Raw genomic sequence first — 57253 nt, 5'->3', positions numbered from 1 at the left:
TATCTTGGGAAAAAAGATAACCTTTCAATCCATCGCTCCCGACAGGCTCCTAGGTACGCAACTTCCTGGAACAAAGGCCTTCGTGCTCCAGAAATGCCTCTTTGACTGAGTTGAGCATTTCCCTGTCATCCCAGGGCTTGGTGATGTATTTGTAAATTGCGCCTTGATTGAAGGCCTCAGCGATCAGTTTCAGGTCGGTGTAGCCGGAAAGAACAATACGCATCACCTCGGGGTAAAGCCGCTTGACCCTGCTCAAGAATTCGATGCCACTCATTTCCGACATTCCTTGATCTGACAGGATCACGCCGACCCGATGGCTGGCTAGCTGCTCAAACGCCTCGGTCGGACTATGAGCAACCAGAATACGATAACCCTCGTGGCGGAACTGACGGGTCAAGGCAGCCGTAACATTCGACTCATCGTCCACCAGCAACAGCGTACGTTGCCAGCTCTCGTCAGCTTGGCCACTCAGCGTCAGCTTTCGCCCACTCCGCAGCATCTGCTCGAAATCACCGACTGGAACCGGGCGACTGAAAAAATAACCCTGCATTTCGTCGCAGCCATGGCTGCGCAGGTGCTCCAGCTGCCCTTCCGTTTCCACCCCTTCGGCAATGACATTCAACCCCAGGCTGTGCGCCATAGTGATAATGGCGACGACGATGGCGGCATCCTTGGAGTCTCGTGTAATCTCCCGGACGAAAGACTGATCCACTTTCAGCTTGTCGATGGCGAATTGCTTCAGGTAGCTGAGCGAAGAATAGCCGGTGCCGAAATCGTCAATCGAAATTGAAGTCCCTGCATCTTTCAGTTCCCGCAGCACCTTGATTACCCGGTCCGCATCCTCCATCATCGCGCTTTCAGTCATCTCCAGTTCCAGATAGCGCCCGTCGATACCCGAGTCCAGCAACACTCCGGTCGTCATCTTGACCAGATGACGCTGCCTGAACTGATGCGCTGACAGGTTCACTGCCACGGGCGGCGTCATCACCCCGGCACCCTGCCAGGCCTTGATTTGAGCGCAGGCCGTCCGCATCACCCATTCACCGATCGGAAATATCAGACCGGTTTCCTCCGCCAGCGGGATGAATTTCGCCGGAGAAACCAGCCCCATTTCCGGATGCTGCCAGCGGATCAATGCCTCGGCACCGATGATCTCGCCACTATGCAGATTAACCTGCGGCTGGTAATACAGCAGCAGTTCACCGTTATCCACCGCATGGCGCAGACTGGTTTCCAGACTCAGCCTCTCGACAGAATTGGTGTTCATACCCTCGTTATAGAAACGGAAAGTGTTGCGGCCGCGCTTTTTGGCGCGGTACATCGCCACGTCGGCATTCTTCAGCAATTCTTCACCACTATCACCGTCCTTGGGGTACAAGCTGATGCCGATACTGGCGCCAATGAATACCTCTCGACCGGAAATACTGAAGGGTCTGGTCAGGGCATCGAGAATCTTCTGGGCAACCGGAATCGCGCTATCGGCTATATCCATTTCCACCAGAATGACAAACTCGTCGCCCCCCAGGCGAGCCACCGTATCGCTGTCGCGCATCAGATCGGTCAGGCGCACCGCCATGCCACGCAACAGTTCATCGCCTGCACCATGACCCAGGCTGTCATTGATTTCCTTGAAGCGGTCAAGATCGAGCAGCAACAGAGCCACCACAGATTTTTCCCGGGCCGCCCGTTCGATCAGCAGACCGATGCGGTCGTTGAGAATGGTACGATTGGCCAGACCGGTCAGAGTATCGTGCGTGGCCTGATGCGCCAGTTGCTCCTCGTGGCGTTTGCGCTCGGTGATGTCCTTGAAGGTCACTACGGCACCGGTAACCTTCTCGCCTTCAAGCATGGGAATGACCGCATAATCCGTATAAAAACCGCTGCCATCCTTGCGCCAGAGCATCTCATCGCTGCCTTGATGGCTAATGCCGTCCTCAATCGCCGCATGCATCGGGCATTCTTCATGCGGAAACAGTGTGCCGTCAGCCTTCCTGCAATGCACGGTGTGATGAAGGGACAAACCAAGCAACTCGTCCACCTGATAACCCAGCATGGATGCAGCCACAGGATTGACGAAGGTAATCATGCCTTCCCTGTCCACCCCGCAAATTCCTTCTCCGGCGGAATCCAGAATCAGCTGATTGCGGTAGCCGAGCTTCTCGAGTTCATGGCTGGACTGCATTACCTGCTTTTGCCATTCCTCCAGGTTATCCGCCATCGCGTCGAACGAGCGCGCCAGCTGGCCCAGTTCCTCTTCGTCATGAGGCAGCCCGGAGCGGACAGTAAGATCGCGCTGGCCCATTCTCCTGGCCGCACTGGACAGAGCCCGAACACGCTTCAGCACCAGCATGTCACCGCCCACCCATGCCAGCGTAAGCACCAGCAGGCCCATCCCCAGCATCAGCAAGACATTGCGGACAAATGCATGATTGGCTTTCGCATACACCCTCTCGGCGGGAATGCCCACCACCGCATAGGCACAACAGCTGGGCCGACTGAACAAGGGAGCAAACGCAAATATCCGCCGGACGCCATCAAGACCGACACCGTCATAAGTTCCCTCACCCTGCAACTGCTGAATTTGCTTGTACAGCGGCAGGGTGGCCATCGACTTGCCGACGTAATTTGCAGGATCGGGATGGTGGGCCAGAATCTTCCCGCCGCCATCGAGCAAGATGGCAACATCCCCTGTTTCCAGGTGCGGGGTTCCAGCCAGGCTCTCATTCAAGGGGTCAAGGTCGAGAAGAACGAATATCACCCCCCAAACCTGTTTGTCGGCATTGAGGAGCGGATAGCCAAAATGAATGCCGCGTTTGGCAGCGATACGGCCAATCTGAAAGTCACCAATGGAAAATTCTCTAGTCGATACAGCTCGCTGAAAAAAGACACGATCCGCCACGTTTACCGGCCCGGGCAACGGCAGCGCGCTGCACACCACTTCGCCGTTGCTGAGCGCGACACCGACATTGGCATAATCCGAGCTGTAACGCAGGATATTCGCCATCACCTTGTTGCAGGGACCCGCCGATTGGGCATCCGGAATTTCCGCCAGGGTCGAAAGACCCTTCAGCAACTGGCGCACGGAGGAGGATGTGGCCCGGTGTCCCTCGGCAACGGTCTGGGCCATCTTCAACGCCTCTTTCTGCGCAGATTCCGCCACTTCCCGCCGCTGCTCAAAGGTAGAATAGAGCACCAGCAGAAAGGCCGGCAATACGGCCACCAGGATCAGCAACATCAACCGCCAGCGCAGACCAAGAATCAGCCGAAACATACCTCTCCCATTATTATTGGTTCAGCTGCAAGTATGATTCCATCTTAATTCATAATTACTTAAACACACACAAATCCGACTCTTTTCAGGGAAAACCCTGACTGAAGTCGCATGAAATCCCCAGGACGACACCGCCCTAAGGAAATTGTGCACCGCTGGTAGGCTTCCTCGGCGATATTACTTGCGGCCAACGGCAGCTTGCAAGTCAGAGCACTGGCTTACCATTCCGTTGAGGTCAGACATTCGAAGTAAACAATGACTCTTTACAAAGTGTTGGGCAACCCTTGGCTGACAGGCAATCTCAAGCGAAAAGTCGTACCCTTGCCGACTTCGCTTTCCACCTCGATTCTGCCCTGGTGTTTCTCGATGATGCCGTAGGAAAGGGACAAACCCAGCCCGGTTCCCTTGCCCACCGGCTTGGTGGTAAAGAAGGGGTCAAAAATCCGCTTTAAATTTTCTGGCGGAATACCTTTACCGGTATCCGTGAATTCGACCCAGACCATTTCATCCTCCGCGCCAGTGCGGATTGTGATGCTGCCACGGCCACTATCGCCAATGGCATGGGAGGCGTTCACCAGCATGTTCATGAACACCTGATTGAGCTGGGAAACCAGACACTCTACCTGTGGAATAACGCCAAATTCCTTGATCACTTCGGCGTTGTACTTGATTTCGCTGTGAACGATGTTGAGCGTGCTGTCGATGCCCTTATGCAAGTCCATCCATTGCCACTCCGCCTGATCGACGTGTGAGAAATCCTTGAGGTCCTGCACAATCTGCTTCACCCGTCCGATTCCCTCGCCGGACTCCCTGAGCAGGTCGCGAACATCCTGTTTCAGATATTCCCAATCCGCCTCCTGCTTCAGCATTCGGATTTCGTCCAGCAGAGCCTGCCCAGCCAGCGCCGACTCGGTGCGCTCGTAGGCATCTGTTACCCGGAACAGTTTTTCCACATATTCCCCGAGGGTACGGAAGTTGGAATTGATGTAACCGATGGGATTATTAATCTCGTGCGCCACCCCCGCCGCCAGCTGGCCAATGGATGCCATTTTTTCCGATTGCAGCAACTGGTTATGCGCTTCTTCGAGCTTCTTGATCAGGGCTTTCTGCTCTTCCTTTTCCAGCCGCAGCGCTTCTTCGGCCTGCTTGCGCGCGGTGATATCGCGGAAGCTCATCACCCTGCCCACGTTATCCACGCCCAGCGGCTGAGGCAGGGAATAGCGCTCGATCACCCTGCCATCGATGCAGTTGAAGGTGTCATAGCATTCCGCTTCAGGGTGCTGGCACAGATAACTTAGTTTTTCCATAAATGCATCGGGATCCGTAACCTGCCCCAACAGATGCTGCATCAAGGAATCATGGCTCCAGAAAGAGAGGACTTCATCCGGCACGCCCCACATCTCGACAAAACGCTGATTGAAGCGCACGGCCCTGGTCTCTTTGTCCAGCGCCAGAATGCCATCGGCGGTAGATTCCAGAGTGGTGCCCAGCAACGACAGAAGATTTTCCAGTTGCTCCTCGGCATGCTGCCGCTCGACGAGCTGAGTACGCAGGTCGGTGTTGCGCTCGGTGAGTTCCTGCGACATCAGCTCCAGCGAATGCTCGATCAGCAAACGATCGGCATCGGCACTTTCATAGGCTTCGTTCACCGCAGCGAGGAACAGCGACAACCCCTCCGGCATGGCGGCCTGGCCATCGAGAAAGCGGCTGATCTGCCTCTGTAGCAAACGATGCACGGTCTAATTCTCCGAAAAAGTGGTGATGGTCATGGTCTGATTATGCAGCTCGCAGCCGGTGATCGCATCGTGGGGGCAAATCTCGCCGTAGGAATAGAAACCGGTCAGCACGGCGTGCGATCCCAATACCTCGCGCACGCCTTCAACCTCTTCTTCGATGCGCTGTTTGAGCACCAGTTTGCGCCCCACGCAACTGATCAGGATCGCCAGATCAGGGGGCGTACTCCCCAGCGCTTCATGGCTCGCCTTGGCCGCACCGCTCGCACCGTCCACCAGTCGATCGAAATTAGCCTTCATCAGACGGGCGTGAGCGCCTTCCGGCATATCCCCGGCGAAGGTCATGCTTTGTGCTGCCTCGTCGATTCCAAGCACGGTGCGCACCAGGCTGTGGCCTCCTTCTGCGTTGCGCAACTCCAGAGGAAACAGCAAAGCTGTGGCAGGCAGGCCCGCCGCATGATCGCCCAGGTAGTTCTTGTACAGCCCCAGCGCCGACTGGCCGTCCAGCTCGTACAGGACATTGCCGCTGGATTTCGTGACCAGGCGCTCCGGGCCGAAAACGTCCCAGCCCCCGAGGGAGCCATAACCCACCTTGAGACGCTCGCCATAGAAACCCAGCGCCACGATTTTTCCTTCCGCCACATGGCCATCGGCACACACCAGGGTATGCTGGAAACGGCCACCATCGCCAGCCAGCCCGCCCGTGACCGCTACCCTTAGGGGCAGATTCTCACGCAATCCTTTCGCCAGTTCGCTACCGTTCACCCTGAGGCCGTCCGACAGTACCAGCACATGCGTCAGCCCCTCCTGATCAAGTGACTGCGCAAGACGCACGCCGACATCGTAACTGTCCTGCATCTGCCCGATATCAGCCTGCGCCATTTCAATCCGGGTGTGCTCGAACTGTACGGCAGTGGTGACGAGCGATTCGTCGCGCACCCGCGTGGCGCAAATCTCGCCCGCAGTGGAGCAGCCCATGATCAGCGCCTTGGGGTAGCGCTGTTTCGTATCCTGCAGCCACGCCGCCTCGCGCAATTTCTCCACACCGCCAAAAACCAGCACCCATTGTGCATCGCCGCCATTCAGGGTACTTACCCCTTCAGTCTGCCAGCCATCGCTTTCCGTCCAGTAACGTTGTTCTATTTTCATAGATTTCCATGCCCGCGTTAACCCGACAAAATCGCCCGTGGAATGTCCTGCAACCCCATCACCCGGTCAACACCTCCCAGCTTGATCGCTTCCTTCGGCATCCCGAACACCACGCAGGTTGCCTCATCCTGAGCGATAGTGGGCGCACCGGCCTCGTGCATCTCTTTCATCCCCCTGGCGCCATCGTCACCCATGCCGGTCATGATGAAGCCGGTAGCGTTCTTGCCGGCGAATTTCGCCACCGAGCGGAACAGCACATCCACCGAGGGACGATGGCGGTTGACCAGTGGGCCGTCTACCACTTCGACATGGTAGTAGGCACCGCTACGCTTCAACAGCATGTGCTTGCCGCCCGGTGCGATCAGCGCGAGTCCCGGAATGACCCGGTCATTGTGCCGTGCCTCGCGCACCTCAATCTGGCACAGTTCGTTGAGGCGCGCGGCAAATGAAGCCGTGAATTTCTCCGGCATGTGCTGGACGATGACAATGCCGGGGCAAACCCTCGGCAGCGCAGTGAGCACCGCTTCCAGCGCCTGGGTGCCGCCGGTGGAGGTGCCGATGGCGACGATACGCTCGGTAGTCTGCGCCATGGCATGGCTACCGGGAGCGGCCAAAATGGCATCGGCATTGAGTTTTGGTGCGGGCGCCATCTTCACCGCAGCGATCGGCGCGGCTTTCAGCCGCTTGACGTTGGCCATAGCCGCAGCGCGCACTGCCGTCACCAACTCATGAGAGGATTCTTCGAGGAAGCGCTTGAGACCAACTTGCGGCTTGGTGATAATCTCCACGGCACCCGCCTCGAGCGCCTGCATCGTCGTCGCAGCCCCCTTTTCAGCCAGCGAGGAACAGATCACCACCGGGGTGGGGTGTTCAGCCATGATTTTCTTCAGGAAGGTGATGCCGTCCATGCGCGGCATCTCGATGTCGAGCACGATCACATCCGGCCATTGCTTGTTCATCCGATCGATCGCGAAGATCGGGTCGGAGGCCGCGCCGATCACCTCGATGTCTGGCTCCTGATCGAGGATGGCCTGTACCACTTGGCGCACCACGGCCGAATCATCCACCACCATTACCTTGATTTTTTTCATGAAAATATTCCAGGTGCCTGATAAACAGGTTGCAGGAGCACTGAATACTTAAATTTTTTCATGCTTTACCCAGACGTTACCATCGCGCAAATCCAGGATAACGCGGCGATGTCCGCTGCCGCCAGCGTCTTCGCTCTGGATGCGAAAAGCGTTAGCCGACAGCAGACTTCTGGCTGCCTCAATATTCCGTATGCCCACCTCGGAAGCCTTCTTGCCGGTTATTTGAGGAAACATGCGGCAGCCGCCGAACAGCTTGGTCTGGTATTCATCCGGGCGGGTATTGCGCTGCCTGATTTCCTGCATGAACAGTTGCATCGCCTCGTCGGCATAACGACCGTCTAACCCGGATGATTGCTGTCCACCCCGGCTGGGCAACATGAAATGACACATGCCACCGATATGCAAAACCGGGTGCCATAGCGTAATCGCCACGCAGGATCCCAGCAGGGTGTGCATGCGAGTGCTGCCGCCACCAAACTGGAACTCTCCCGGCTTCAGGTAGATTTCAACTGGAGCAACCGTCTGCAACGTGGCCTGACTCATGGCTTGCGATAAATGGACGGCGACAGCACTTGCAACGTATCCACGACACCGTTCAGGCTTTCCGAATGGCTGATCAGAAAATGTCCACCCGGCCTGAGCAGGGGCAGGAGCCGTTGCATCACCTGGCGCTTGGTTTCCATATCGAAATAGATCATCACATTGCGCAGAAAAATGAGGTCGAACTCGCCCAGTGCCGGCAATGACTGATTCAGGTTGACCTGCATGAAATTCACCCGGCTGCGCAGTTTCTTATCCACCAGCAGGGTATTTTCCTGCGAGCCCACCCCTTTCAGGCAATAGCTGGACAGATGCTCACGGGAAATGCCGCTGGCCCGCTCCATGGGGTAATGCCCGGCACGAGCCTTGTCCAGCACCCGCGTGCTGAGATCCGTGGCTACCACCTCCCACGGCCCTTCGCCCAGATGGTCCGCAAGCACCATGGCGATACTGTAGGGCTCCTCGCCGCTGGAACAGGCTGCGCTCCACACCCTGAAACTGCGACCCGGCTTGTGGCTGGACAGAATCTTGGTGCTCAGAAAATCGAAATGCTTGGGCTCGCGGAAAAAATAGGTCTCGTTGGTGGTGAGCAGGTCCACCGCTACCTGCAGTTCAGCCGTATTGTGCTGACCGGTGAGCAACTTGAAGTACTCCGCATAGCTGCCAAGTTGATGCTGGTTCAGGCGCTTTGCCAGCCGCCCGCACACCAGCGCCTTTTTCGCCGGCGACAGGTAGATGCCGGCCAGTTTGTGGATCAAGCCCTGGAACTGGCTGAACTCCTGATCGCTGATATTGATCGTAGCCATCGCGACTCTTCTAATCCTTGATGCCGGAGCCGACTTCCAGCTCGGAGAACCAATCGATAAATCTCTTCACGTCCTCGCCACGGTAAATCGCACCGTGCTGTGGACATAGCATGTCGATGTCGAGACGACTGACACGCTCGCACCAGTTCAGCTTGGCCGAATTCGACCCCATCCAGCGGCGGTGGAAACCCTGGGCATGTCGGATGTGACGATCGAAATTCTCAACGAACAGGCTATCTTCGCCCGGCGGCAGCATAGCCGCGCCAACGTCGCCAGAAAACAGGATTTTTGCCTTGGCGTCATAAAGATTGAAATTGCCGGAAGAGTGCAGATAATGTGCCGGCACCGCCTCCAGAGTGAGATTGCCGAGTGGAATACTCATGCCTTCATCGGGAATGGGAATGAAGGTATCCTCCTTGCCACCGAAATGGGGAACAAATGTCGCCCACAGCCAGCTCAGGTAGCACTTCAGGTCGGGATTGAAATCCAGCCACAGCGCCAGTGCGGAAATGATGTCCGGGTCCTGGTGCGAGGCAAATAACCGGCTGATGCGGTAAGGATCGAATTCCGCGCTGATCGCGGAAAACACCGCAGAAAAGATTTCCATCCCGCCCGGATCGGTCAGGATCGCTTCGTTACCATTGATCACCAGGTATTCGTTGGTATCGATCAAATAGTTGGGCTTTTCTGGGTCACGTGAAATCGCAGCCCATTTGTGGGGGCCATTTTCGTAGATGAATTCAAGTTTTTTCATTATTCCGCCAGTTGCGTGCGCAGCAATTTCAGAGTGGAGAAAATCTCGTTTACCGTTTCCTCGATCTGGTTTGCCACCTGCTTCAGGGTGGCGCTCATGTCGCCACCGTACACCGCCTCGATCTTGGCGCTACGCGATAGTGCGCCGCCGGTTTCGCACATCTGCAAGACGCGGCCAAGCTGGATTTGCAGCTTGTGCCAATCGCTTCTGATTTCCTGCCCGGTCGATCCCATTGTCTCTTCCTTGCGCGCCAGCATCGGCGCCACCAGGTCGGCACCAGGTCCGCCATGCGCCACGGTATTCAGCCAATGACGCCGCTCGCGGCTCTGCTTCTGCATTGCGGCTGCATCGCGTACCAGCCCGAAAATCAAGGCGCCCAGACCGGTCATCGCGACTTCCAGCTTGCGACTGAACACCCTTAGCTCCGAGGAAACCACCGCGAAGCCGCGCGACTTCTCGCCTGAACGTTTGGCGACCAGCATCGCATTGAGGGCAACCAGATTCACCTCGGATGAAATCCGGATCACTTTCTTGATATCCTCGTTGACCATCACCACACGGCGCAGGTCGGCTGCCTGGTCGGCGGTATCGTCCTTGATCTCTCCCATGACAACCTCTTTCTTCTCATCAAGCCCACGGCAATGTAGCCTCGATGCAGCGCAGCGGAATCGAGGAACTCCCGGATTTCGCTGCGCTTCATCCGGGCTACTGATTTTATGCCGGCAATGCCATCATTTCCGGTTCGGTGCCGCCCACCTGCCCGAGCATCGCCATTTCATCAATTGAAAGCACATGGTTGACGTTGAGGATAACCACGAATTTGCCGGCGATCTTGCCCATGCCGCTGATGAAATCAGCGCGGATCTTGGCGCCGAATGAGGGAGCCCGCTCGATCTCGGCACGCGGAATCTCCAGCACCTCGTTAACGGTATCCACCACCACGCCGACATCCTGCTTATCTCCATCGGACTCGATCTCGATGATCACGATACAGGTACGCTTGGTGACCGGGGTGGTTTGCCTGCCGAAGCGCACGGTCAGATCCACCACCGGCACCACGCTGCCGCGCAGGTTGATCACGCCGCGGATAAACTCCGGCATCATCGGCACCGTGGTCAGGCTGCCGTATTCGATGATTTCCTTGATGTTGAGGATGGGAATGGCGAACATTTCCCCGCCCAGCAGGAAAGTCAGGTACTGGTTATGCCCTTCCTCGCCGGCATCAAGCTGATGCTGCTCCGCCTGTATGATTGCACCCATGGCCACCTCCTAGAACTTAACGAATTCAAGCTCGCTCGGTGCGGCACCGTGCACCTTTTGCGACAGCTTGTCGGTCATGTGCGCGACCGACTGCCTGCTCTTGCCGGCAGCCTTTTTCACCGGCTGCCTCGATGCGGAACCGGCGCCCCCCTCGAGCTTGAAGAAGGCCATCAGTTGCTGCAGCTGCTCGGCCTGGCCGCTCATTTCCTCGGCGGTGGCCGCCAGCTCTTCCGAAGCGGAGGCGTTCTGCTGCGTAGTCTGGTTGAGCTGGTTCATGGCGGTGTTGATCTGGCCGACGCCGGATGACTGCTCTTCCGAAGCGGCGGTGATTTCCTGCACCAGGTCGGAAGTCTTGTTGATCGAGGGCACGATCTCGTCCAGCAGCTTGCCCGCCTTCTCTGCCAGCTGCACGCTGCTGGAAGCCACTTCGCCAATTTCCTGCGCCGCTACCTGGCTGCGCTCGGCCAGCTTGCGCACTTCCGCCGCCACCACCGCGAAGCCCTTGCCGTGCTCGCCGGCGCGCGCCGCTTCGATTGCGGCGTTGAGCGCGAGCAGGTTGGTCTGGTAGGCGATGTCGTCGATGATGCCTATCTTGGCGGCGATCTGCTTCATGGCAGCGACCGTGGACCTCACCGCCTCACCGCCCTCGGTAGCTTCCTTCGCCGCCTTCGAGGCCATGCCGTCAGTCACTTTGGCGTTTTCGGTATTCTGGCTGATCGAGGCACTCATCTGTTCGATCGAGGCACTGGTTTCTTCCACGCTCGCCGCCTGCTCTGAGGAGCCCTGGGACAGCGACTGTGCCGTGGCACTGACTTCTTCCGATGCGCTGGAAAGGCTGTCTGCCGACCCCCTCACCTCGGTAATGATCTCTGTCAGCTTGGCCACCATGTTCCGCATCGCCTCCAGCAACTGGCCGGTTTCGTCCCTCGATGTGACCTCGATCTTCACCGCCAGATCACCCTCGGCCAATTGGTTGGCCACCCCCAGCGCCTTGCCGATGGGCAGGGTGATGGCACGGCTGACGATGAAGGCGGCCAAAGCACCCAGAATCAAGGCGGCCACCCCCAGGGAAATAATCAGGTTACGGGCCGAAATGTAGGCTTTTTCCGCCGCATCGGCAGCCTCGTCATTCAGCTTCGTTTCCAATTCCGCCAAGGCATCCAGGTCATCCAGTTGCTTGCGCTGGGCAGGCCGCACTTCCTTGAGCAGAGTAGCCGTGGCTTCCGCCGCCTTGTTCTCCATCCCCAGCTGAATTGCCTTGTCCACCAGGGGTTTGGCGGCCTTCAAGTCTTCACCGATCTTGGCCAGGAGCTGCTTTTCTTCCGCCGAGGTGCCGGGCAGTTCGTTGAACATTTTTTCCAGCTTGTCCCGTGCCTCGGAATACTTCGTTCGTTGCGCATCGATGCGGTCTTTTTCCTTCTGCATCTCCGACATTTCGGTCAACAAGGCAATGTTGCGCACCGCCACGGAAATGTTGCGCACTGCACCACGCATCTCAACGACATGCTTGAGCTCGACGTTGTTTACCTTGGTTATATTGTTCACCCCGTCATACATAACGGACATGCGGCTGAGGGCGATCAGGATGATGCCCACCATTATCAGCAACAGCACTCCGAATCCCAATCCTAAACGCATCCCGATTTTCATGTTTTTGAACATGGTGTTACCCCTCTCACACGATTGAACTACTTAAGCAATGCTACCAATTTTTCCTGTCCCGCCGATTTTGCTTCCTGGTTCACCGAGCGCTGGATCAGCGCCGGCACGTCCAGGATCAGCGCCACTTCGCCGCTGCCGAGGATGGTCGAGCCGCTGACTCCCCTGAGGTTGCCGAATATCTTTCCCAGCGGCTTGATCACGGTCTGGAATTCGCCCATCAGTTCGTCCACCACCAGACCTGCCTTCTGCCCGGCGTATTGCACCACCACGATGTTCTCGCGCCGCCCGGCCTTGCCCTGCTCGCGGAAGTGATCGCGCAGACGAATGAACGGCAGCACCGTGCCGCGCAGGTTGATGTAGTTGCGCTCGCGGGTTTCCTGGCGCTCCGCTTCGCTGAGCTCGATGCATTCCATCACCATGTCGAGCGGCACGACGTAGGAAGCGCTGCCCACTCCCAGAAGGAAGCCGTCGATAATCGCCAGGGTCAGCGGCAGGCGGATACGGATAGTGGTGCCGACGCCCTGCACGCTATCGATCTCGATCATGCCGCGCAGCGCCTCGATGTTGCGCCGCACCACGTCCATGCCGACGCCGCGCCCTGAAATGCTGGTGACGGCATCGGCGGTAGAAAAGCCGGCTTCAAATATCAGCGCATACACTTCCTGATCGGTGAGGCTCTGATTGGGGCCAACCAGGCCGCGCTCGATAGCCTTGGCGAGGAGCTTGTCGCGGTTCAACCCGCCGCCATCGTCGCCAACTTCGATCACGATGCTGCCCGACTCGTGGAAGGCGTTAAGCCGGACTGTTCCCTTTGCCGATTTGCCGCGCTGCTGGCGTAATTCTGCGGATTCAATGCCATGGTCCATGGAGTTGCGTACCAAGTGCATCAGCGGGTCGCCGATTTTCTCCACCACCGATTTATCCAGCTCGGTTTCGGCGCCACCGATCTCCAGCCCGATTTCCTTGCCCAGATCATTGCTGACATCGCGCACCACGCGGTGGAAGCGATTGAAGGTTTCGCCGATCGGCACCATCCGCAGCTGTAATGCGCCATCGCGGATTTCTTCCACCAGCCGTGACATGGTCGAGGTTGCCTCGTGCAGCATCGTGTCGCGCGAACGCTGTGACAGCAGAGCAGCCGAAGCGCTGGCGATGACCAGTTCCCCGACCAGATTGATGAGGTCGTCGAGCTTGTCGGCGTGGACACGGATGTAGCGGCTTTCCTGCGCCTTGTTATCCCGCGCCTGCTTCTGTTTCCCCAGCGCCGCGTCCACCAGTTCCTTCTGCACCATCCCTTCCTGCACCAGGATTTCGCCGAGCGGCGGCACCGGTGGAACATGCTCGCCAGACTGTGCATCTTCCGCTATGCAGGAACGCATGGCCTGACATATCAGCATCTCGTCCAGTTCCTTCTGCGTCACAACGCCGCTGTTGATCAGGATATCGCCCAAGCGCACCTTGTCCTCGGGCAGATCATTGATCAACTGAATATATTCCGTCACCCGGCTGTGTGGCGGCAGGATGCGCAGATTGCAGTCGTCGCGCACGAACTCGAACACCCCTTCGATCATCGTCTTGTCGGCAGTGCTGCGAAAATCGATCTCGAAACCAAGATAGCAGCATTCGGGGTCCATCTGTTCGGCGAGGGGCATGGCGTCGGGCAGGGTAGTGACGCTGACGATCTCGCCCAGGGTGGCAAGGTAACGAAGGAACGAGAGCGGGTCCATGCCGTTCTTCAGCACGTCATGGCCGAAGCGCAGCGAGATGTGCCAGGTATCGCTACCCACCAGGCCGCCGCCGCTGGACTGCAGCGGGGCATCATGCGGCTGCGTCACGCTGGACTGGGTGATCTGGACACCCTGACCCTCCCCCGCAAGGTAAGTTTTCAACTGTTGCAGCAAGGCCTCCCCAGCGGCGCAGGTAGCCTCATCCGGCTCTACACCCTGCCCTGCGATCTGCTCCACCAGGATGGCGATATGGTCGCCCGAAGAAAGCAGAAGAGCGATCAGATTACTGTCGACCGGCACCTCTCCATTGCGCACCTTGTCGAGCACGTTCTCAGCAACATGAGTGAAGGCAACGATCGTGTCCAGACCGAACAATCCTGCCGATCCCTTTATGGTGTGCGCAGCGCGAAACACCGCACCGATCGCTTCCTTGTCGTCCGGTTCGGACTCCAGGTTGAGCAGCGCCTCTTCCATCGCCTGCAACAGTTCACGGCACTCGATCAAGAACGTCTGCAGGGCATCATCCATGTTCATGCCGGTTCCCCCTTGTTATTCAAATTCGTCGCAGGAGACCCGCTCTCGAGCCGATTGCATCGCGGCGAGGGCGCCGCTCCTACAAATAGGATTAATCATTACGGCATCACCACCGGGTCGCCGAAGTAGGCCGCCATGTGGAACAAATCCATCACTTCCAGCGTTGCCGGGCTGTGTTTAACCAAGCGCATCGGCCTGCCGATCTTCTCTGCTTCACGCTTGGCCAGCACCAGCAACTGGAAACCGGTGGTATCCATCTCGCTTACCCCGGACAGGTTGATTTCCATCTCGGTGCAGTGGCCCAGGCACTCCAGCAGCGCCTGCTTATGCTCGAGCGCATGGTAAATGGTCATTTCGCCTTCCACCTTGACCCGGTAGATGCCGTTATCCACGTCGTGCGAGATCATCTTGCCCCCTTCGCTTTACGGCAAAATCAGCTTGGATGCCGCCGCCAGCAGTTGCGCCGGCTGGAATGGCTTGACCACCCAAGCCTTGGCGCCCGCCGCCTGTCCTTCCTGCTTTTTTCCATCCTGAGATTCGGTGGTGAGCATGATCACCGGCGTGAACTTGTAGTTCGGCATCTGCTTGACGTTCTTGACGAAAGTAATGCCGTCCATATTAGGCATGTTGACGTCGCTGATGATCAGGTGCACCTTCTGCCCGATCAGTTTGGAGATGGCATCCTTGCCATCGCAAGCCTCGATCACCTCGTAGCCCGCGCCGCGCAGCGCGATACCGACCACCTGCCGCAGTGAAGCGGAATCATCCACGATCATGACGGTTTTAGACATGATTACCTCCTAGAAGAAAGTGATTTCTGCATCAGCCGCAGCGCTGCTGGCTGCCACACCATGATGGTTACGGCGCTGTTCCCGTGTGGTGTAACTACGTTCCATCGCGCCCAGTAATCCAGCGACATCGAGCGGAGCTGCCTGGCCGTTCTGGCGCTGGGCCTGATTTGTTTTGAGGTTCTGGTGCAGGCTACCCAAGTTGCCGCATACATGGGAGAGAATCTGGCTCATCCGGTCTTGGAACTGCATGTGTACCAAGGCATCGGAAATTTCCTCGCGGATGCCATCGCTCTCGCGCTGCAACAGATCGGCTGAATCGGACAGGCGCCCGGTCACATCCTGGAACCGTGACAGCACGTCGCGGATCGCTGCGTCGGAATCAGCCACCGAGTGGACGTCCTCATCGGCGGATTTTTCCGCAGCCTCGAAAACGGAAGTGATCGCGGAATTGATGACACCGACCTTGTCCGCCATTTTCTTGCCGGTATCGCTGGACAGATTGGACAGCTTGCGCACCTCGTCCGCCACTACTGCGAACCCCCGGCCGGCTTCACCAGCCCGCGCCGCTTCGATGGCGGCATTGAGCGCCAGCAAATTGGTCTGGGAAGCGATTGCCGCCACATCCGCCGCCATTTTCTTCAACTCGTCGGTATACCCAGTCAGTTCCCGCACCTCTTTCACCATGGCACGACGGCTTTCCAGCGCCTCTGCCAGTGAATGGATCACGGCCTTGAGTTCAGCCTCGCTATGGGCCAGCACCGCGACGATGCCACCCTCGCCGTCGCCGCTCACCCCGCCTGCCGTTTTCTGGGAAGCGACGACGGAGGCTTCCAGCTTGCTGACAATGCCGGAGAACTCCTCGGACAGCGCCATGATGGCTTCTTCGGTCTGGCTGCGTGCGGTTTCGATCTGCTTCACCCAGATCGGCAAAGCCTGGTCACAAACCTGCTCCAGGCCTTCGACATGGCTTCTCACCGCCGCTTCCCGGCATTCCTGTTGAGCCTGAGACCGGGCATCCTCGGCAGCGCGGTTGAGTGCAGCGCGGTGCCGCCCTGCTCCCCACCAGCCGCAGGTGGCTGCCACAGCCATTACCCCTGCCGCCAGAAAAATGCTTTGACTGCCCACCCCGGCCGTAACCTGCAGCGCCACGGCGCCGGCAGTGCCGGCAATCAGCGGCAGCGTCCACACCCATGCGTTATTGCTCATCGTCTGCACGATTCCATTCCCCCTCTTTCGGTCTACCATGCAACACTTTTCACAACTTCATGGTGCGCGGAAACACGGGAGAACAACATAGGGGAGAGGCTGATTTTGCGGTAAGCGATGGAAGAACCGGCTTGTCGGTGTTTGTCCTACATGATGTAGGACATCGGCCTGGCGCCTGTGAAAAACTGAAGGGCGGGCAGCGACGGTTCCTATTCGGCCAGCTGGTGAGAAATCACGTAGTGAGTGAGTTCTGCGTTGTTTTTCATGCGCATCTTGCCCAGAATGCGGCTACGGTAAGTGCTGATGGTCTTGACCGAAAGCGCCATCTCATCGGCAATGCCGGACACGGTCTTCCCCGATGCAAGCTTGAGCAGAATCTGGTATTCCCGGTCGGAAAGGCTGGCGTGAAGCAGACTGCTGTTACCGCCGCCGACTTCCTCGGCCAGCATTTCCGCCACGCTGGGGCTGATGTATTTTTTGCCCGCAGCCACTTTGTGGATCGCGTCCACCAGTTCCTGCGGCGCGGTTTCCTTGGTCATGTAGCCCGATGCGCCCGACTTGATCAGGCGCACCGCGTACTGTTCCTCGGGGTACATGCTGAGAATCAGTACCGGCAGTTTGGGCGCCACGTCCCGGATCATTTTCAGTGCATCGATCCCGCTCGTGCCGGGCATGGAGATGTCCAGCACCACGACATCCACGCCGCCTTCCAGAGCACGCACCTTTTGCACTGCCTCGATGCCATTCTCCGCCTCGGCGACCACCATCATGCTGCCGGAATCGGTCAGAATCTGCTTCAGGCCGCTGCGCACAATGGCATGATCGTCGGCAATCAGGACTCTAATCATGTTGCCCCCCCCTCATCTCCTGTTGAAAACTCCTCATCGGCTGGGAACGGGATGGGAATGGGATACGCACGCTGATGGCCACACCCTCGCCCGGCGCGCTGCCGACTTCCAACGTCCCGCCCAAAGTGCGGGCGCGCTCCATCATGCCGCGCAAACCATGCGAAGTGGGATCCATGGCTTTGTCTTCAGGTAGGCCGATTCCGTTATCGACAATATCCATGGCGATCTTATCATGCTCCCGCCACACATCCACCAGCACCAGGTCAGCTTTGGAATAGCGTGCCGCATTGGTCAGCGACTCCTGAAAAATGCGGAACAGGGCGATACGATATGCCCCCTCTACGGCAATTTCTTCCCCATGCATCACGACCTTGCACTGGATACCGTAGCGTTTGGTGAATTCGGAAGCCTGCCAGCACATCGCGGCGAGCAGGCCGAGATCGTCCAGCACGGTTGGCCGCAGCTCGGTCACAATGCGGCGCATGGCGTGGACCGAAGTGTCCACCAGATCGGCCATGGATCTAGTCTTCTCAAGCTCGGCTTCCATTTCCGGCGGCAGTTTGCGCGCCAGCCAGAAAATATCCATTTTCAGGGCAGTCAGGTTGCCGCCCAGTTCGTCGTGAATTTCCCGTGCAATAGTCGCCTTTTCCTCTTCCCGTGCTGCCTGAAGGTGGCTCGACAGCTCTCGTAGCTGCTCGCGTGAAGCGCGAATTTCCTGTTCAATCTCCTTGCGCTCGGTAATGTCCTGCACCGTACCAAACATGCGCAGTGCCTTACCCCCGCCATCGAATTCCACTTCCGCTTCGGCGTGGATAAAACGCACCTCACCGCCAGCAGGAAAAAGCCTCACATCCACATTGTAATTCACTTCTCTCGCCAACGCCGCAGTCAGGGATTTCTCCACCAGCTCGCGGTCCTCGGGATGCACGCGGCTCAGAAAAAGATCAAAAGTGACCGGAGTATCCCGATCCACGCCAAAGATGCGGTACACCTCGTCCGACCATTGAATTTCGCCCGTCGCGATCTCCCACTCCCAGTTCCCGAGTCGTGCCATCTGCTGTGCCTTGGCCAACCTCATTTCACTTTCGCGCAATTTGTGTTCCATGCGCTTGCGCGCACTGATGTCGGTCACGTAACAGGCAACGCCGATTTCCATTCCTTCCTTGTCCTTGAGCAGGGATAAAGAAAAGTAGGCATCGAAAGGCTCCCCTGATTTCTTCGCCAGCCGGGTTTCCAGCGCACCGCCACTGGAACGGATCAGGCCGAGGAATACCTGGCGATAAAAACGCTCCTGCTCGCCAGGCAAGGCAATGAATTGTACCGGCTCGCCGATGGCACCATCACCGTCATGGCCGAACAGCAATTCCGCGCCCCTGTTCCAGCTCACCAGCGTTCCCTTGGAGTCAGTCGAAAACACCGCATCATGCGTCTGATTGATAATCTGGGCCTGCTGGGACATGACGCCTTCCACCAGCTTGCGCTGAGTGATATCGACCCTGACCGAGATGTATTTAAGCGGCTTGCCATCCGGCCCCAAGATGGGCGTAATGGTGGTCAGAAGCCAGAAAAGGCCGCCGCTTTTGGTACGGTTGCAAACTTCCCCATGCCAGACCTCGCCGCGCCGAAGGTCTTCCCACAAGCCATCGAAAAACTCTCGTAGGTGCAGACCCGAATTAAGGAAACGATGGTCATGCCCAATCACCTCCTCACGGCTGTAGCCACTGACCTCGCAAAACTTGTCATTAACATAGCTAATGATCCCCTTGAGATCCGATTCAATCACGACCACCGCGTTATCGATGGCGCGCCGCTGCTCGGAAAGGGAAAGCACCAGCCTGCCTACCTCGGTTGCCGCTTGGTCGAGAATTCTGGCCATGTCGCGGATTTCCGGCACGAAGCGAGAAGAACCGGCGATACCCCCCCTGTAATCTCCCGCCAACAGGTGATGTCCCATCGCGGTGATGCTCTTCAGGGGTTTCAGCCACCGCCCCAGCAGCAGGTAAACCACCAGCATCAGCAGAGCCAGCCCCAGACTGGACTGCCACAACTGGCTCGTGGCTTCTCGCCATAGGCGATTTTCCAGAGGAACGCTGCTGAATGTGGCCGCAATGACGCCATAATTTCTTTCGCCCACCACCACGCCACGCAATTGTTCGCTCGGGTTGAAGCCAAACAAGCGGTGAAACCAGGGAGGATAAGCCGCTGTTTCGGGTTTAATTGCCTGAGCCTTGACCACTACACCGGAAGGATCCCGCCACTGGATTTCGGCTATCAGGGAATACTGCGCCCGCAGGGTGAGGGCCCGCTGAATAGCAGCAAAGTCACCCGTGATGGCATGCTCCATCAAACTTATTTCCAGCAAATCCATGGTGTGATTCATATCGTGCGAGAGGTCCGCCCGATAATCGTCCGCCTCACGCCACAACTGAACGCTGTGCGACACCACTCCGCTTAACACAAGCAGCAGCACGATCATCGCCAGCAAGCGTCCACGCAGGCCGAGGCCGTCCCATGAAACCGAAAGATTGTTCATCGGCAAAACCGAATAAAATAATCGCGATTGTAACCACTCCGGGCTCGGTTTGGTGAGTTTCCCGGCTGGTCTCACATCCCCTCTCCCATGGAGGGGTCTCTGTCATACTTTTCATACATATCAAGCCCCCTGAACCGCACATTCGCATGAAAGCGGAACCCAGCAAGCGAAATTCTCTCTATCCAAAATTGAATTTTGGCGTCAAAATACCCACTTTGATAATACTGTTTATTCAGGGTGAGTAGATGAATCCAGCTACCATACTGGTCGTGGATGATGACCGCCTGATTCTGTTCACCCTGGCCAAGGGGCTGCGCGATGCGGGTTATACCGTAATCGAGGCGGATAGCGGAGAACAGGCGATCGAAATGTGCGCGGATATCTCGCCCGATCTGGCTGTACTGGATATACACATGCCCGGCCTGTCAGGCCTGGAAGTCGGGCAATGGCTGAAGGAACATACCTGCACGCCATTCATCTTCCTTTCCGCCTATAACGATCAGGCCACTATGCGGCAGGCAACCGACAGCGGCGCTCTCGGCTACCTGGTCAAACCGCTGGATGTCGACCGCATCCTGCCGACGATCCAGGCTGCCTTGGCACGGGCGGAGGATATGCACCAGCTTCAACAGAGCGAGCAGCATCTCAACATGGCTCTCAAAAGCAGCCGCGACATTAGCCTTGCCATGGGAATACTCATGGAACGGAACCATATCAACCAGCAGGAAGCGTTCGAACTGCTGCGCGGCAGCGCCCGCAACCAGCGCCGCAAGACAGCCGAAATCGCGGTGGAAATCATTGCGGGCAAACCGGTTGACTGAAACCTCTCTCCCCAACGGACCCTCAGCCATGAGCCCGGCACGCATACTGATTGTTGAAAACGACCCCTTGCTGGCGCAGGCTATCGCCCTGCATGTCGAGGCGCTGGGCTACCAGGTTGCCGGCGTCCTGGCACGGGGGGAAGAGTTGCTGCAGCAGGGAATGGCGCTGAACCCCGACCTGATCCTGATGGATATCATGCTCGATGGCGCTATCGACGGAGTCGAGACGGCACGACAAATCCAGGATAGCCTCGATGTTCCAGTGGTGTTTCTCACCGCCTACTCGGACGAAATACTGGTCAAACGTGCCTTCGCCACAGCGCCCTTCGCCTACCTGCAGAAGCCCCTCAAGGAACATGAACTGCTGCTTACTCTGGAGCTGGCGCTATCGCACCACCGCAACAAAGTGCAGTTGCTGCATACGCAGGATGAGCTGGAGAAACAGGTCGCGCAACGCACCGCCGAACTTGTGGCGGCCAATCAAGCCTTGCAACAGCAGATCGCGGAACAGCAAACCACCCACACCGCCCTGCAACGTTTTCGCGCTATGCTCGATCATTCACCCGATGCCATTTTTCTGATTGACCGTGCCACGATGCGTTTCATCGACTTCAACCAAACCACCTGCGAAAGCCTCGGTTACAGCCGCGAAGAGCTGCTTGCCCTGGGGCCACAGGATATCAAACCCTTTTATAACCAGCCGATGCTGGAGCAGAGTTTTGATGAAATCGACCGCAGCCCGGGACGCAGCGGAAGAATTGATACCTTCCACAAATCCAGGCAAGGAAAAATATTTCCGGTAGAAATCAGGTTGCGTGCACTGGAATCGGAGGGGCGTCTGATTATGGTGGCCATCGCTCGCGACGTAACCCTGAAAAGAAAGACCGAGCTATCGCTGCGCGAAAGCGAGGAACAATTCCGCCAGTTTGCGGAAAGCATGCAGCAAGTGCTCTGGATCAGGGATATCAAAACTCAAGCCCTGCTCTACATCAGCCCCGCTTTCGAGAAAATCTGGGAGCGTCCCTGTGCCGCGGTCTATGAGCGGCCGCGCCTGCTTCTGGCCGACCTTCACCCCGATGATCGCGAATTCATGACTCGCGCGATGCAACAGCTCTGGGCAGAACCATGCAGAATGGAACTGGAATACCGATTGCTCCATGCCGATGGCCGCGTGCGCTGGCTGCGGATGCAGACGTTTCCCATCAATGACGAACAAGGGCAGGCTTACCGCATCGGCGCCATCACCGAGGACATTACCGTCTCCAAGGAGCACGGGGAAGCGCTGCGACTGAGTGAGGAAAAATTTCGCCGACTGTTCCAGAGTTCACCCATCGGCATTTCGCTGGTTTCCCCAGAACTCGGACTGATGGAAATTAATCCGGCTTTTTGCGCCATGCTCGGTTACGGCATGGAAGAACTGAGAGACAAGACCATAGCCGACATCACCCTCCCCGCAGATTTGCAATCCGGCACGGAATTGGTCCAGCAACTTTTTTCGGGTGAAATTTCCAGCTATACCCTGGAAAAACGCTATGTCAGGAAGGATGGCGAGAGTTTCTGGGGCAAACTGCACGCGGCGGTCATCCGCGATCAGCTAGGGCAACCGATGTATGTTCTGGGCATGGTGGAGGACATCGACCAGGTCAAGCAGGCGGAATCCTTGCTCCTGGCCCATGAGGCCGAGCAACGCAACGCCTTGGTGCGCGAAGTTCATCACCGCATCAAGAACCACCTGCAGGGCGTGATAGGGCTATTGCGCCAACACATACCCAACGAACCACTATGCCGCTCCACGATCGAGGAAGCCATTACACAAATCAGTTCAGTGGCCATAGTCCACGGACTGCAGGGCAGGGATGCCGATAGCGCTATCTCCTTGCCGGACATACTGACGGCGATTGCGGCCGGCTTCAGGGGCCTGGTGCTATCAGGATTTGACGCCGCCCTGAACAACACACTCACATTCGTTCCCCGTATTACTCACAAAGAGGCCGTGCCAATCGCCCTGGCCCTTAACGAACTGATCATGAACGCGGCCAAGCATGGTTCGGGGGCCGCGCAAATCACACTCGATGGCGAGGTCGATCGCGTCGTGGTGCGCATCACCAACCCGGTGCAGGAGCCGAACCCGGACATCCGTTCCGGTACGGGACTCGAACTGGTCAGGATGTTATTGCCGAGGCAAAGCACCACCTTGTCTCTGGCTTGCGACGAAAAAGGCTTCATGGCCGAAATCGTCCTGATGCCGCCGGTGATTAGTGACGCGAAAAAACAGCAATAGGAGGCTACCGAAGCCCGCGCCCACCCTTCGACAGGGCGAATGACCTTCACTATTGAGATTTCACTGTGCCGGATCAAGAGCTAGCTTTCTCTCCTTGAAGGCACTCAGAACCATGCTAGTATAATACTGTCTTACTTTTCGCCTTACCGGCTTGGGAGCCATTATGGAAACCGTCAAATTATCCAGCAAGGGTCAAATCGTTATTCCCAAAGAAATCAGGGAATCCCGGCATTTGGCTGCTGGAACCGAGTTCATCGTTTCATTCCTGGGGGATGAAATCCGGCTGATGCCCGTTCCCATTTTTCCGCGTACCCAGGTAGAGGATGGCGCTGGCGCGCTCGCAAAACCGGGGCGGAAGCCGTTGACCGATGAAGAAACGGATAGGGCTATTGCTCAAATGCTCCAGAAAGCCGATGAGGCAACCAAACAGTGATCGCACTCGATACCAACCTCCTTGCGCGCTATCTGCTCAATGACGATCCGGAGCAATCAAAGCTTGCCACCGCCCTGCTTACTCAGGACAGGGATTATACCGCCCCGCCGACTGTCATCCTGGAGCTGGCTTGGGTGCTCAAGGTGAACGGCTGCACACGGGAAGAAATCACCAGGGGGTTGCGCCTGTTGCTGGGGCTACCCAACTTCAAACCCAAGGAATTCGAGGCGCTATGCTATGCCGTCCGCTGGCATGAAGAAGGGATGGATTTCGGGGATGCACTGCACCTCGCCATGAGTGCCGATGATGACGGATTTTGCACCTTCGACAAATCGCTAGGGAAATTGGCCGGCAGCATTGGCGCCATGCCAGAGGTGAGGGTTCTGCAATAACGGTAACCGGCGAGTTTCCTCTGGCGCCCCTCCCAAACCTATAGCCAGCTTGAGGTTCATGGGTAGATTTTCTCGATGCAAAAATCATCCTATTGCCTGTTCCATGCTAATTTCATACACTATAATTTAATTGGCAACCCAACTCCCGTTGCTGGTAATTGTTATCCCTTACCAGTTTCCACGGAGCGTCGTTGCATGCAGAATGTCAGCCAAACCGCCACCACCATTGCCGAAGACTTGGGTCTGGATGCGCGCGGCATCGCCTTGCGCAAGCGTTTTCTCGAATTTGGCGCGGCGGATGTTGACCATCTTCGGGCTATCCACGATCAGCTAGAGTCTCAACGCTCGGATTTCACCGCCGCATTTTACGATTATTTCCTGTCTTTCGACGAACTGCGCGCCCTGTTGCCCGGCGAGACAATAGAGCGCCTCAAGAAGACCCAGTCGGCCTATTTCAGCAGCCTCACCGCTGGCGAGTACGGCGAGGATTACGTTCACGACCGTTTGCGCGTCGGTGTGGTACATCAGATGATCGGCCTCGAACCGCAGTGGTACATCGGCGCCTACCGCAAATACATGGCGCTGCTGATGCCCACGGTGTGGGAATTGTGCGCTGGCGACACCGTCAGATTCCTCGATGTTTTCAATGCCCTGCTCAAGGTTGCACTGTTCGACATGGGACTGGCGCTGGACACCTATTTCCAGGCGGACCACAAGTCGTTGCGGGAGGCCAGGGACTACGCCGAACGCATCGTAAGCCACATGCCTGCCGGTTTTTTCTCGACCGATTCCGACCTGAACGTTATCTCCGCCAACAGCGCCGCACTGCGCATGCTGGGGTTGAGAAAAGAGCGATTCTCCGCCGGACAGCCGCTGGTGAGATTTTTCCCTGATAGTGCACTCCAGCTGGTGGCAAATGAGGTGCTCGCTACAGGTATGCCGCGGCATGATGTGGAAATCGCCTTGCACAAAGATGCCGGTACGCGCTACTTTGAATTCAACCTTTCGGCGACGACCATCGAGGGCCAGCAGGTATTGCTGATCATGGTGGAAGAGATCAGCCAGCGCAAACAGGCCGAAGAGGAGCTGATCCAGCTTGCCACGCATGACAGCCTGACCGGCCTGCCCAACCGCAACCTGTTCCAGGACCGCCTGCGGCAGGCGCTGGGGGCGGCAGAACGCAGCAGCCTCCAGGTGGGCGTGATGTTTCTCGATCTGGACCGTTTCAAGCGGATCAACGACAGCCTGGGGCATGAGGTTGGCGACCAGTTTCTCAGCCAGATCGCCATTGCTCTGTCTCACTCCGTGCGTAACGGCGATACCGTGGCACGACTGGGGGGCGACGAATTCGTGGTGATGCTCCCTGAGCTGACGCGCCAGGAAGACCTGCTCCCGGTGGTGCAGAAAATCCTCGCGCTTCTGGCGCAACCACTTTCCATCGCCGGGTATGAACTGACCACCGGCGGCAGCATCGGTATCTGCCTCTATCCCCGCGACGGCAAGGATGTCACCAGCCTGCTGAAGAATGCCGATGTCGCCATGTACCGCGCCAAGGCAAAGGGCGGCCAGAATTTTCAATTCTATTCCAGCAAGATGAACGACCGGGCCATCGAACGCCTGGATATGGAAGGCGAACTGCGTCGCGCACTGAAGCGGGGCGAATTTGTGCTGCATTACCAGCCTCAGGTGGATCTTGCCAGCGGGCGCACCTCAGGCGTCGAGGCGCTGCTGCGCTGGCAGCGCAGCGACGGCAGGATGATCGCACCCGACAATTTTATCCCGCTGGCCGAGGAAACCGGGCTGATCGTGCCGATCGGCGAATGGGTGCTACATACGGCATGCCGGCAAAACCGGGAGTGGCAGGAAATGGGTTTGCCGCCAGTGAAAATGGCGGTCAACCTGTCCGCCCGGCAGTTCCATCAGGAACACCTGGAAAACATGGTGGCTTCCGCCCTCGCCACCAGCGGTTTGGATCCGCGCTGGCTGGAACTGGAGGTCACGGAATCCGCGATCATGCATGACCCGGAGGAGGCTGCCGCCACGCTGAACAAATTCAAAGAGATGGGCGTGAGCCTGGCGGTGGACGATTTCGGCACCGGTTATTCCAGCCTCAACTATCTCAAGCGCTTTCCCCTCAATCGGCTCAAGATCGACCGTACCTTCGTCCGCGAGATCGACACCAACCAGGATGATGCCGCCATCGCCAGTGCCGTAATTGCGCTGGCCCACAGTCTGCGCCTGGAAGTCACCGCCGAGGGGGTGGAAACGGTGCCGCAACTGGAGTTTCTCCGCCACGGCGGTTGCGATCAGATACAAGGCTATTATTTCAGCCGCCCACTGACGGCGGAAGCTCTCGCGCAATATCTGCGCGCGGAAATGTCCGCGCAAATTTTGTAGGAGCGGCGCCCTCGCCGCGATAATCGCATCCACAATCGCGGCGAGGGCGCCGCTCCTACGACACAAGGAAACAGGCATGGATCGCACGATACTGCTGGTGGACGATGAAGCCAATATCCTTTCCGCTCTGACACGCCTGCTGCGCCCGGCAGGCTATAACATCCTGCGCGCTGGAAGCGGACGGGAAGGACTGGAGCTGCTAGCGCAGCACGAAGAAATCGGGGTGATCGTTTCCGATCAGCGCATGCCGGAAATGTCCGGGGTGGAATTCCTGCGCAAGGCACATGAACTGTATCCCGATACCGTACGCATCGTGCTGTCCGGTTACACCGATCTCAACTCCGTCACCGATGCCATCAACCATGGCGCCATTTATAAATTTCTCACCAAGCCGTGGGAAGATGACCTGCTGCGAACCAATATCGAAGAGGCTTTCCAACGCCACGAAATGAAGCGGGAAAACGACCGCCTCAACCATGAGCTCGAAAAGCGGGTGGAAGAGAAAACGCGCGAAGTGACACGCAACCTGAAAACCTTGCAGGTTTCCCAGGAAATCCTTGAGTCTCTGCCGGTAGCCGTCATCGGCATCGACGACGATGGCTACATTGCCCTTGCCAATTCCATGGCCCACCACCTGCTTGACCCGGGCGGAGAACGGCCGCTGCTGGGAGAACTGGCCAGGGAAATAATCCCTGACCAGCTGCTGGGTTGCAGCGGAGATGCCATCGTCACCATGCCCGATGGCGTGCTTTTTCACTGCTGGCAAACCACAATGGGGCGCCTGTCTCATTCGCATGGCGTGGTGCTGGCATTCGCCCCGCAACAGCAAATAGAACAGGCGAGTCGCGATGCATGAAATACTGGACAATCTGCACCAGCTACCTGCCATTCCTGCCGTGGTGCAGGAACTTATCCAGAACTTCGACAACCCGGGATTGGATAGCCAGTATCTGGCGCAAAAAATCAGCCAGGACCAGGTGCTGGTTGCCAAAGTGCTTCGGATTGCCAACTCCGCTTTCTACGGCTTGCCGCGCCAGGTCGGTTCCACTCAGGAAGCCGTAGTGGTGCTGGGATTCAGCACTGTTCGCAGCCTGGTGCTTTCCGCCGGATTCATCGATGCTTTTTCTGCCGCCACGCCAACGGCCTGTGTTGATCGCGAGCACTACTGGCAGCGCAGCTTGACCATCGCCACCTACGCCAGAGCCGTGGCGAAATGTCTGCGACAGGATTCTGAAATGGCTTTCTCTGCCGGCCTGTTGCACGACATCGGCATCATGGTGCTGGACGTGTGCGCCCACGAACGTTTTGCCGTGGCATGGCAAAACACGCAAGGTGGAGATGGAGATAGGCTAATTCAGGCAGAACGCGCAACATTCGGCTTCGATCATGCGGAACTGGGTGCGGAAGTGGCACGCCGCTGGAAATTTCCGTCCGCCATCGAGGATGCCATTCGTTACCACTATCAGACCGAACACCAGCCTTTCCAGATCCTGACAGGCGTTGTACAGGTCGCCAGGATGCTAGCTCTGTCCAGTGAGGAAGGCCGTCCCGAGGACGAATGGTTTGCTCGAATTTCCCAGACCCTGCGCGACGCCTTGAAACTGGACTGGGACAGGCTCCGCAAGTGTTTGCCGCAACCGGGGCAACTGGAAGCCGCAAAGAAACTGATGTAGGAGCGGCGCCCTCGCCGCGATTATCGCGGCGAGGGCGCCGCTCCTACCCGTTATTGGATAAATAAATTCAGAGAGATCGAGCCGCAGAATGCAAAATACGGTTTTAACCCAAACTTGCGCCAGCTTCTGGCGCACCCTGATCGATCAATGCCAACAAGCGTTTTACCAGGCGCGGGATGAGACCGAATTTCGCGATAATTTCTGCCGCGCCCTGATGGCAACGGGAAACTACCGTGCCGCCTGGATTGGCCTGGGTGGCGCAGAGCAAGGGCAGAATACCCACATCGCCGCCCAGTCCGGACTCGATCCGCAGAATTGCGGCGATTTGCCCTGTCTGACGTTGCCGCTTAGCGGATCTGTTAGCGGTATGCTCTGCCTTTGCGCCGGGGAAAACACCGCTTTCGATGACGAGACCAGGGCTTGGCTGGAATTGGTGGTGCAAACCCTGTCACTCGGTATCGCGGAATTGCGCCGTCGGGCGGAAAGCCTGCAGGAAATGGAATTTTACACCGCCACCGTCCAGCGCTTGATGCAGCAGGTGTTCGCTGTGGATCAGCACGCCATCATCAGCATGACCGATGAGAACGGCGTCATTACCTACGCCAACGAGAAGTTTTGCGAAGTGTCGCAATATTCCTTCGACGACCTGATGGGCCGGAAACACAGCATCGTCAATTCCGGCTACCATCCCCCGGCCTTCTTCGCCGAGATGTGGGCGACCATCCGCAGTGGCAGCACCTGGAGCGGGGAAATCTGCAACCGCCGGAGGAACGGAGAGCTGTATTGGGTGGAAACCACCATCGTTCCATCTCCGGCACCCGGCGGGAGTGGCTACCATTACGTTGGCGTCCGCACCGAGATCACGGCCCTCAAGCAATATGAAGAAGAATTGCGGGCGGCTAACGAGCAGCTGGAACAGCGAATAGAAGAACGCACCGTCGAACTGCATAAAATCATGGTACTTCTCGAGGCGGATATCGAACAGCGGCGCAAAATCGAAATCCGGCTCCAGCAGGAACAGGCAGAGCAACGCAAACTGATCGCGGAACTGCACAACGCCCACAGCCAGTTGCTGCAATCGGAGAAAATGGCCTCCATCGGTCAACTGGCCGCCGGAGTGGCGCACGAAATCAACAATCCGATCGGCTTCGTGCATTCCAACCTGGGAAGTCTGGAAAAATACATCGACAACCTGTTCGCCATCGTCAGCGCCTATGAAGCGGCGGAGGGCGACTATCAACCAGAAAGTGCGTGCCTGCCACGCTTGCAGGCAGTCAGGAAGCAGTTCGACCTGGCGTTTCTCAGGGAAGACATACCCGCCCTGCTATCGGAATCCAGGGATGGCATTACGCGAGTGAAAAAAATCGTCCAGGATCTCAAGGATTTTTCCCATGTGGATGAATCCGAATGGCAGTGGAGCGACTTGCATCATGGCCTCGACAGCACGCTCAACATCGTGTGGAACGAGCTCAAGTACAAGGTCGAAGTAGTCAAAGAGTATGGCAACCTGCCTGAGATCGAGTGTTTCCCCTCCCAGCTCAACCAGGTGTTCATGAACCTGTTCGTCAACGCGGGGCATGCGATCGAAACCCGAGGCACTCTCACCATCCGCACCGGGGCAGAAGCCGAGCAGGTCTGGGTGGAGATTACCGATAGCGGCAAAGGCATAGCACCGGAACACTTCACACGAGTTTTCGAGCCGTTCTTTACCACCAAGCCGGTAGGCAAGGGCACGGGGCTGGGGCTGTCGCTCTCATATGGCATCATCCAGAAGCATCATGGACACATCGAGATGGAGAGTGAAATCGGCAAGGGAACCACGTTCCGCGTGTGGCTGCCAATCAAGCGTGCTGACGCCTGAGAGTCACGGTTTATAAATCGCCGTATAAACATAAAATCGGCAAACCGGGTGGCTGGGAACAAACAGCCCCCTGCCTTCATCACAATGCCCCTGTTTGTCCTACAATGAAATTAATGGGGACTACCAGAAGGATAGAGCATGAAGCCGTTTATCGATATCGCCAGCAGTGTGAGCGATGAGTTGTCACAAATCCTGGAAGCTGCAGTCAACGACCCTGACGCCGACGAAGCACCTACACTCGGTTCTGTTCGGAAGATTATCGCCAGAACGACGAATGGTGAACCATTCGAAGCCGATCACCTGCATTTCGACCAGAACCGTTCATACCTCGAGGAAATAGACGACCTGATCGAGCAATTCGGCGACGATGCCCCCGCCATCGATTTCGTCACCGTCAAGGCCAGCGAGAGCCTGACCCGCATCATCTCGGCACTGATGGACACCGGCGCCAGCAGCCCGCCGACCCTGGGCATGGTGCGGGAGGCTATGCTGCATGGACTGGTAGCGCGCCTGGTCGGGGATGGCATCATTGACCCCGACGAAGATGAAACCCTGCAGGAAGAAATCGAAACCCTGATCAGCCGTTACGGCCAGAACACTGTGGCGGAAAATTTCCTGCACTACGATTGAAGGTCTTAGTCTGACGGCGCATTCCGCCGCGTCCTTAACCCACTCGTGTCATGTAAGGAAAAGGCCGAAGCAAAGGAAATGGGCTTCCATTAAAGAGTAGCCCTCCGGAACGCCTGACTATTCGACATCCACAGCCAGCGCGGCATCAATACGACGGCTTGTTTTCGACCGTAATTCAACAGGTATCGCGAATGATTTTGCCAATGACTCGAGAATGCCAACTAGCTTGTCGATCTGCATCCGGGTGTGATTGGCATTCATGATGAAACGCAAACGACTTTGTTTCAGCCCTACCGCCGGAAACTTGACCGCATCCACATGGATGCCCTCTTCCTTGAGCAGCGCGGCAATCCGGTCGCATTCCCGTTCGTCACCGATGAATACGGGAACAATCGGAGTGGCTTTGGAAACGATGTGATAACCCAGTTTTTCCACTCGGCTGACAAAATAGCGCTGATTGTCCCACAACCGCTTTCTGCGATCGGGCTCGTCCAGAGACATGTCGATCGCCTCGGACACGGCGAAGGCCTGATCTGGCGGCAAGGTCGAAGTAAATCCATAAGCGGAACTGGTCAGCCTTAAAATTTCGGAAATATGACTTTCTGTCGCGATGAATCCGCCGATCGCACCATACGCCTTGCTCAGGGTGCCCATCTGGATCAACCTTGGGCTGTAGGCGTTGAAGTATTCCGAGGTACCGCCGCCATGCTCGCCCAGTACGCCGGTAGCATGCGCGTCGTCGATATAGACCGTGGCATCGTAACGCTCGGCCAGTTCAAGCAATCCGGGCAGCGGCGCAATATCCCCATCCTGACTGAACACACCGTCGCTGACGATGATCTTATCCCGGTCAATACAGGCTTTCAGCTTACTCTCCAGATGATCGAGGTCGAGGTGGCGATAAGACGTCTTGTCGGCGCCCGACATGCGGATGCCCTCACGTATGCTGATGTGATTGTATTCGTCCGAGAAGTAAGTATAGCTGTAGCGGCGTACAGGCTTGAAACCATACAAGCGTGCAAGCTGGGAAGTTTTCACCAGGGCAGACAACACCCCCAGGTTGGTCAGGTAGCCGGTAGCAAAGAGCAGCGCAGATTCCTTGTGTTTCAAGCCAGCCAATTTCGCTTCCAGATCCCGATAAATCTCAAGGTCGCCGCCCAGCAAGCGGGATTCGCAGTTACCCACGCCGAACTGATCGAGTCCGAGTCTTGCCTTGCCGATCAGCCTCTTGCTGGTGGCCAGCGCCAGGTAATTGTTGGTGCTGAAAGAAACATATTCCCGGCCTTCGCTGATGAAGGTGGGGTCGGGCAGGGTGCTTGCGGTGGGAATCTCGTGATGGGCGTTCTGCGTACCCAGCCATTGAGCAATATCTTCGAATTCTTTCACAATTATCAGCCTTATATTTTCAAGTCAACACGAGGAAGCGTGAAGCATAAGTGTTGAAGCTGACATGAAACTGACTGGACAACCAAATGACAGACAAACAAAATTTGCCATACCCGGCAGCCTTGATCTCCCCCATAAATCGCTTGAGTGACCCGGCGTGTATACTAGAGCGGTACCGCATTATTTTAACAACTCATTGCTCACTTGTATGAACTGGCTCTATCTCTTAATCGCCATTGTCTCTGAGGTCTGCGCAACAACCGCGCTGAAAGCATCAATGGGCTTTACGCGGCTGGCTCCCTCGATGATTGTTATCGTCGGATATAGCTCCGCTTTTTATTTCCTGTCGTTAACTATCCGTACGATCCACCTCGGCATTGCTTACGCAATATGGTCTGGCGTGGGTGTAGTACTCATTACAATCGCGGGCTGGCTGCTCTATGACCAGAAGCTTGATCTAGCGGCCATCATCGGCATCGCTCTTATCACTGCGGGCGCCCTCGTTCTGAATATTTTTTCCAAATCGGTTATCCATTGAATATGGGAAACAAAAATAAGGACAAGGTCGTTCTAATCACAGGTGCGTCCTCCGGCATCGGGAAGGCTTGTGCAGAACATCTGCACCGGCGGGGATACCGAGTTTACGGCACTACGCGACGCAATCCCGACGAACTGCCGGCATTCGCCTACACCATGATGCGCATGAATGTGGATGACAACGACTCTGTAGAACAGGGTATCCACCTGATCCTGGCCAAAGAAAATCGTATTGACATAGTCGTGAACAATGCCGGAATAGGCATTTCAGGAGCAGTGGAAGATACCAGCCTCGACGAGGCCAAAGCCCAGTTCGAAACTAATTTTTTCGGTGTACTGCGCGTCTGTCGGCAAGTCTTGCCCGTGATGCGGGCGCAGGGCATCGGCCACATCATCAATATCAGTTCGGTGGCCGGATTGGTAGGGGTACCCTTCAACGGACTCTACTGCGCCACCAAGTTCGCCCTGGAAGGTCTAAGCGAAACGTTACGGATGGAGGTGAAATCCCACGGCATACACGTGAGCCTGGTAGAACCGGGTGACATCAACACTGCCATGTCTGCCCATGGCTTGGAGACGCGGGAATCGGCCTGCAATCCGGCATACCGGGCCAATCACACTGCCGCGCTGAACATCATGGCCCGAGACGAAGCAGAAGGTCCGCAGCCTTCAGTGGTAGCTCAGCGGGTAGAAAACATCATCCTTGCGCCTTCGCCCCGCCTGCGCTACCGGGTCGGTTCGCTCATAGAGCAAATGGTCGTGGCCATGAAAGCCCTATTGCCCGCCCGCCTCTTTGAATGGGGTCTGATGCAGTATTACCGCGTTCGCTAGCTCCAGACCACCCTAAAGACGGACATCTCCCCAATTATTCTGACCTGACACCCCATGCGCATTCTGGTTGCCGAAGACGATGCCGAACTGGCAGATGGGCTATGCCGCGCCCTGCGCCAGTCGGATTATGCGGTCGACCATGCCGCCAATGGCAAACAGGCCGATGCCTGGCTAAAAAAGGAAAATTACGACCTGGCGATTCTCGATCTGGGCCTGCCCGGGCTAAACGGCATGGAAGTGCTGCGCCGCTTGCGGCGCCGCGAGCAGCCCGTTCCGGTTCTGATTCTGACTGCCCTGGACGCGCTGGAAGATCGCGTCCAGGGACTCGATCTCGGGGCCGACGATTATGTCGTCAAGCCCATTGCCTACGCCGAACTCGAAGCCCGGATACGCGCGCTGATACGGCGCAGCCAGGGCAAGCTCAATCCACAATTGCGCCATGGACCACTCATGCTCGACACGGTCGGCAAGCGCGCCTATCTGGATGATCAACCGATCGACCTTTCGGCACGGGAATGGGCGGTGCTGGAGTTTTTCCTGCTGCGCGCCGGCCGTATTGTCAGCAAGGAACAGTTGCTCCAGGCCCTGTGCGGCTGGGATGAAGAAATCACACCCAATGCCATCGAACAATATGTATCGCGCCTGCGCGCCAAACTTGAACCGGCGGGTATCGTTATCAGCACCGTGCGCGGACTAGGTTACTACCTTGAAAAATTTGACTCATAGCAACCGAAGCTTGCGCCGCCGCCTGCTCAGCAGGCTGATCCCCTCGCTCTTGGCTCTGCTGATCTTGGGTGCGCTGGCCTCCTACCGCATCGCCCTGGGTTTCGCCAACCACGCCTATGACCGTGCGCTTCAGGATTCCGCCATGGCCATTGCGGCACAGATTCGCAGTACGCCAGGCCATACCACCCTTGATTTGCCGGCGGTGGCGCAGCAGGTACTTCTGGCCGACAAGTATGATCATATTTATTTCATGATCCTTGGCCCTCACGACGAATTCATCGCCGGTCACCGAGGATTGCCGCCACCCCCTTTCCTGCCGCAGGAAAAGAACCGGGCATATTATGATGGCCATTACCGCGGCCAAGCGGTACGTATAGCCGCCCTGTACTCCCCGACAGTAAATGGCGACATCAAGGTAATGGTCGCGGAAACGCTGGTCAAGCGCCACAATCTGATGGATGAAATTCTGCTAGGGATGCTGATACCTGAAAGCCTGCTCGCAGCGGCGGCCATCGCCCTGGTCTGGTTCGGTGTCGGCCACGGTCTGGCGCCGCTCAACCTACTGCGTCAGGCAATCGCGACCCGTTCCTCGCAGGATATGCGCCCAGTGCCGGAAGGCCATGCGCCCGAAGAGGTGCGCCCGATGGTGCATGAACTCAACGCACTGCTGGACCGGCTGAATGGAACACTGACAGCGCAGCGGCGCCTCATCTCCGATGCCGCCCACCAGATCCGCACCCCGATCGCCGCCTTGCAGGCGCAGCTGGATGCCGCCTTGCGAGAGACAGATCCAGACGAGCTACGAGCCTCCCTGCAGCGCATCCACGCCAGCGCCGGGCGCACCGCCCACCTCACCCATCAACTGCTCACCCTGGCCCGCGTGGAGCCCGGTGGTCAGGCCCCAACCAAGCCACAACCCATCGATCTGGCCGAACTGGTGCGCAGTACCGCCGCCGACTGGATGCCACAGGCTCTGGCAAAAACCATAGACCTGGGCTTCGAACTTGAAGCGGCACCGATTTCTGGAGAACCCCTATTGTTGGGCGAGATGCTCGCCAATCTGATCGACAATTCCCTGCGGTACACACAGACAGGAGGGCAGATCACTGTACGTACCTCACTGCTCAAGGACGCCGCACTGCTCGAAGTAGAAGACAACGGTCCCGGCATCCCGCCAGATGAGCGCGAACAGGTGCTGAAACGTTTTCATCGCATTGCCGGCAGTCCGGGCGATGGCTGCGGGCTGGGACTGGCTATCGTTGAGGAGATCGCCCACAGCCATAACGCCACAGTGGGGATCAGCACGCCGCCTTCTGGCCAAGGCTCATTGGTGCAGGTGCGTTTCCCGATCCGTTCCAGCACGCCGGATACGCCAACCTGATCGCAACGGAACCTAGTCGAATCTGGCGTGTCCATATCGCCGTCTCCTTTACACGCGTAAAATAGCCCTCCATGGAAACCGCCCGCAACATATTTTCCCATCGCAAATACTGGGCCAAGCGCTTTGGCACGGCCCCCGTGCTGCCGATGTCGCGCGCCGAGATGGATCAGCTCGGCTGGGACAGCTGCGACATCGTCCTGATCACTGGTGACGCCTATATTGACCACCCCAGCTTCGGCATGGCGCTGGTCGGGCGGCTGCTGGAGGCCCAGGGCTTCCGTGTCGGCATCATTGCCCAGCCTGACTGGCACAGCCCGGCTGCCTTCAAGGCGCTGGGCAAGCCCAACCTGTTCTATGGCGTCACTGCCGGCAACATGGATTCGATGGTCAACCGCTACACCGCCGACCGCAAAATCCGCTCCGACGACGCCTATACGGCCAACGCCGAAGGCAACAAGCGCCCGGACCGCGCGGTGATCGTTTATTCACAGCGCTGCCGCGAGGCCTACGCCGACGTACCGGTGGTGATTGGCGGAATCGAGGCATCACTTCGCCGCATCGCCCACTTCGACTACTGGTCAGACAAGGTACGCCGCTCCATCCTGCCGGATTCCAAAGCCGATATCCTGCTCTACGGCAACGCCGAACGGGCGCTGGTGGAGTTGGCCCATCGCCTTGCCAAGGGCGAACCCATCGCCAGCATCACCGACCTGCGCGGCACAGCCATCTTGCTCAAGGGCATTCCCGAAGGTCGGCAAGTCATTGATTCGACCTCGGTGGACACGCCGGGCAAGGTGGCGACGCACGTTAATCCTTACGCAGAAACGTCTGCTGTTGCCTGTGCGACCGAAGGTGAAAAGCAGAGCGAAACTCAGCCGGTGCAATTTCACCCGTCAAAGAGGGCAGATCGCACCCAAGGCGTGGTCCGGCTGCCCTCATTCGAACAGGTGCGAGATGACCCCGTCCTGTACGCTCACGCCAACCGTGTATTGCATCTCGAAGCCAACCCAGGCAACGCCCGCGTACTGGTGCAGGCCCACGGCGACCGCGACGTATGGATCAACCCTCCCCCAATACCACTGACCACCGAAGAGATGGACGGCGTCTTCGACTTGCCCTACAACCGCCGACCACACCCGGTCTACGGCGAGGCGAAGATTCCCGCCTACGAAATGATCCGTTTTTCGGTCAATATCATGCGCGGCTGCTTCGGCGGCTGCACCTTCTGCTCAATCACCGAGCACGAAGGACGCATCATCCAGAACCGCTCGGAAGCCTCCATCCTGCGCGAGGTCGAGGAAATTCGCGACAAGACACCGGGTTTCACCGGCATTATTTCCGACCTGGGCGGCCCCACCGCCAACATGTACCGTTTGAAGTGCCGCGACCCGAAGATCGAGTCCTCCTGCCGCCGGCTTTCCTGCGTCTTCCCGGACATCTGCGAAAACATGGGCACCGACCATGGCCCCCTGATCCAGCTCTACCGCAAGGCGCGGACGCTGCCCGGCATCAAGAAAATCCTGATCGGCTCGGGCGTGCGCTACGACCTCGCGGTGAAGTCGCCGGAATATGTCAAGGAACTGGTCAGCCACCATGTCGGCGGCTATCTCAAGATCGCGCCAGAACACATCGCCGAAGGGCCCTTGTCGAAGATGATGAAGCCGGGCATGGGCGCCTATTACAAGTTCAAGGAACTGTTCGAGAAATTTTCCAAGGAAGCCGGTAAGGAACAGTACCTGATCCCCTACTTCATTTCGGCCCACCCCGGCACCACCGACGAGGACATGCTGGAACTGGCGTTATGGCTCAAGGCCAACGGTTTCCGCCTGGACCAGGTGCAGAACTTCACTCCCACGCCGATGGCGATGGCCTCCACCATGTACCACACCGGCAGAAACCCGCTACGCAAGGTCAGCCGCGATGGTGAAGAAGTGACTATCCCGAAAAGTGGAAGGGCCAGGCGGCTGCACAAGGCATTCCTGCGCTACCACGATCCCGAGAACTGGCCGCTGTTACGTGAGGCACTCAAGCAAATGGGCCGCGCCGACCTGATCGGCGCCAGCAAAAAGCACTTGGTGCCAGCCTGGCAGCCTGTAGTAACAGGCCGCGCGCCAGCCAACAACCGTCGCCCCGAAACCGGCAGAGGCACTGCCCGCACCCAGCACACTCTGGATCGACCAAGAGCAACTCGCCGCACCAAGTAACTCAACCCTGCCCGCAAAAAAATCACCTCGGCATATTGCCGAATGGATTTTTTTGTTTTAGACTCTACCACCATATGTTGATATAAATAAAAACCTCTCAACCATATATTGTGGTCAGAGAATTATAAATAAAATCAAGCATGGAGGAGTGTTATGCCACAAGCCAAGGCATTTTTCGCGGCAGAGCAATCAGCTGCGCAGGAAGACCAACCCGCCAAACTTCGGCTTCTTCCCGGCGGACGACGGCAACACAAAGGCGAGATGCGCAATGCGCGGCGCATCCCCATCAACTGTCAGGTAAAAATCCGGGTGACGGAAAGCGGCGAAACGGTCTATGGAACCACCAAGGACCTGAGTGTCGACGGCGTTTCACTGATAACCGACTATGTCCCGCGTTTTGGCCAGCTGCTCGACATCCATGTGCTGCCGCCCCAAGGCTCGACCATCAAGCCGCTACGCGCACTGGTCCAGGTCAGGCGCTGCGTCAAGCAGGGCTCAAGCCGCAGCTATGAAATCGGCACGGCAATTTTGAAAATCCGTGAATAAGCCAGATTAACCCTCTTCATCCAGTGTGGTGGCGATATCGCTATCGCGCCGCGCATGCTTCCGCCTATCCTCGGCGCTGCGAGTATTCAGAAAAGCTTGCCCGTGCTGCAGGCGACGGCATAATTCACGCCGATCGATTGTAGTGCGTTCATCCGGCCGGACAGCCGTGGGACCGCCAGCCCCCTTCTCAGCCCTGGCTTTTGGCCCGAAATATTGAATCACGCGGGGTGCGCGTGCGCGCGGCTCCACCGGCCTGACTGGCCGGATAGCGCGTAGAGGCTTGGGTTCTTCCTCTTCAACCGGCGATGGAAGTGGCGGCAGGCTGGGTACGAAACGCATCACAAAATCCTCTGAACTCCCGACTTTAAATATAGTCTCACGTGGGCTGTCTATCAACCCGATAAAACGCTATAATTCCGCCTCTTTTACTTTCCAAAACAGCCTGTTGCCATGACCCTGCAAGAAGAAATCCGCCGCCGCCGCACCTTCGCCATCATCTCCCATCCAGACGCTGGCAAAACCACGCTGACCGAAAAAATGCTCTGGTTCGGCGGCGCAATTCAGATGGCTGGCGCAGTGCGTGCACGAAAGTCTGACCGCCATGCGGTTTCGGACTGGATGGAACTGGAAAAGCAGCGCGGCATTTCGGTGACCTCGTCGGTAATGCAGTTCCCTTATCGCGACTGCATCGTCAACCTGCTCGACACCCCCGGCCACGAAGACTTTTCCGAGGATACCTACCGCACCCTGACGGCGGTAGATTCGGCGGTGATGGTGATCGACTCGGTGAATGGCGTCGAGGCCCAGACCATCAAGCTGCTCAACGTCTGCCGCCTGCGCGACACGCCCATTCTCACCTTCATCAACAAGCTGGATCGCGAAGGCAAGGAACCCATCGACCTGCTGGACGAAATCGAGTCGGTACTGCAAATCCAGTGCGCACCGATGACTTGGCCGATCGGCATGGGCAAGCGCTTCCGCGGCACCTACCACCTTTACAACGATGTCGTATCGGTGTTCGACCCGAATGCCGAGAAAGGCACTTCGGAAACCATCCAGGGCATAGACAATCCGCGCCTGGACGAGCTGATCGGCGACCAGGCCGACGAGCTGCGCATCGACATCGAGCTGGTGCGCGGCGCCTCCCACACCTTCGACCGCGAGGCCTATCTCGCCGGCAAGCAGACGCCGGTGTTCTTCGGCTCGGCAATGAACAACTTCGGCGTGCAATCCTTGCTGGACGCCATTGTCGAGCTCTCCCCCGCGCCCCTGCCACGCCCTGCGCAAAGTCGTGCAGTGGAACCCGACGAAGCCAAGTTCAGCGGCTTCGTGTTCAAGATCCAGGCCAACATGGATCCCAAGCACCGCGACCGCATCGCCTTCATCCGCATCTGCTCCGGGCGCTTCGACCGCGGCATGAAACTCAAGCAGGTGGCGAGCGGCAAACTGTTCACGGTGAGCAACGCCATCACCTTTATGGCGCAGGACCGTAATACCGCCGACGAGGCCTATGCCGGCGACATCATCGGCATCCCCAACCATGGCACGATCAAGCTGGGAGACACCTTCAGCGCAGGCGAGGACCTGAAATTCACCGGAATTCCTTCCTTTGCGCCGGAAATCTTCCGCCGTGCCCGGATCAGGAACCCGCTGAAGATGAAGCAATTGCAGAAGGGCTTGCATCAATTGGCGGAAGAAGGCGCTACCCAGCTGTTCCGGCCCATCGCCAGCAATGACCTGATACTGGGCGCGGTCGGCATGCTCCAGTTCGACGTGGTGGCGCACCGCCTGCAATTCGAATATGGGGTCGACGTGTTGTTCGAGCCTTACGATGTCGCCACCGCGCGCTGGCTGCGTGGCCCGGAAGCGGAGCTGAAGAAACTCGCCGACAAGCACGGCTTCAATGTCGCTCTGGATAACGCCGACGATTACGTCTACCTGGCACCGAACCGCGTCAACCTGAACCTGACCCAGGAACGGTTTCCCGAGATCAAATTCCTGGAAACGCGGGAGATTTTCTAGGCCAACTAATTCGCGCTTATGCTTGTGCGAGGTAAAGGCAGGGTGCGCCATGCGCACCATGCATAGCGAAATAGGAAGAAAGGACGCACCCTACAGCCGCCATATTTGCCATCTGGTCCCGGTGGAAACTTTTCCGGACATCATGCGCCTAATCATTTATTCCTCCCCGATAAAGGAATTGCCATGTTCAAGCGTATCCCTCCCTCCCTGTTCCTGCTTGTGCTGGTTTTCTCATTTCCCCAGCCAGGTTGGACTGTTGAAGCACCGAACGGTTTCCGCGACATTACCTGGGGAACACCGCTGTCAAAATTGACCGGCATGGTCGTAGCCGACGACTCCGGACAGGTGAAATACTACCGCCGGACGGGCGACTCACTAAGCCTCGGCAAGGCAGAATTGAAGCGGATTTCCTATGGCTTTTACAAAGACAAGTTCTATTCCGTGCTGATTGAATTCGAAAGCAAGGCAAATTTTGAAAAAGCCAAAACCCATCTTCTGACGACCTATGGAGATACCACCAAAATCGGTAGTGCTGGGACGAGCTATATGTGGGCAACCTCTGATGGAGCCTCAATTAGTCTCAAGTACAGCGAAACCACTCAGCAGGGCTATGTATTTTTCTTCAACCGGATCGTTGCCAAATAGCAGCAAACATGAAAAATCGCCCCGCCTCTAGCCCCCTGTAAAGCGGACGATATGCCGCCGGTCGCGCTTGGTGGGGCGACCCTGGCGTATCTCGCCATGAACGGCCTCCGCCTTCAACTGCGCCGCCAGCGCCTCGCGCGCAGAGCGGCTTTCTCCGGTTTCCTGGTAAAGCTTCGCCGCCTCGCTGGCCGGACCGCGGCGCGGGGAAAGTCCGCATACGACGACGATGAACTGGAACGGACCTATTCTGATTTCGAGCGTGTCGCCGATGCTGACGGCTTTCGCCGGCTTGACGCGCACCCCGTTGAGATGCGCCTTGCCGCCTTCGACCGCCTCCGCCGCCAGCGAGCGCGTCTTGAAAAAACGTGCCGCCCACAGCCACTTGTCGATGCGCAATTTCGTGCTGTCTTCGTTCATAGCAACCTCAGGCAGCTCCGCCGCTCAAGGCTTCCGCCCAGGAAATCGCTGCCAGGTGGGCGCCGTTAACATCTTCCGCCGTGAGTCCCAGTCTGGCAGCGACTTCGGTCATGCGCTGCGCGTCGCAATTCTCGCAGGCTTCAGCCAGCTCGAGAAACGGCCCATAAACGCCCTCGTGTTTCAGCAATGCCTGTGAAATCGACTCCGGGACATGCAGTTTCTCGACCACATGTTCCAGCGGTGTTTCCAGAATAATCCCGAGCATGGACAGCATGCCGACGATGAACAGGTTGTCCTGTTCCTGCCTGGGCAGTTTGGTCTTGCCCAACAGCTCGATGAACCGGCTGCGGGTCAGCACGGTCAGGGTCAATGCGGGTGGAATAACGCTGCTGCCCGCGGTGTAAAGCAGGAGCGCCACCCAGCGATAAAGCTGGCGGTAGCCGACCAGGGCAAGCGCCTGGGGGATGGCCGTCACCTTGCGCGACAGCCCCATCGCCGGAGAATTGATATAGCCCAGCAGTTTGACCATCAGCACGGGATCGCGCTTGAACACCGCCTCGATCTCCGCCGCCTCAGCGTTGCGTCCGATCAGGTTAAGCAACTCGGTCAGATTCATCTGGCCGGGATTGATGGCCTTTTCCGACACCGTTTCCGGACGGGCGAAATAATAACCCTGAAAACAATCGAAGCCGGCATCGTGACAGAACTTGAAATCACGCCCGGTCTCGACCTTTTTGGCAACCCGCCGGGCCGGAAACTTCTCCAGACGACCCAGCACCTCGAATAGCTGGGTTGCATCGTGCTCATTGACGTCGACCTTGAAAAAATCGGCCTTGCCAAGTAGCGCATCGTCTTCCTGAATCAGACCCGCATCGTCCAGTGCCAGACCAATGCGACGGGCACGCAACCCATCGCAAGCAGCAAGCAGCTCAGGGGTAATGGCTGCCTTGCCATAGATATCCAGCACGATGCCCCCATCCGGCAACAGCGCCAGAAAATCTGGGTCCAGCATCATGGCAATGTCAACGTTGATGAAGACCAGCTTGCCTTCCGGCAACCAGCCCGAATCGAGGTTGTTAAGCAAGCTGACCAGGATTTGTGCGCTGGCGCTCAGGCTATCTTCCGCCTTGGCGGCCATGGATTCTGCACTATCCTGACAAAACAGCTCATAGCCGATAATCTTGCGTTCCCGGTCGAGTACCGGCTGTCGGCCAATGTAAGTCTGGTTCCCCATGGTTACGCCATCCTCTCTTTGAGCCATTCCAGTTCCAGTGCCTGCAATGGGAGGTGAAATATCTTCAGGCATGAACCTGTTACAACAATACGACTATTGTTTTGCCAGAACAGGGCGCCCAAATAAATAGCCTTGTGCCCAGTCTATTTCCAGCTCACAGAGGATATCAGCGGTATCGGCATCTTCGACAAACTCGGCTATCGTAGTCAACTGCAGATCTTTTGCGATATCACTAATCCGTTTGACAATCTGTCTGATGCGTTTGTCTTTCACCTGTTTAATGAGGCTTCCTTCGATTTTTAGAAATGAAATCGGCAGGTCAGCCAGATACTGAAATGAGGAATAACCGCTACCAAAATCATCAATGGCCAACCGCATTCCAAAATCAATGAAAGGGGCAAGCTTGGCTTTGACTGCATTGGCATCACCGAGCAATTGTCTTTCTGTAATTTCCAGCACCAAAGGTTTGGTGGGACCCAAATCCACCCCGCACGATATGCAGGCTGCCTGAGCTTCGGCAAACAAACCCTGAATCAAATCCTGATGAAGCAAAAGGTCCGCCGAGATATTGACGAAATGTGCTAAATCTTGGCCACCGCTGGCAATATTAGCTGCACAGTGACTCATGGTTTGTTTAATGATCTGGTAATCGACCAAGTGTGTCAGCTGCAATTCCATTGCCGCCGAAATAAAGTCGGTAGCCGCAATTACGTTTCCGGATTCATCAATTAATCTGGCCAATGCTTCTTCAGCAACCGGCTTTCTGGTTTTCAGGTCTACAATCACCTGATATGCTGGCACCAGTCTGTTGGTTTCAATGGCCGTGTTAAGTTTAGCCGCGATGGAATAAACCTCGCGCTTGTCCCTGGCTTCCACCACACGATTTCGCCCGGATTTCTTTGCTTCATAAAGCGCGGCATCTGCTGCCTTCATCAGAAAATCCGGGGTATCACCGTCGCGGGGGTAACTGGCAATCCCGATACTTGCAGAAGTTTTGATTTTTTGGGTATTGAGCTGAATTGAGAATTCTTCGATTTCTTGCCTTAGCCGTTCAGCTATATTGAGTGCACCATTCTCATCAGTATCGGGCAGGAGGGCCAGAAATTCTTCGCCTCCCCACCTGCTCAACCAATCGCTTGTGCGTAGTGTTTGCGTTGCAACGTCACTGACTCCGAGCAGAATCTTATCGCCGATATCATGACCATAATTGTCATTGAGCATCTTGAACCGATCCAGATCGATCAGAAGCATACTAAAAGGTTTTGCCGATCTTTTTGCGCACGCATACTCACGGTTGATCACCTCTTGAAATGCCCTCCGATTAAGCAGGTTGGTCAAAGGATCAATCGAAACCATTGCTTCTAAAGAGACCTTCAACCGGGCCTGATCCAAGGACACCGTAGCCAACTGGGCAAAAGCAACGAAAGGCTCCATCCCGATCTGCTCAAAGTAATCCTGTGTATCAACAAAGATCACAATCAGCCCCCTGAAGGGCTGGTCCGGGTCACCAATCGGCAAGGTCAGCCCTTCCTGAAAACCATATCGAATCGCCTTTTCACGCCAGATACCAAAGCTTGAATCTGAATTGACTTGCACCAGAATAGGTTTATTTTTTGCCAGGGAACATCGGCCGGGGCCTTTCATCGCTTCCGGAGAAAGATCAACCACCAGACCACGGGTATATTCTGAAGCTCTTCCTACTGAATAAGAAGGTCTGATCGTTTCAGAATCTGGATTACCCAAGTACATCCATGCCAGGCAAACACGCTCAGATGCTGCCACGATCGCATCACAGGCCGCCCGCAATACTTCATCGGGCGTATTTCCCTGAGCCAGGCTTTTGGTTGCCATTAACAGGGCTTTATATATGGAGAGTTGCTCTTGGGAGGGTTCCATTTTAGTTACTCTTATTTGGCATACATAGGATTATGCCGGAAAGAATCGCATCGGCCATTTTTTCCTGATATGTGTCTTCGGTTTGCTTGCGTTCTTCTTCAGGATTGCTGATGAATGCAGCTTCCACCAAGGATGGAAATGACAAGCGCCTGCAACGTAGGGGACGATGCGTCTTCAGCCACGAACCTGACCCGCGCCACTGGCTTTGCTATCTCCACCACCGCGGCCAGATTGGCCGGTGTACCCAGCACCACCGCGTCGCACGGCACCTGATCAATGGATAGACGCAGCTCCTCCAGTTGCCCGGCGCTGTAGCCCAGGGCGGGCAGCACCGAACCCAGCTGTGGATATTTTTCATATACCTCGCGCAGTGAGCCGACGGCGTAGGGGCGCGGATCCACCAGATTCGCACCGAGGCGGCGCGCCGCCCAGGCTCCCACTGCCTCGGGCAGGCCGCCGTGCGTCACCGATGGCCCGTCCTCCACCACCAGCACATTCTTGCCGCGCACCAGTTCCGGCCGGTCCAGCGTCGCTTGCGAGGCCATCAACACCACCGGTGCGGCGGGGTTGAGCGCCTGCGCGGCCGCCCTGGCGCGCTCGACATCGGCCCCGGATGCGGCATTGACCTTGTTGATGACGATGATGTCCGCCGCGCGGACGTTGGCCTCGCCCGGAAAATACCCCGCCTCCTCTCCCGGCCGCAGCGGGTCGAGCACGGCAATGGTGAGATCGGGACGGTAGAAGGCCATGTCGTTGTTGCCGCCGTCCCACAGGATGATATCCGCCTCGGCCTCGGCACGCGCCAGCACCTGGCCGTAATCCACGCCGGCGAACACCACGCCGCCCTCGTCGACATGCTGCTGGTATTCCTCCATTTCCTCGACGGTGATGCCGGAGCGAACCACGTCCTCCGTCGTGGCATAGCGCTCGACCGCTTTGTCGAAGCGGCCATAGGGCATCGGGTGCCGCACCGCCACTGCCTTCCGGCCCGATGCGGCAAGCGCAGAACGCAGGTAGCGGGTGACAGTGCTCTTGCCCGCACCGGTGCGGGCCGCAACCACCGCGATCACCGGCTTGCTGGCCTTGAGCATGGTGTCGTTGGGCCCGAGCAGGTGAAACGAGGCGCCACAGGAGAAGGCCAGCGCAGCAAGGTGCATCACCTGTTCGTGGCGCACGTCGCTATAGGCGAAAAACACGTCCTGCACGCCAAAACGGTGGATCAGGCCGGGCAGTTCGCTTTCCGGGAAAATCGGGATGCCGGCAGGATAGCGCGGCCCCGCCAAGGTAGCAGGGTAGGTGCGATGCTCGATGTAGGGAATCTGGGTGGCGGTGAAGGCGACCACCTCGTAACCGGCATGGTCGCGGAAAAACACGTTGAAATTATGGAAGTCGCGCCCTGCCGCACCGAGAATCACGGCTTTCCGGGTGGCGGTCATGTCAATGCCGGGTGTGGCCAACCGGTTCAACGATATCACTGGCGAATACCTGCTCCGCATCCACTGCGTCGAACACGTAATGGTGGTTGCAGAACTCACAGTCGGCTTCGATGTAGCCGATTTCATCCAGCAGGGAGCGGACCTCATCGTAGCCCAGCATGCGCAAGGTATTGGCAACCCGCTCGCGCGAGCAGGTGCAACCGAAATGCACGGGCGTGCTGTCGAACAGGCGGATGTCTTCCTCATGGTACAGGCGGTGGATGATCTCGCGTGCTGGCAAATCCAGCAGTTCCCGGGACTTGATGGTAGCGCCGAAATGCACGGCGCGGTTCCAGGCATCCGTATCGGCCTCAGGACCGTCGGGCATTTTCTGCAACAGCATGCCCGCCGCGCCGTGGTTGTCGGAAGCAAGCCAGATCCGCGTATCGAGCTGCTCGGAGCGCCGCATGTAGTTTTCCAGCACGGCCGCCACGCTGCCGCCTTCCAGGTCGACAATGCCCTGATAAGTCTGCCGGCCCTTCTTCGGATCGATGGTGATCACGAACCGCCCTTCACCCACCAGTTCGGGCAGGGCCGCTCCTTCGGCCAGATCGCCATCCCAGTGAGCCATAGCACGCATCGTCAGGTCGGCGCCGCATTCCACGACCAGCAGCCTGACCGGCCCGCCTCCCTGAATTTGCATGATCAGCGAACCCGAAAATTTTAGTGTGGCGGAAAGCAGCGCTGCGGCCGCCATCAGCTCGCCGAGCACGGTGCGCAACGCCAGCGGGTAATCGCGCCGATCCAGCACGGCCTTCCAGGTCGCATCCAGATGAACGATCTCTCCGCGCACCGCAGCGTGCTCGAACATAAAACGTTGCAGGCTATCAGATTGCTTCAAACTATTCCTCGTGGCAAAAATGCATTTGCATTAAAATCGTGTCATTGTACAGCTTTGACCTCAACGTCTTGAATATGGACCAATCCAGAATCGCCCATTGCATCGAAGTTCTGTGCCAGAAAGGCTGCAAGGAGGTTTCCCTGGTTATTCTCACCCTGGAGCGGGGCGACCTCATGACAGAGGTGCAGGAGCTCAACGAGGACGAACGCCAGGCTGTTTTGAATGAGCTCAAGTCCATCATGGCCGTCTATCAGGAAGACGGCACCTGCTGGTGAGCGTTTATTTCGGCCCGGACCTGCGCCTGAACTCAAATCCGGCTATGCCTCTGACAATCTCGCTGTAGGGCAGATCCTGCAGGCCTCCGAACCGCTCCTGCGCCTCCAGCACCAAGCCACGGATATCCTCCACCCGTGCCTCCCCGGTATATTCAGGCTGCAGCGCGGCCTGCAGACCCAGCAGTCCGCCGCATTGCACCTTCACATACTTGGCATGGGGCAGCACCGCATCGGCATGGGTCAGCTTGAGCGCGAACGCCGCATTGTGCCGCAGCATCCCGACCAACAATGAGCAATCCCCCTGCGCCAGGGCATCGCGGCAGTTGACGGTATCCCGCTCCGCGATATTGATACGCGTGGCTTCACGGCATGCATACCGGCAAATCAGGATCGCCTTTTCGAACGGACAGGCGAGCGGATTGGTCGCCCGATAGGCATCCTGAAAAGCTCGCTCGTCCATTACGTCGGATCCGTCGATTATTTAATAATCTTCGCCGGTCATCGGTTCCGGCTCACGCACCTGGTTCAGCAGGTCTTCGGCTTGCAGCTCGTTCTCGGCAAAAATCACCTTGACGGTGTAGTTATCGCCCGCCGACATGCCGGTGCGCACCGTTTTGGCAAACGCACTGGCTTCCTTGAAATTGGGGAAGGAATCGATTTTCTCCAGTTGTTTGAAGGGCGGAGTGATTTTATAAACGAAATAGGGCATGTGAAGCTCCTGACAGTTTCTTGAGTAATAAATGAATTATAACGGGCTTGGGGCCGCAGGCAAGCCGATACGCTTCCTTGTGTTATCTATGCTGCGTGGTAAGATTTCCCTATTATTACAAATAGGGCCGCAAAGACGCCAAATCAAGCCATGAACGCGGAAAATTTCCAAGCCAAGGCATCCAGAGCGGGTAGCGAGCCCACCAACTTTCAGGAAAAGACTTTTCTGGTCATCGACGACGTCGTCAGCATGCGCGCATCCCTGCGCAACACTATCAGCACTCTGGGCGGCACGCGCATCGACATGGCTGGGAATGGCATCGAGGCCATCAACCGCCTGGAACAGCGCACTTATGACATCATCCTGTGCGACTATGATCTGGGTGGCGGCAAAGATGGCCAACAGCTGCTGGAGGAAATCAAGCGCCGCAAACTGGTAAAAAACTCCACTATTTTCATGATGGTCACTGCTGAACGCAGCTACGAGAAAGTCGTCAGCGCCGCCGAACTGGCGCCCGACGACTACCTGATCAAGCCCTTCGCCGGCGAAGTCCTGCGCCTGCGGCTGGAAAACCTGTCACAGAAAAAAGCCTATTTCTCACCGGTGTTCGCCCTCATGGACGCACAGGATTACCGCCGCGCGATCCAGGTCTGCGACGAATTGCTGAATTCCCCCAGCCAGTACAAGATCGACCTGATACGGCTGAAGGCTGAAATCTGCCTGCTACTGGGCGACTACGGCACCGCTGGTGAACTGTACGAGCAAATCCTGGCGATAAGAGAGATTCCCTGGGCGCGCATGGGTCTCGCCAAGTCCATGTACCACCAAAACAATTTCGGCAATGCGGTGGAAACCTTCAAGAAGGTCACGGAAAGCACCCCGAATTACATGGAAGCCTACGACTGGCTGGCAAAATCCTATTCCGCTGCCGGCGATGAGCAGGCGGCGCAACGCACGCTGATGGCGGCGGCGGAAAAGTCGCCGCGCATGTTGCAGCGGCGCAAGACGCTGGGTGAAGTCGCCTACCGCAACGACGACCTTGAAACAGCGCAAGACTCCTATGAGGCGGTGCTCGAATTCGGCAAGAACTCCGCCCTCACCTCGCCGGAAGACTACGCCAACCTGAGCCGGGTATTCATCGACCAGGGCAAGTGCGACCAGGCCATGACGTTGATGAAGGATGCCCGCAAGACCTTTAAAAACTCGCCGGAGTCCCTGATGCACGGCGCCGTCATGGACAGCCTGGCCCACCAGAAATCGGGCAACACTGAAGCGGCTGAAGCGGCGCTGAAACAGGCACTGGAGCACTTCGAAGCCTGCGACAACAGGCAGGGCAGCGTATCCCTGGATATCGCCCGTTCCTGCTTCCAGCTCGGGGACGAGGAAACCGGCAAGAAGGTCATCCAGGATTTCATCCAGAACAATCATGACGACAAGAAAATTCACCTCCATGCCGAAGACATGTTCAGAAAAATCGGCATGCACGACAAGGGCAAGGAAATCATCACCAATTCCTCGCGCGAAGTGATCGCCCTCAACAACCAGGCTGTCCGGATGGCTCAGGCGGGCGACCTGAGAGGCTCCGTGGAACTATTGATGCAGGCAGTGACGAAATATCAGGGAAACACGGTCATCGTGCTCAACGCCGTCCATGCCATCCTGGCTTATATGCAGACGCATGGCTGGGACGAGGAATTGGGAAAATCGGCGAAAGAATACCTGACCACAGTAAGGAACCAGGATCCCGATAACCGGAAATACCTGATGCTTGCAGATCTGTACAAGGAAACCGCAAAGCATCACGGACTCCTGACATGACCTCCCCGGAAGGAAAACGCCAGCTGGCTGCTCAAGAGGAACTCGATGCCATCGATTTTGCCGCCCTGTTCGCAGCGCAAATCCACGACCTCAAGAACCTCCTGTTCCTGCTGCTCAATTCCCTTGATGAGACCCTGAACAACTGCCGCACCTGTTCCGGGACTAACGACGAAGGCCCGCCCAATCTGGCGCTGCTGAAATACAACGGTCAGCTGATCAACGACAAGCTGATCCAGATGCTTTCCCTGTTCCGCATCGCAGAAGGACCGTATGTGATCGACATCGCCTACCGGCCGGTGGAAGAGCTGATCGAAGAAGTCGTCGCCGAAGCCAAACCGCTGCTCGGCGCCCGATCCATCGCTATCAGCAGCGATGTCGAAACGGGGCTGTGCTGGTTCTTCGACCGCGACCTCGCCACCGGCGTGCTCAACAACGCCATCCACAACGCACTCCACTGCGCCAAATCGGAAATCCGGCTCAGTGTCACTGTAGAAAACAGCTTCCTCGCGATTCACGTGGAAGATGACGGCGACGGCTTCCCGCAGGAAATCCTGGAAAACGGCGGGAGCATGAAAAACCTCGACCTCTCCGGCGGCAAGACCGGCCTCGGTCTGTATTTCTCCGCGGTCTGCGCTCGACTGCATACCAACAAGGACAAGACCGGGCACATCGAACTGAGTAACGGTGGCAGTTTGGGGGGTGCGGTGTTTACGCTGTGGCTACCTTAGGAATAGTGTTGCCCAATAATGCAGGCAAACCCCCGCACGAGCTTTTCCTCTGCGAACCCTTGCGGCTATTCAAGCACTTTATATCCCGGATAGCTGCCTCGACCTGACCGCTGGCAGATGGTCCGCCCGCCAGTGAGCGATCGCCCACTGCCAGAAATCATCCAGATCGACGTTCTTCAGTTCCTCCGGCGGTGCCTGGTTGAGAAACGCCAGCACCTCGCACAATTGCGCCACCGTGTTAGCCAAGTTCACCGCCGGCGCGAGGGTCTGCTTGCTGAGCTTTTCGCCACGCTCATTCACTGCAACTGGCAGGTGCAGGTAAGCCGGAGTTGGCAGGCTCAATAATTCTTGCAGGTAGATCTGGCGCGGGGTGGAATCGAGCAGATCGGCACCGCGCACGACGTGAGTGATCGCTTGCTCGGCATCGTCCACCACCACTGCGAGCTGATAGGCGAACAGGCCATCGGCACGGCGGACGACGAAGTCACCTACCTGCGTTTCCAGGTTCTGGCTGATGCGCCCCTGCAACGCATCGTCGAAGCCGACCGGCCTGGAGTCAGTGTGCACTCGCATCGCACGCGGGGTTCGACCTTCCGGCAAGCCGGCCCGGCATATGCCGGGGTAAACCGGGCCATCGATGCCGCTGACGACTGAATCGGCGATCTCCTTGCGAGTGCAGGCACAGGGGTAAACCGCTCCGAGTTTTTCCATCTCGGCGAGGGCGGCGCGGTAAGCCTCGTTGCGGGCACTCTGGACCATCATCTCCCCGTCCCAGTGCAAGCCGAAGATGTCGAGCGTGCGCAGGATGTCGTCCGCCGCGCCGGGCACGGTGCGAGGCCGATCCAGGTCCTCCATCCGCACCAGCCACTCGCCACCGCGGCTGCGCGCTTCCAGAAAGCTGCCGACCGCCGCCACCAGCGAGCCGAAATGCAGCGGACCGGTCGGAGAAGGCGCAAAGCGGCCGCGGTAACGAGTAGGGGGTTTATCTTCTGGCATCTTGAAAATCGTGGGGTTCAGTCCCATTTCAGATCATAACAAATAACAATTGGAGGAGACCATGATCATTATCCGCAAAGCCCAGGAACGCGGCCATGCCGACCACGGCTGGCTGAACACCTGGCATACATTCTCCTTCGCCGACTACTACGACCCAGAGCAGATGGGCTACTCCAGCCTGCGCGTCATCAACGACGACAGGGTGGCGGGGGGCGGCGGCTTCCCCACCCATCCCCACCGCGACATGGAAATCGTGACTTATGTCCTGTCTGGCGCGCTGGAGCACAAGGACAGCATGGGCAACGGCACGGTGATCCGCCCCGGCGAGGTGCAGCGCATGAGTGCAGGCACCGGCATCCGCCACAGCGAATTCAATGCTTCGCCCAGCGAGGAGGTGCACCTGCTGCAGATCTGGATCATGCCGGACCGTAGCGGCCTGACCCCGAGCTACGAGCAGAAATTCTTCGACGACGCCAAAAAGCTCGGCAAACTGCGCCTGGTCGCCTCACCAGATGGCAGTGACGGTTCGGTCACCATCCACCAGGATGCGAAGCTGTATGCCAGCCTGATCGACCCCGGGCACCCGGCCGAGCATGCCCTGCTGCCGGGCCGGCGCGCCTATCTCCACGTCGCGCGCGGCTCGGCCAGCCTCAACGGCGAGGTGCTGGAGGCGGGTGACGGAGCGCGCATCGAGAGTGAAAGCAAAATTCGTCTAGAATCTAATAGTTCGGCAGAAATTTTGCTATTCGATCTGGCCTGACCATAAACTCAATCAAGGGCGCTTAGCCAAGGAATAAACATGACCACCGATCTTTTCACGCCGCTGCAAATGGGCCCCTATATCCTGACCAACCGCATCGTCATGGCGCCGCTGACCCGGAACCGGGCAGGCGCCGGCAATGTACCCCAGCCGATGAGCGTGGAATACTACCGCCAGCGCGCCTCGGCCGGCCTGATCATCACCGAGGGTTCGCAGATTTCGCCTGCCGCTGTCGGCTATCCGGCCACGCCCGGCATCCACAGTCCAGAGCAAATCGCCGGCTGGAAGCGGGTAACCGACGCGGTGCATGGCCGCGGCGGGCGCATCTTCCTGCAACTGTGGCACTGCGGCCGGATTTCCCACCCCTCGCTGCTGGACACCGGAACGCTGCCGGTCGCTCCCTCCGCCATCAAGCCGGAAGGACAGGCTTTCACCTACCGGGGATTACAACCCTTCGTCACGCCGCGCGCCCTGGAAACATCCGAGCTGCCCGGCATCGTCGAGGACTACCGCAAGGCGGCGCAGAACACGCTGGAGGCCGGCTTCGACGGCGTCGAAATCCACGCGGCCAATGGCTACCTGCTCGACCAGTTCCTGCGCGACGGCTCCAACCAGCGCACCGACGCCTACGGCGGCTCGCTGGAAAACCGCTGCCGCCTGCTGCTGGAAGTCACCCGGGCCGTCGCCGATGTTTGGGGGGCAAACCGCGTCGGCGTACGGCTTTCCCCACTCAACCCGTTCAACGACATGCACGACTCCAACCCGCAGAAAACCTTCGAGTTCGCGGCAACGGCGCTGAGCCCCTTCGGCCTGGCCTACCTGCATGGCATGGAAGGCACCATCGGCGAGAGCAAACATGCCCCACAGGAATTCGACTTCACGCCCTTCCGGCGCTGCTTCAAGGGCACCTATATCGCCAACGGCGGCTACGACAAGGCGCTCGCCGAGGAAGCCCTGACCACGGGCTATGCCGACCTGGTGGCCTTCGGCGCATTGTTCATCGCCAACCCGGATTTGCCGGAACGCTTCGCCAAGAATGCCGCACTCAACGAGCCCGACCCAAACACCTTCTACGGCGGTGACGAAAAAGGCTATACCGACTATCCGTTTTTCTCTTAAAAACATCAAGGAACAGAAATGCAGACAAAGACCGCCTCAACCCAGGTTGACGTTCACGACATCATCGCCAAGCGCTGGAGCTGCCGCGCCTTCGACACAACCAAAAAAGTCAGCCGGGAACAGATCGTTTCATTGCTGGAAGCCGCGCGCTGGTCACCCTCCTGCTTCGGCGACGAGCCGTGGCGCTTCATCGTCTGGGATAGGAACGCGGATGCAGCAGCCTGGCAAAAAGCCTTCGACTGCCTGGGAGAATGGAACCAGAACTGGGTGAAAAATGCCCCAGTGTTGATACTGACCACTGCCAACAGCCTGTTCCGACGAGATGGCAGCCCTAACCGCTGGGGCCAGTACGACACCGGTGCTGCCGCCGAGAATTTGTGCCTGCAAGCCGTGGCCTCGGGGCTGATGGCGCACCAGATGGGCGGCTTCGATGTGGAAAAAACACGCAGCGCTTTCAGCATTCCCAAAGAATTCGCTCTGATGGCGATGATCGCGGTGGGCTACCAGGGCGAGCCGGAAGTACTTAACGACAATGAGGAACTGAAGGAACTGGAACTGGCTGCTCGCGCTAGAACCCCACTGGGCGTACACTTTTTCGAGGGCGCCTGGGGCGTACCAGTAAAGGGCTAGTCCGCGACTTTTCCCCTCGCCTGCTTGGTCTCGCTACGCTGCCGTTTGGTTTCCAGCCTGCGTTTTTTCGATGCCTTGGTCGGCTTGGTGGCAATGCGCGGCTTGGGCTTCTCGGTGGCGTGACGGATCAGCTCCACCAGACGAGCGATTGCATCCTGCCGGTTACGCTCCTGGGTGCGATGGCGCTTGGCCTCGATCAGCAGCTCGCCCTCGTTGGTCAGGCGGTTGCCCGCCAGCTTCATCAGACGGGTCCGAACATCCTCGGGTAGCGAAGGAGAACGGGCTACATCAAAGCGCAGCTGCACGGCAGTCGACACCTTGTTGACGTTCTGCCCGCCCGGCCCGGAAGCGCGGATGAACTGCAGTTCGATTTCGTTCTCGTCGATGGCGAGTTGTGAAGTAATCCGTATCATGCTGCCCATGGTAGCAACCAGCTGCTTGCCGGGAAAGAAATAAACGCGTCAAACCCAAACGACATAGGATTATTTTGCGCACGGGTTGTTCTGGTTTGTCGAATAAAACCGTATTCAGCGACCTGCTGAATACATGTGGATGTTGGTCTAATGGGCGGATTTATGGTGCCTAATTTCAAATCAGGGAGGATGTATGCGAAATTTATCGGTCGCGTTTCTATTGTCGATTGCCGCACATGCGGTGAGTGCAGCAGATGAGGTTGGACGATACCAGGCCATACCGCTCCCCAGGTCCAACAATGACATATCACAGTCAGTCGTCATCATCGACACGAAAGAGGGCTATCTCTGGGAGTGGGTTTCAACACCCCCAGTTGGCCGGATTCCCGATGGATACTATCTCCGATACCAAGGCCGAGTCAGGCCAGGCAAAGCCATCGGGGAAGTCGTTGATCAGAAACAATTCACTTCGCCGCTAAAATGAGAACACAAGCGACCGGGAAACAACCGGGGCAAATAGGGCAGGAAAAATGTCAGCACGGATAACTCCACAAAACATTCTCGACTTCTGGTACTCGAAAGAGATGCAAGGCCGCTGGTTTTCATCAACGCCGGCGCTGGATGAGGATATCCGCAGCCGATTCGAGGCACTGTGGCGCGAGGCCGCCGCAGGGGAACTCGACGGATGGAAAGAGACGCCAGAGGGCTGCCTGGCCTTAGCCATCGTGCTCGACCAGTTCCCGCTAAACATGTTTCGCGGCAAGGCGGAGAGCTTCAGCACCGAGCAACAGGCGGTCGAAATCGCCAAACACGCTATCGACGAAGGCTACAACCAGCGCTTGCCGGCAGAGCGCCTGGCCTTTCTGTACATGCCGTTGATGCACAGCGAGAACCTTGCCGACCAGGATCTTTCAGTCAGGCTGTTCGAAGCGGCGAAACTTGAAAGCAACCTGCGTTTTGCGCAACATCATCGGGAACTGATCCGGAAATACGGCCGCTTCCCTCACCGCAACAGCGTACTTGGGCGGCAAAGCACACCCGAGGAAATCGAGTATCTGGCTTCGAAGGAAGCGTTTCTGGGGTAGCACAGCTATCTAGACTTGGCACCTGAGCTTGTTGCAACTTCCGACGACCCTTTAAGAGACCGTTACCGCCTTGTCGTCAAGGGTCCGTAAAGCACACAAGAACGGTCATACAGTTTGATAAGTATCGTTCCTTGTGATGGTTAATCTCCTACGGTAAGCACGGGCGTTATTGATTTGCAGTATTATTGTTACATATGCGGCAGACATCCTAATGGCAACCACAATGAATCCACAACTTATCAAAAATCAGCACGCTTCATTATTATCAATAGTACTGACCGGTGGATCCGTCTAATAACTAGCCCTCAAGGAAACACCTCTATGACTGCGAAGGATATAGCAAGCAAGATTGGAATAGGTATCTTCGTAGTCGCCTTCTTATTTTTGGGCTTGAAGGGTTGTGTAGTAACTATCTGGAGTTCCCCGAAAACGCCGGAAATATACTCGATTCAAGGTCAGGATGGCCGAGTCATGTCAATGATCTTCCTTCCGAAGCACGAAACGATGATATGGCATTTTGACCAAGCAAATGAATCGGCTGAGGGCGTTTTAACGAAAATGCGCGGTTCCTACGGTACTCACTATTTCTGGAGGCTATGGCATGTCGAGGGGCCGGGCATAACGTTTGGGTATCGAATCTATCCTCCTGACGCAGAGCCTGTACATATGGAAATTACCGTTCTGGAGAGATTTATGAGTGGTAGAGGAAATCCGGGATTTCCAGAAAAAGGAGATCGAACACATCAGGTGTTGTTGTTTGGAAAAGACGTAGTGAAATTTCAAAGCATGTGGTTACGGAGAGAATCAAACGATCCAGAAATGGTTCAGGCTCTCTTGGCCAAGCTTGGTGGTAGTAAGGAGAAATAGATGAACCAAGGTCTAACAAGGCGCTACACCAGACCGCTCACCGCTACGCGGTTCGCATCAGGTGAGCTTGGTCGTTAGGGCGCACTCGCAATGCAACTTGACCTCGTTCTTGATCGCTTGCTGCAAGTTGGGCGAACCGAAGCGTTTGCTGACATTGCCCAACTGCCGGAGCTCTGTCCAAACATGGCCGTCGTTCAGCTCTTGGATCGGTGCCGTGACGAGTTAGTGCCATACGTTGAAGGACTCGCTGCGAATGATCGCATCGCGCTCATCAAGTCCGTCGCCGTTCTTGAGCATCAGGTCGGCGGTCGTGGAAGCGTCACTCACCTGAAGCGTCTTTTGGCGCTTGTCTCCGACTCGGAGCGAAGCCTTCTTGATTGGATTCTTCGAAACACAACGAGCTATTGGTATTACGCACACGGAGCCCGCTCCGTCGAAGAGTATGACCTCTCGAAGACTCAGATAGACAGGCGAACTGCTGAACGAGTCCAACGAGACTACGAGCGCCAGTTGCAAGATAGGGAGCGCGTCGCCACAGCAGCCACAGCCAAGCTGTACAACGCCGTTCGTCGCGGTGACATCAAGGCAGTGCAGGCGTTACTCAGCAAAGGCGCTGACGCGGGGTCTCTGACGCCAGAGGGAGCATCTCTCCTCTCGTTCGCAGAATCGCGAGGGCATGCCGCAGTCGCTACCGAACTCCGTAACGCACTTGGTGGCCGAAATGCGCCTTAACCTCTTATTCCACTGGACCTGCGCGAAAAACCGCGCAGGGCGATGAATTCAAAAGTTAGAGCCCAACATGATGCATCCTTACTTGAACGATGCCCTCAGATTATTCGAACAGTCTGAAGGCAAAACAGACCCCTCACGAAAGTTTATCGCACTAGAAGAGGCGCTTGAGCTTGTTGATCTAGTTCTTGAAGATTCGAGCCTTCCGCAACCTGACAGAGAGCTAGCAGAAAACTTGCGCCATTCCAATATCCGGAGGTTACTTAGTCAGCTCGTTGGTATGCGCGGTATTCAGTTCGGTGACTGGTTCAACTATATTGACCTGCTGCTCATGCGGCGTGAACACGAAGTCAAGACCATACTTGACGAAGACTCATCGTTGAAAGAGGGTTACCAAGCTTTTGTAGCCATCTGGAAGGGTGAACTTCTGGAGGCGCTTGAGCATGCACAAAAGAAAGGGCTCTAACATGGCGTCAAGAGGGACGCTTAGCGGCAGGAGGGTGTAAGAATTTTTGTGTAAACGGTCATTTGGCAGGAAACTGCCGTATTGCAAGGAGCGATAATGACCGTACCAAAAGCATTACCCCACG

General features: G+C 57.2%; 54 protein-coding genes and 1 tRNA gene. 26 read left to right on the top strand and 29 right to left on the bottom strand.

Annotated elements, in window-relative coordinates; all coding sequences use genetic code 11:
- Positions 1–49 precede the first annotated feature (49 nt).
- The 16 genes from SCT_RS14175 to SCT_RS14100 all read right to left on the bottom strand — a co-directional run bounded on the left by SCT_RS14175 (position 50) and on the right by SCT_RS14100 (position 19905).
- A complete protein-coding gene (locus SCT_RS14175) occupies positions 50–3271 on the bottom strand; it encodes an EAL domain-containing protein (RefSeq protein WP_059424244.1) in 3222 nt (1073 codons plus the stop codon).
- A gap of 263 nt (positions 3272–3534) precedes the next feature.
- Positions 3535–5007, bottom strand: a complete 1473-nt coding sequence (locus SCT_RS14170; RefSeq protein ID WP_059424239.1) for an ATP-binding protein — start codon at positions 5005–5007, stop codon at positions 3535–3537.
- Positions 5008–5010: 3 nt separating this feature from the next.
- Positions 5011–6153 (bottom strand): FIST signal transduction protein, encoded by a 1143-nt coding sequence (locus SCT_RS14165; RefSeq protein ID WP_059424233.1) that lies wholly within the window; start codon positions 6151–6153, stop codon positions 5011–5013.
- Positions 6154–6170: 17 nt separating this feature from the next.
- Positions 6171–7244, bottom strand: coding sequence for a chemotaxis response regulator protein-glutamate methylesterase (locus tag SCT_RS14160; RefSeq protein WP_059424230.1), 1074 nt, complete (start codon positions 7242–7244; stop codon positions 6171–6173).
- Positions 7245–7292: 48 nt separating this feature from the next.
- Positions 7293–7787, bottom strand: a complete 495-nt coding sequence (locus SCT_RS14155) for a hypothetical protein (RefSeq protein ID WP_059424228.1) — start codon at positions 7785–7787, stop codon at positions 7293–7295.
- A complete protein-coding gene (locus SCT_RS14150) occupies positions 7784–8590 on the bottom strand; it encodes a protein-glutamate O-methyltransferase CheR (RefSeq protein ID WP_059424226.1) in 807 nt (268 codons plus the stop codon). Before SCT_RS14150 ends, SCT_RS14155 begins: the two co-directional genes overlap by 4 nt.
- 10 nt (positions 8591–8600) lie before the next feature.
- Positions 8601–9344, bottom strand: a complete 744-nt coding sequence (locus tag SCT_RS14145; protein ID WP_059424224.1) for an MBL fold metallo-hydrolase — start codon at positions 9342–9344, stop codon at positions 8601–8603.
- A complete protein-coding gene (locus SCT_RS14140) occupies positions 9344–9952 on the bottom strand; it encodes a methyl-accepting chemotaxis protein (RefSeq protein WP_059424222.1) in 609 nt (202 codons plus the stop codon). Before SCT_RS14140 ends, SCT_RS14145 begins: the two co-directional genes overlap by 1 nt.
- Before the next feature lie 106 nt (positions 9953–10058).
- Positions 10059–10604 (bottom strand): chemotaxis protein CheW, encoded by a 546-nt coding sequence (locus SCT_RS14135; RefSeq protein WP_059424220.1) that lies wholly within the window; start codon positions 10602–10604, stop codon positions 10059–10061.
- A 9-nt stretch (positions 10605–10613) separates the two neighbouring features.
- Positions 10614–12266: a methyl-accepting chemotaxis protein gene (locus SCT_RS14130; protein WP_059424218.1), complete on the bottom strand. Its 1653-nt coding sequence runs from the start codon at positions 12264–12266 to the stop codon at positions 10614–10616.
- A 26-nt stretch (positions 12267–12292) separates the two neighbouring features.
- Positions 12293–14527, bottom strand: a complete 2235-nt coding sequence (locus SCT_RS14125; protein ID WP_202812165.1) for a chemotaxis protein CheA — start codon at positions 14525–14527, stop codon at positions 12293–12295.
- Positions 14528–14625: 98 nt separating this feature from the next.
- Positions 14626–14934: a lipid asymmetry maintenance protein MlaB gene (locus SCT_RS14120; RefSeq protein ID WP_059424216.1), complete on the bottom strand. Its 309-nt coding sequence runs from the start codon at positions 14932–14934 to the stop codon at positions 14626–14628.
- 15 nt (positions 14935–14949) lie between these two features.
- A complete protein-coding gene (locus tag SCT_RS14115) occupies positions 14950–15318 on the bottom strand; it encodes a response regulator (protein WP_059424214.1) in 369 nt (122 codons plus the stop codon).
- A gap of 9 nt (positions 15319–15327) precedes the next feature.
- Positions 15328–16524, bottom strand: a complete 1197-nt coding sequence (locus SCT_RS14110) for a methyl-accepting chemotaxis protein (RefSeq protein WP_059424212.1) — start codon at positions 16522–16524, stop codon at positions 15328–15330.
- 209 nt (positions 16525–16733) lie between these two features.
- Entirely contained in the window at positions 16734–17372 is a 639-nt protein-coding gene (locus SCT_RS14105; protein ID WP_059424210.1) for a response regulator transcription factor, read from the bottom strand.
- Positions 17365–19905, bottom strand: coding sequence for a PAS domain S-box protein (locus tag SCT_RS14100; protein WP_059424208.1), 2541 nt, complete (start codon positions 19903–19905; stop codon positions 17365–17367). The genes SCT_RS14105 and SCT_RS14100 overlap by 8 nt, the downstream gene beginning before the upstream one ends.
- Positions 19906–20150: 245 nt before the next feature.
- Between SCT_RS14100 and SCT_RS14095 the strand changes: the two genes are divergently transcribed.
- From SCT_RS14095 to SCT_RS14055, 9 genes are all read left to right on the top strand, one after another.
- Complete coding sequence (locus SCT_RS14095) at positions 20151–20726, top strand: ANTAR domain-containing response regulator (RefSeq protein ID WP_059424206.1); 576 nt, start codon at positions 20151–20153, stop codon at positions 20724–20726.
- A 28-nt stretch (positions 20727–20754) separates the two neighbouring features.
- Positions 20755–23007, top strand: a complete 2253-nt coding sequence (locus tag SCT_RS14090) for a PAS domain S-box protein (RefSeq protein ID WP_059424204.1) — start codon at positions 20755–20757, stop codon at positions 23005–23007.
- A gap of 163 nt (positions 23008–23170) precedes the next feature.
- Positions 23171–23440, top strand: a complete 270-nt coding sequence (locus SCT_RS14085) for an AbrB/MazE/SpoVT family DNA-binding domain-containing protein (protein WP_059424202.1) — start codon at positions 23171–23173, stop codon at positions 23438–23440.
- Complete coding sequence (locus SCT_RS14080; protein ID WP_059424200.1) at positions 23437–23832, top strand: type II toxin-antitoxin system VapC family toxin; 396 nt, start codon at positions 23437–23439, stop codon at positions 23830–23832. The genes SCT_RS14085 and SCT_RS14080 overlap by 4 nt, the downstream gene beginning before the upstream one ends.
- A gap of 195 nt (positions 23833–24027) precedes the next feature.
- Entirely contained in the window at positions 24028–26229 is a 2202-nt protein-coding gene (locus tag SCT_RS14075) for an EAL domain-containing protein (RefSeq protein ID WP_059424198.1), read from the top strand.
- Between the two features lie 76 nt (positions 26230–26305).
- Positions 26306–27085 carry a response regulator gene (locus SCT_RS14070; protein ID WP_059424196.1) on the top strand — a complete coding sequence of 260 codons (780 nt, stop codon included), beginning with the start codon at positions 26306–26308 and terminating at the stop codon, positions 27083–27085.
- Entirely contained in the window at positions 27078–27902 is an 825-nt protein-coding gene (locus SCT_RS14065; RefSeq protein WP_059424194.1) for an HDOD domain-containing protein, read from the top strand. Before SCT_RS14070 ends, SCT_RS14065 begins: the two co-directional genes overlap by 8 nt.
- A gap of 88 nt (positions 27903–27990) precedes the next feature.
- Positions 27991–29763 carry an ATP-binding protein gene (locus SCT_RS14060; RefSeq protein WP_059424192.1) on the top strand — a complete coding sequence of 591 codons (1773 nt, stop codon included), beginning with the start codon at positions 27991–27993 and terminating at the stop codon, positions 29761–29763.
- A gap of 138 nt (positions 29764–29901) precedes the next feature.
- Complete coding sequence (locus SCT_RS14055) at positions 29902–30393, top strand: hypothetical protein (RefSeq protein ID WP_059424190.1); 492 nt, start codon at positions 29902–29904, stop codon at positions 30391–30393.
- A gap of 117 nt (positions 30394–30510) precedes the next feature.
- Here SCT_RS14055 and SCT_RS14050 read toward each other — a convergent pair whose 3' ends face one another.
- Positions 30511–31578: a pyridoxal phosphate-dependent aminotransferase family protein gene (locus SCT_RS14050; protein WP_148549576.1), complete on the bottom strand. Its 1068-nt coding sequence runs from the start codon at positions 31576–31578 to the stop codon at positions 30511–30513.
- Positions 31550–31628, bottom strand: a tRNA-Ser gene (locus SCT_RS17260). The genes SCT_RS14050 and SCT_RS17260 overlap by 29 nt, the downstream gene beginning before the upstream one ends.
- A gap of 359 nt (positions 31629–31987) precedes the next feature.
- Here SCT_RS17260 and SCT_RS14045 point away from each other — a divergent pair.
- The 6 genes from SCT_RS14045 to SCT_RS14020 all read left to right on the top strand — a co-directional run bounded on the left by SCT_RS14045 (position 31988) and on the right by SCT_RS14020 (position 38004).
- Complete coding sequence (locus SCT_RS14045) at positions 31988–32317, top strand: multidrug efflux SMR transporter (RefSeq protein WP_059424186.1); 330 nt, start codon at positions 31988–31990, stop codon at positions 32315–32317.
- A gap of 2 nt (positions 32318–32319) precedes the next feature.
- Positions 32320–33147 (top strand): SDR family oxidoreductase, encoded by an 828-nt coding sequence (locus SCT_RS14040; protein WP_059424184.1) that lies wholly within the window; start codon positions 32320–32322, stop codon positions 33145–33147.
- 54 nt (positions 33148–33201) lie between these two features.
- Positions 33202–33873: a response regulator transcription factor gene (locus tag SCT_RS14035; protein WP_059424182.1), complete on the top strand. Its 672-nt coding sequence runs from the start codon at positions 33202–33204 to the stop codon at positions 33871–33873.
- Positions 33854–35254: a sensor histidine kinase gene (locus SCT_RS14030; protein WP_237759702.1), complete on the top strand. Its 1401-nt coding sequence runs from the start codon at positions 33854–33856 to the stop codon at positions 35252–35254. The genes SCT_RS14035 and SCT_RS14030 overlap by 20 nt, the downstream gene beginning before the upstream one ends.
- Positions 35255–35325: 71 nt before the next feature.
- A complete protein-coding gene (locus SCT_RS14025; protein ID WP_059424175.1) occupies positions 35326–37458 on the top strand; it encodes a YgiQ family radical SAM protein in 2133 nt (710 codons plus the stop codon).
- A gap of 153 nt (positions 37459–37611) precedes the next feature.
- Complete coding sequence (locus SCT_RS14020) at positions 37612–38004, top strand: PilZ domain-containing protein (RefSeq protein WP_059424170.1); 393 nt, start codon at positions 37612–37614, stop codon at positions 38002–38004.
- A 6-nt stretch (positions 38005–38010) separates the two neighbouring features.
- Here SCT_RS14020 and SCT_RS14015 read toward each other — a convergent pair whose 3' ends face one another.
- The gene (locus SCT_RS14015) at positions 38011–38343 is read right to left on the bottom strand and encodes a hypothetical protein (protein WP_059424169.1); all 333 of its coding nucleotides are present in this window, start codon (positions 38341–38343) and stop codon (positions 38011–38013) included.
- 111 nt (positions 38344–38454) lie between these two features.
- Between SCT_RS14015 and SCT_RS14010 the strand changes: the two genes are divergently transcribed.
- Together SCT_RS14010 and SCT_RS14005 are read left to right on the top strand one after the other, a co-directional pair.
- Entirely contained in the window at positions 38455–40026 is a 1572-nt protein-coding gene (locus SCT_RS14010; RefSeq protein WP_059424167.1) for a peptide chain release factor 3, read from the top strand.
- Positions 40027–40209: 183 nt separating this feature from the next.
- Entirely contained in the window at positions 40210–40671 is a 462-nt protein-coding gene (locus SCT_RS14005; protein WP_059424165.1) for a hypothetical protein, read from the top strand.
- Between the two features lie 27 nt (positions 40672–40698).
- On the opposite strand, the gene SCT_RS14000 is transcribed toward SCT_RS14005, so the two are convergent.
- The 6 genes from SCT_RS14000 to hslO all read right to left on the bottom strand — a co-directional run bounded on the left by SCT_RS14000 (position 40699) and on the right by hslO (position 46534).
- Entirely contained in the window at positions 40699–41088 is a 390-nt protein-coding gene (locus tag SCT_RS14000; protein WP_059424159.1) for an RNA-binding S4 domain-containing protein, read from the bottom strand.
- Between the two features lie 7 nt (positions 41089–41095).
- A complete protein-coding gene (locus SCT_RS13995) occupies positions 41096–42349 on the bottom strand; it encodes an EAL and HDOD domain-containing protein (protein WP_159107916.1) in 1254 nt (417 codons plus the stop codon).
- Between the two features lie 66 nt (positions 42350–42415).
- Positions 42416–44218, bottom strand: coding sequence for a bifunctional diguanylate cyclase/phosphodiesterase (locus SCT_RS13990; RefSeq protein WP_082098371.1), 1803 nt, complete (start codon positions 44216–44218; stop codon positions 42416–42418).
- Between the two features lies 1 nt (position 44219).
- A complete protein-coding gene (locus tag SCT_RS17715; protein ID WP_371257747.1) occupies positions 44220–44345 on the bottom strand; it encodes an N-acetylmuramoyl-L-alanine amidase in 126 nt (41 codons plus the stop codon).
- Complete coding sequence (locus tag SCT_RS17950; protein WP_059424153.1) at positions 44317–45654, bottom strand: hypothetical protein; 1338 nt, start codon at positions 45652–45654, stop codon at positions 44317–44319. Before SCT_RS17950 ends, SCT_RS17715 begins: the two co-directional genes overlap by 29 nt.
- A 1-nt stretch (position 45655) precedes the next feature.
- Complete coding sequence (hslO, locus tag SCT_RS13980) at positions 45656–46534, bottom strand: Hsp33 family molecular chaperone HslO (protein ID WP_082098370.1); 879 nt, start codon at positions 46532–46534, stop codon at positions 45656–45658.
- A 74-nt stretch (positions 46535–46608) separates the two neighbouring features.
- Here hslO and SCT_RS13975 point away from each other — a divergent pair, with 74 nt between their 5' ends.
- A complete protein-coding gene (locus SCT_RS13975; protein ID WP_088178671.1) occupies positions 46609–46809 on the top strand; it encodes a hypothetical protein in 201 nt (66 codons plus the stop codon).
- A 4-nt stretch (positions 46810–46813) separates the two neighbouring features.
- Here SCT_RS13975 and SCT_RS13970 read toward each other — a convergent pair whose 3' ends face one another.
- The gene (locus tag SCT_RS13970; protein WP_059424147.1) at positions 46814–47269 is read right to left on the bottom strand and encodes a hypothetical protein; all 456 of its coding nucleotides are present in this window, start codon (positions 47267–47269) and stop codon (positions 46814–46816) included.
- A gap of 21 nt (positions 47270–47290) precedes the next feature.
- Entirely contained in the window at positions 47291–47518 is a 228-nt protein-coding gene (locus SCT_RS13965) for a hypothetical protein (RefSeq protein ID WP_059424146.1), read from the bottom strand.
- 150 nt (positions 47519–47668) lie between these two features.
- Between SCT_RS13965 and SCT_RS13960 the strand changes: the two genes are divergently transcribed.
- The gene (locus SCT_RS13960; RefSeq protein WP_059424145.1) at positions 47669–49336 is read left to right on the top strand and encodes a tetratricopeptide repeat-containing response regulator; all 1668 of its coding nucleotides are present in this window, start codon (positions 47669–47671) and stop codon (positions 49334–49336) included.
- Positions 49333–50064 (top strand): sensor histidine kinase KdpD, encoded by a 732-nt coding sequence (locus SCT_RS13955; protein WP_059424143.1) that lies wholly within the window; start codon positions 49333–49335, stop codon positions 50062–50064. Before SCT_RS13960 ends, SCT_RS13955 begins: the two co-directional genes overlap by 4 nt.
- Positions 50065–50142: 78 nt before the next feature.
- On the opposite strand, the gene gluQRS is transcribed toward SCT_RS13955, so the two are convergent.
- Positions 50143–51087: a tRNA glutamyl-Q(34) synthetase GluQRS gene (gene gluQRS, locus SCT_RS13950; RefSeq protein WP_082098369.1), complete on the bottom strand. Its 945-nt coding sequence runs from the start codon at positions 51085–51087 to the stop codon at positions 50143–50145.
- A gap of 34 nt (positions 51088–51121) precedes the next feature.
- Here gluQRS and SCT_RS13945 point away from each other — a divergent pair, with 34 nt between their 5' ends.
- The 3 genes from SCT_RS13945 to SCT_RS13935 are packed head-to-tail and all read left to right on the top strand — an operon-like array spanning position 51122 to position 53569.
- Positions 51122–51820 (top strand): pirin family protein, encoded by a 699-nt coding sequence (locus tag SCT_RS13945; RefSeq protein ID WP_059424141.1) that lies wholly within the window; start codon positions 51122–51124, stop codon positions 51818–51820.
- A gap of 39 nt (positions 51821–51859) precedes the next feature.
- Complete coding sequence (locus SCT_RS13940) at positions 51860–52939, top strand: alkene reductase (RefSeq protein ID WP_059424139.1); 1080 nt, start codon at positions 51860–51862, stop codon at positions 52937–52939.
- Positions 52940–52957: 18 nt separating this feature from the next.
- Complete coding sequence (locus SCT_RS13935) at positions 52958–53569, top strand: nitroreductase family protein (RefSeq protein ID WP_059424138.1); 612 nt, start codon at positions 52958–52960, stop codon at positions 53567–53569.
- Here SCT_RS13935 and arfB read toward each other — a convergent pair.
- Positions 53566–53982: an alternative ribosome rescue aminoacyl-tRNA hydrolase ArfB gene (arfB, locus tag SCT_RS13930; protein ID WP_059424274.1), complete on the bottom strand. Its 417-nt coding sequence runs from the start codon at positions 53980–53982 to the stop codon at positions 53566–53568. The genes SCT_RS13935 and arfB overlap by 4 nt on opposite strands.
- A gap of 530 nt (positions 53983–54512) precedes the next feature.
- Between arfB and SCT_RS13920 the strand changes: the two genes are divergently transcribed.
- The 3 genes from SCT_RS13920 (at position 54513) to SCT_RS13905 (ending at position 57129) form a co-directional block, all read left to right on the top strand.
- Positions 54513–55067: a DUF924 family protein gene (locus SCT_RS13920; RefSeq protein ID WP_059424134.1), complete on the top strand. Its 555-nt coding sequence runs from the start codon at positions 54513–54515 to the stop codon at positions 55065–55067.
- A 321-nt stretch (positions 55068–55388) separates the two neighbouring features.
- Positions 55389–55934, top strand: coding sequence for a hypothetical protein (locus SCT_RS13915; RefSeq protein ID WP_059424132.1), 546 nt, complete (start codon positions 55389–55391; stop codon positions 55932–55934).
- Between the two features lie 799 nt (positions 55935–56733).
- Positions 56734–57129, top strand: a complete 396-nt coding sequence (locus SCT_RS13905; RefSeq protein WP_059424127.1) for a hypothetical protein — start codon at positions 56734–56736, stop codon at positions 57127–57129.
- Positions 57130–57253 lie beyond the last annotated feature (124 nt).

The sequence above is a fragment of the Sulfuricella sp. T08 genome (assembly GCF_000971475.1).
In the GTDB taxonomy this organism is placed as follows: Bacteria; Pseudomonadota; Gammaproteobacteria; order Burkholderiales; family Sulfuricellaceae; genus Sulfuricella.
Note: the sequence above shows the minus strand (reverse complement) of the source record. Positions and strands in the feature narration are given on the sequence as shown.

What these genes read in the sequence shown, in the direction of transcription:
- SCT_RS14175 (WP_059424244.1), bottom strand. Translation starts at nt 3,271, where the DNA reads ATGTTTCGGCTGATTCTTGGTCTGCGCTGGCGGTTGATGTTGCTGATC.
- SCT_RS17950 (WP_059424153.1), bottom strand. Translation starts at nt 45,654, where the DNA reads ATGACCGCCACCCGGAAAGCCGTGATTCTCGGTGCGGCAGGGCGCGAC.
- SCT_RS13960 (WP_059424145.1), top strand. Translation starts at nt 47,669, where the DNA reads ATGAACGCGGAAAATTTCCAAGCCAAGGCATCCAGAGCGGGTAGCGAG.
- SCT_RS14125 (WP_202812165.1), bottom strand. Translation starts at nt 14,527, where the DNA reads ATGAACATGGATGATGCCCTGCAGACGTTCTTGATCGAGTGCCGTGAA.
- SCT_RS14005 (WP_059424165.1), top strand. Translation starts at nt 40,210, where the DNA reads ATGTTCAAGCGTATCCCTCCCTCCCTGTTCCTGCTTGTGCTGGTTTTC.
- SCT_RS14095 (WP_059424206.1), top strand. Translation starts at nt 20,151, where the DNA reads ATGAATCCAGCTACCATACTGGTCGTGGATGATGACCGCCTGATTCTG.
- SCT_RS13935 (WP_059424138.1), top strand. Translation starts at nt 52,958, where the DNA reads ATGCAGACAAAGACCGCCTCAACCCAGGTTGACGTTCACGACATCATC.
- SCT_RS14135 (WP_059424220.1), bottom strand. Translation starts at nt 10,604, where the DNA reads ATGGGTGCAATCATACAGGCGGAGCAGCATCAGCTTGATGCCGGCGAG.
- SCT_RS14040 (WP_059424184.1), top strand. Translation starts at nt 32,320, where the DNA reads ATGGGAAACAAAAATAAGGACAAGGTCGTTCTAATCACAGGTGCGTCC.
- SCT_RS14025 (WP_059424175.1), top strand. Translation starts at nt 35,326, where the DNA reads ATGGAAACCGCCCGCAACATATTTTCCCATCGCAAATACTGGGCCAAG.
- SCT_RS13945 (WP_059424141.1), top strand. Translation starts at nt 51,122, where the DNA reads ATGATCATTATCCGCAAAGCCCAGGAACGCGGCCATGCCGACCACGGC.
- SCT_RS14075 (WP_059424198.1), top strand. Translation starts at nt 24,028, where the DNA reads ATGCAGAATGTCAGCCAAACCGCCACCACCATTGCCGAAGACTTGGGT.
- SCT_RS13915 (WP_059424132.1), top strand. Translation starts at nt 55,389, where the DNA reads ATGACTGCGAAGGATATAGCAAGCAAGATTGGAATAGGTATCTTCGTA.
- SCT_RS14155 (WP_059424228.1), bottom strand. Translation starts at nt 7,787, where the DNA reads ATGAGTCAGGCCACGTTGCAGACGGTTGCTCCAGTTGAAATCTACCTG.
- SCT_RS14015 (WP_059424169.1), bottom strand. Translation starts at nt 38,343, where the DNA reads ATGCGTTTCGTACCCAGCCTGCCGCCACTTCCATCGCCGGTTGAAGAG.
- SCT_RS13990 (WP_082098371.1), bottom strand. Translation starts at nt 44,218, where the DNA reads ATGGAACCCTCCCAAGAGCAACTCTCCATATATAAAGCCCTGTTAATG.
- SCT_RS14000 (WP_059424159.1), bottom strand. Translation starts at nt 41,088, where the DNA reads ATGAACGAAGACAGCACGAAATTGCGCATCGACAAGTGGCTGTGGGCG.
- SCT_RS13955 (WP_059424143.1), top strand. Translation starts at nt 49,333, where the DNA reads ATGACCTCCCCGGAAGGAAAACGCCAGCTGGCTGCTCAAGAGGAACTC.
- SCT_RS13965 (WP_059424146.1), bottom strand. Translation starts at nt 47,518, where the DNA reads ATGCCCTATTTCGTTTATAAAATCACTCCGCCCTTCAAACAACTGGAG.
- SCT_RS14120 (WP_059424216.1), bottom strand. Translation starts at nt 14,934, where the DNA reads ATGATCTCGCACGACGTGGATAACGGCATCTACCGGGTCAAGGTGGAA.
- SCT_RS14070 (WP_059424196.1), top strand. Translation starts at nt 26,306, where the DNA reads ATGGATCGCACGATACTGCTGGTGGACGATGAAGCCAATATCCTTTCC.
- SCT_RS14150 (WP_059424226.1), bottom strand. Translation starts at nt 8,590, where the DNA reads ATGGCTACGATCAATATCAGCGATCAGGAGTTCAGCCAGTTCCAGGGC.
- SCT_RS14035 (WP_059424182.1), top strand. Translation starts at nt 33,202, where the DNA reads ATGCGCATTCTGGTTGCCGAAGACGATGCCGAACTGGCAGATGGGCTA.
- SCT_RS14130 (WP_059424218.1), bottom strand. Translation starts at nt 12,266, where the DNA reads ATGTTCAAAAACATGAAAATCGGGATGCGTTTAGGATTGGGATTCGGA.
- SCT_RS14100 (WP_059424208.1), bottom strand. Translation starts at nt 19,905, where the DNA reads ATGAACAATCTTTCGGTTTCATGGGACGGCCTCGGCCTGCGTGGACGC.
- SCT_RS14105 (WP_059424210.1), bottom strand. Translation starts at nt 17,372, where the DNA reads ATGATTAGAGTCCTGATTGCCGACGATCATGCCATTGTGCGCAGCGGC.
- SCT_RS14055 (WP_059424190.1), top strand. Translation starts at nt 29,902, where the DNA reads ATGAAGCCGTTTATCGATATCGCCAGCAGTGTGAGCGATGAGTTGTCA.
- arfB (WP_059424274.1), bottom strand. Translation starts at nt 53,982, where the DNA reads ATGATACGGATTACTTCACAACTCGCCATCGACGAGAACGAAATCGAA.
- SCT_RS14060 (WP_059424192.1), top strand. Translation starts at nt 27,991, where the DNA reads ATGCAAAATACGGTTTTAACCCAAACTTGCGCCAGCTTCTGGCGCACC.
- SCT_RS14045 (WP_059424186.1), top strand. Translation starts at nt 31,988, where the DNA reads ATGAACTGGCTCTATCTCTTAATCGCCATTGTCTCTGAGGTCTGCGCA.
- SCT_RS13940 (WP_059424139.1), top strand. Translation starts at nt 51,860, where the DNA reads ATGACCACCGATCTTTTCACGCCGCTGCAAATGGGCCCCTATATCCTG.
- SCT_RS13995 (WP_159107916.1), bottom strand. Translation starts at nt 42,349, where the DNA reads ATGGCTCAAAGAGAGGATGGCGTAACCATGGGGAACCAGACTTACATT.
- SCT_RS13970 (WP_059424147.1), bottom strand. Translation starts at nt 47,269, where the DNA reads ATGGACGAGCGAGCTTTTCAGGATGCCTATCGGGCGACCAATCCGCTC.
- SCT_RS14020 (WP_059424170.1), top strand. Translation starts at nt 37,612, where the DNA reads ATGCCACAAGCCAAGGCATTTTTCGCGGCAGAGCAATCAGCTGCGCAG.
- SCT_RS14145 (WP_059424224.1), bottom strand. Translation starts at nt 9,344, where the DNA reads ATGAAAAAACTTGAATTCATCTACGAAAATGGCCCCCACAAATGGGCT.
- SCT_RS14160 (WP_059424230.1), bottom strand. Translation starts at nt 7,244, where the DNA reads ATGAAAAAAATCAAGGTAATGGTGGTGGATGATTCGGCCGTGGTGCGC.
- SCT_RS14085 (WP_059424202.1), top strand. Translation starts at nt 23,171, where the DNA reads ATGGAAACCGTCAAATTATCCAGCAAGGGTCAAATCGTTATTCCCAAA.
- SCT_RS14110 (WP_059424212.1), bottom strand. Translation starts at nt 16,524, where the DNA reads ATGAGCAATAACGCATGGGTGTGGACGCTGCCGCTGATTGCCGGCACT.
- SCT_RS14165 (WP_059424233.1), bottom strand. Translation starts at nt 6,153, where the DNA reads ATGAAAATAGAACAACGTTACTGGACGGAAAGCGATGGCTGGCAGACT.
- SCT_RS14140 (WP_059424222.1), bottom strand. Translation starts at nt 9,952, where the DNA reads ATGGGAGAGATCAAGGACGATACCGCCGACCAGGCAGCCGACCTGCGC.
- SCT_RS14090 (WP_059424204.1), top strand. Translation starts at nt 20,755, where the DNA reads ATGAGCCCGGCACGCATACTGATTGTTGAAAACGACCCCTTGCTGGCG.
- SCT_RS14065 (WP_059424194.1), top strand. Translation starts at nt 27,078, where the DNA reads ATGCATGAAATACTGGACAATCTGCACCAGCTACCTGCCATTCCTGCC.
- SCT_RS13975 (WP_088178671.1), top strand. Translation starts at nt 46,609, where the DNA reads ATGGACCAATCCAGAATCGCCCATTGCATCGAAGTTCTGTGCCAGAAA.
- SCT_RS14115 (WP_059424214.1), bottom strand. Translation starts at nt 15,318, where the DNA reads ATGTCTAAAACCGTCATGATCGTGGATGATTCCGCTTCACTGCGGCAG.
- gluQRS (WP_082098369.1), bottom strand. Translation starts at nt 51,087, where the DNA reads ATGGGACTGAACCCCACGATTTTCAAGATGCCAGAAGATAAACCCCCT.
- SCT_RS13905 (WP_059424127.1), top strand. Translation starts at nt 56,734, where the DNA reads ATGATGCATCCTTACTTGAACGATGCCCTCAGATTATTCGAACAGTCT.
- SCT_RS14010 (WP_059424167.1), top strand. Translation starts at nt 38,455, where the DNA reads ATGACCCTGCAAGAAGAAATCCGCCGCCGCCGCACCTTCGCCATCATC.
- SCT_RS13920 (WP_059424134.1), top strand. Translation starts at nt 54,513, where the DNA reads ATGTCAGCACGGATAACTCCACAAAACATTCTCGACTTCTGGTACTCG.